Origin of the sequence: Pseudomonas yamanorum (assembly GCF_013386765.1) — a bacterium.
Classification (GTDB): domain Bacteria; phylum Pseudomonadota; class Gammaproteobacteria; order Pseudomonadales; family Pseudomonadaceae; genus Aquipseudomonas; species Aquipseudomonas yamanorum_A.
In genome coordinates, this window is the sequence record NZ_JACARE010000010.1 from 114,451 (window position 1) to 170,659 (window position 56,209).

The 56,209-nt window shown below is 61.7% G+C and carries 52 protein-coding genes and 2 pseudogenes (1 of these 54 cut by a window edge); 23 read left to right on the forward strand and 31 right to left on the reverse strand.

Translation table 11 applies throughout. From position 1 onward, the window contains the following. Window positions 1-364, forward strand: the 3' end of a protein-coding gene (locus tag HX875_RS06510) for an MFS transporter (protein ID WP_177042521.1). It extends 851 nt beyond the left edge of the window; the window shows 364 of its 1,215 coding nt (coding positions 852-1,215); the start codon falls outside the window, past its left edge; its stop codon occupies window positions 362-364. A 54-nt stretch (window positions 365-418) separates the two neighbouring features. On the opposite strand, the gene HX875_RS06515 is transcribed toward HX875_RS06510, so the two are convergent. The 8 genes from HX875_RS06515 to lexA form a co-directional block, all read right to left on the reverse strand. Further along, complete coding sequence (locus HX875_RS06515) at window positions 419-1,030, reverse strand: hypothetical protein (protein WP_177042522.1); 612 nt, start codon at window positions 1,028-1,030, stop codon at window positions 419-421. A gap of 138 nt (window positions 1,031-1,168) precedes the next feature. Then, window positions 1,169-1,723 (reverse strand): hypothetical protein, encoded by a 555-nt coding sequence (locus tag HX875_RS06520; RefSeq protein WP_177042523.1) that lies wholly within the window; start codon window positions 1,721-1,723, stop codon window positions 1,169-1,171. Window positions 1,724-1,946: 223 nt separating this feature from the next. Further along, entirely contained in the window at window positions 1,947-4,475 is a 2,529-nt protein-coding gene (gene uvrA, locus HX875_RS06525; RefSeq protein WP_177042524.1) for an excinuclease ABC subunit UvrA, read from the reverse strand. A 165-nt stretch (window positions 4,476-4,640) separates the two neighbouring features. After that, window positions 4,641-6,350, reverse strand: a complete 1,710-nt coding sequence (locus HX875_RS06530) for an ATP-binding protein (protein ID WP_177042525.1) — start codon at window positions 6,348-6,350, stop codon at window positions 4,641-4,643. 114 nt (window positions 6,351-6,464) lie between these two features. Further along, on the reverse strand, window positions 6,465-9,554 hold the full coding sequence (locus HX875_RS06535; protein ID WP_371321473.1) for an error-prone DNA polymerase: 3,090 nt from the start codon (window positions 9,552-9,554) through the stop codon (window positions 6,465-6,467). Continuing rightward, window positions 9,530-10,945 carry a Y-family DNA polymerase gene (locus tag HX875_RS06540; RefSeq protein ID WP_177042527.1) on the reverse strand — a complete coding sequence of 472 codons (1,416 nt, stop codon included), beginning with the start codon at window positions 10,943-10,945 and terminating at the stop codon, window positions 9,530-9,532. Before HX875_RS06540 ends, HX875_RS06535 begins: the two co-directional genes overlap by 25 nt. Before the next feature lie 7 nt (window positions 10,946-10,952). Then, the gene (gene imuA / locus HX875_RS06545) at window positions 10,953-11,564 is read right to left on the reverse strand and encodes a translesion DNA synthesis-associated protein ImuA (protein WP_177042528.1); all 612 of its coding nucleotides are present in this window, start codon (window positions 11,562-11,564) and stop codon (window positions 10,953-10,955) included. Then, window positions 11,564-12,181 carry a transcriptional repressor LexA gene (gene lexA, locus HX875_RS06550; protein ID WP_177042529.1) on the reverse strand — a complete coding sequence of 206 codons (618 nt, stop codon included), beginning with the start codon at window positions 12,179-12,181 and terminating at the stop codon, window positions 11,564-11,566. Before lexA ends, imuA begins: the two co-directional genes overlap by 1 nt. 270 nt (window positions 12,182-12,451) lie before the next feature. Between lexA and dkgB the strand changes: the two genes are divergently transcribed. Continuing rightward, on the forward strand, window positions 12,452-13,255 hold the full coding sequence (gene dkgB / locus HX875_RS06555) for a 2,5-didehydrogluconate reductase DkgB (RefSeq protein ID WP_177042530.1): 804 nt from the start codon (window positions 12,452-12,454) through the stop codon (window positions 13,253-13,255). Here dkgB and HX875_RS06560 read toward each other — a convergent pair. The 7 genes and pseudogenes from HX875_RS06560 to HX875_RS06590 all read right to left on the reverse strand — a co-directional run bounded on the left by HX875_RS06560 (window position 13,252) and on the right by HX875_RS06590 (window position 21,346). Further along, entirely contained in the window at window positions 13,252-16,872 is a 3,621-nt protein-coding gene (locus tag HX875_RS06560) for a transporter substrate-binding domain-containing protein (protein WP_177042531.1), read from the reverse strand. The two genes, dkgB and HX875_RS06560, sit on opposite strands and share 4 nt — an antisense overlap. 1 nt (window position 16,873) lies before the next feature. Then, complete coding sequence (locus tag HX875_RS06565; protein ID WP_177042532.1) at window positions 16,874-17,500, reverse strand: response regulator transcription factor; 627 nt, start codon at window positions 17,498-17,500, stop codon at window positions 16,874-16,876. A gap of 293 nt (window positions 17,501-17,793) precedes the next feature. Next, a complete protein-coding gene (locus tag HX875_RS06570) occupies window positions 17,794-18,510 on the reverse strand; it encodes an MgtC/SapB family protein (RefSeq protein ID WP_010172203.1) in 717 nt (238 codons plus the stop codon). 479 nt (window positions 18,511-18,989) lie between these two features. Beyond that, window positions 18,990-19,142: pseudogene (locus HX875_RS06575) on the reverse strand (GNAT family N-acetyltransferase); the annotation flags it as partial. A gap of 12 nt (window positions 19,143-19,154) precedes the next feature. Continuing rightward, on the reverse strand, window positions 19,155-19,496 hold the full coding sequence (locus HX875_RS06580) for an FKBP-type peptidyl-prolyl cis-trans isomerase (RefSeq protein WP_177042533.1): 342 nt from the start codon (window positions 19,494-19,496) through the stop codon (window positions 19,155-19,157). Between the two features lie 22 nt (window positions 19,497-19,518). Then, window positions 19,519-20,139 (reverse strand): transglycosylase SLT domain-containing protein, encoded by a 621-nt coding sequence (locus tag HX875_RS06585; RefSeq protein ID WP_177042534.1) that lies wholly within the window; start codon window positions 20,137-20,139, stop codon window positions 19,519-19,521. 238 nt (window positions 20,140-20,377) lie between these two features. After that, window positions 20,378-21,346, reverse strand: a complete 969-nt coding sequence (locus HX875_RS06590) for a hypothetical protein (protein WP_177042535.1) — start codon at window positions 21,344-21,346, stop codon at window positions 20,378-20,380. Between the two features lie 304 nt (window positions 21,347-21,650). On the opposite strand from HX875_RS06590, the gene HX875_RS06595 reads away from it, so the two are divergent. The 3 genes from HX875_RS06595 (at window position 21,651) to HX875_RS06605 (ending at window position 23,812) form a co-directional block, all read left to right on the forward strand. Further along, window positions 21,651-23,147: a PAS domain S-box protein gene (locus tag HX875_RS06595; RefSeq protein WP_177042536.1), complete on the forward strand. Its 1,497-nt coding sequence runs from the start codon at window positions 21,651-21,653 to the stop codon at window positions 23,145-23,147. Window positions 23,148-23,279: 132 nt separating this feature from the next. Next, the gene (locus HX875_RS06600) at window positions 23,280-23,531 is read left to right on the forward strand and encodes a CsbD family protein (RefSeq protein WP_177042537.1); all 252 of its coding nucleotides are present in this window, start codon (window positions 23,280-23,282) and stop codon (window positions 23,529-23,531) included. Between the two features lie 11 nt (window positions 23,532-23,542). Further along, on the forward strand, window positions 23,543-23,812 hold the full coding sequence (locus HX875_RS06605) for a DUF1652 domain-containing protein (RefSeq protein WP_177042538.1): 270 nt from the start codon (window positions 23,543-23,545) through the stop codon (window positions 23,810-23,812). Here the strand turns inward: HX875_RS06605 and HX875_RS32725 are convergent. From HX875_RS32725 to HX875_RS06615, 3 genes and pseudogenes are all read right to left on the reverse strand, one after another. Beyond that, window positions 23,805-23,894: pseudogene (locus HX875_RS32725) on the reverse strand (outer membrane lipoprotein carrier protein LolA); the annotation flags it as partial. The gene HX875_RS06605 and the pseudogene HX875_RS32725 overlap by 8 nt on opposite strands. 8 nt (window positions 23,895-23,902) lie before the next feature. Next, window positions 23,903-25,093: an MFS transporter gene (locus tag HX875_RS06610; protein ID WP_029615980.1), complete on the reverse strand. Its 1,191-nt coding sequence runs from the start codon at window positions 25,091-25,093 to the stop codon at window positions 23,903-23,905. A 155-nt stretch (window positions 25,094-25,248) separates the two neighbouring features. After that, window positions 25,249-25,557: an RcnB family protein gene (locus HX875_RS06615; protein ID WP_177042539.1), complete on the reverse strand. Its 309-nt coding sequence runs from the start codon at window positions 25,555-25,557 to the stop codon at window positions 25,249-25,251. A 160-nt stretch (window positions 25,558-25,717) separates the two neighbouring features. Between HX875_RS06615 and HX875_RS06620 the strand changes: the two genes are divergently transcribed. Beyond that, complete coding sequence (locus HX875_RS06620) at window positions 25,718-26,068, forward strand: LemA family protein (RefSeq protein WP_218171885.1); 351 nt, start codon at window positions 25,718-25,720, stop codon at window positions 26,066-26,068. A gap of 12 nt (window positions 26,069-26,080) precedes the next feature. Here the strand turns inward: HX875_RS06620 and HX875_RS06625 are convergent, their stop codons facing one another. Continuing rightward, window positions 26,081-26,473: a nuclear transport factor 2 family protein gene (locus HX875_RS06625; protein ID WP_256348052.1), complete on the reverse strand. Its 393-nt coding sequence runs from the start codon at window positions 26,471-26,473 to the stop codon at window positions 26,081-26,083. 57 nt (window positions 26,474-26,530) lie between these two features. On the opposite strand from HX875_RS06625, the gene HX875_RS06630 reads away from it, so the two are divergent. The 3 genes from HX875_RS06630 (at window position 26,531) to HX875_RS06640 (ending at window position 29,719) form a co-directional block, all read left to right on the forward strand. Then, on the forward strand, window positions 26,531-27,088 hold the full coding sequence (locus tag HX875_RS06630) for a helix-turn-helix domain-containing protein (protein ID WP_177042541.1): 558 nt from the start codon (window positions 26,531-26,533) through the stop codon (window positions 27,086-27,088). A gap of 11 nt (window positions 27,089-27,099) precedes the next feature. Further along, a complete protein-coding gene (locus tag HX875_RS06635) occupies window positions 27,100-28,446 on the forward strand; it encodes a glutamine synthetase family protein (protein ID WP_177042542.1) in 1,347 nt (448 codons plus the stop codon). A 175-nt stretch (window positions 28,447-28,621) separates the two neighbouring features. Then, a complete protein-coding gene (locus tag HX875_RS06640) occupies window positions 28,622-29,719 on the forward strand; it encodes a DNA alkylation repair protein (RefSeq protein WP_177042543.1) in 1,098 nt (365 codons plus the stop codon). Window positions 29,720-29,858: 139 nt separating this feature from the next. Here HX875_RS06640 and HX875_RS06645 read toward each other — a convergent pair whose 3' ends face one another. Beyond that, a complete protein-coding gene (locus HX875_RS06645) occupies window positions 29,859-30,749 on the reverse strand; it encodes a LysR family transcriptional regulator (RefSeq protein ID WP_177042544.1) in 891 nt (296 codons plus the stop codon). Window positions 30,750-30,879: 130 nt separating this feature from the next. Here HX875_RS06645 and HX875_RS06650 point away from each other — a divergent pair, with 130 nt between their 5' ends. The 6 genes from HX875_RS06650 to HX875_RS06675 all read left to right on the forward strand — a co-directional run bounded on the left by HX875_RS06650 (window position 30,880) and on the right by HX875_RS06675 (window position 38,881). Beyond that, the gene (locus HX875_RS06650; protein WP_177042545.1) at window positions 30,880-32,523 is read left to right on the forward strand and encodes a GMC family oxidoreductase; all 1,644 of its coding nucleotides are present in this window, start codon (window positions 30,880-30,882) and stop codon (window positions 32,521-32,523) included. A gap of 157 nt (window positions 32,524-32,680) precedes the next feature. Continuing rightward, window positions 32,681-34,303, forward strand: a complete 1,623-nt coding sequence (locus HX875_RS06655) for an MFS transporter (RefSeq protein WP_177042546.1) — start codon at window positions 32,681-32,683, stop codon at window positions 34,301-34,303. Window positions 34,304-34,535: 232 nt separating this feature from the next. Further along, the gene (locus tag HX875_RS06660) at window positions 34,536-36,485 is read left to right on the forward strand and encodes a DNA topoisomerase III (protein ID WP_177042547.1); all 1,950 of its coding nucleotides are present in this window, start codon (window positions 34,536-34,538) and stop codon (window positions 36,483-36,485) included. Between the two features lie 134 nt (window positions 36,486-36,619). After that, window positions 36,620-37,060, forward strand: coding sequence for a CBS domain-containing protein (locus tag HX875_RS06665; RefSeq protein ID WP_177042548.1), 441 nt, complete (start codon window positions 36,620-36,622; stop codon window positions 37,058-37,060). Window positions 37,061-37,074: 14 nt separating this feature from the next. Next, window positions 37,075-37,923 carry an NAD-dependent protein deacetylase gene (locus HX875_RS06670; RefSeq protein ID WP_177042549.1) on the forward strand — a complete coding sequence of 283 codons (849 nt, stop codon included), beginning with the start codon at window positions 37,075-37,077 and terminating at the stop codon, window positions 37,921-37,923. A 628-nt stretch (window positions 37,924-38,551) separates the two neighbouring features. Then, complete coding sequence (locus HX875_RS06675; protein WP_102369380.1) at window positions 38,552-38,881, forward strand: hypothetical protein; 330 nt, start codon at window positions 38,552-38,554, stop codon at window positions 38,879-38,881. 63 nt (window positions 38,882-38,944) lie between these two features. Here HX875_RS06675 and HX875_RS06680 read toward each other — a convergent pair whose 3' ends face one another. Continuing rightward, window positions 38,945-39,853, reverse strand: a complete 909-nt coding sequence (locus tag HX875_RS06680) for a LysR family transcriptional regulator (RefSeq protein WP_177042550.1) — start codon at window positions 39,851-39,853, stop codon at window positions 38,945-38,947. 133 nt (window positions 39,854-39,986) lie between these two features. On the opposite strand from HX875_RS06680, the gene HX875_RS06685 reads away from it, so the two are divergent. From HX875_RS06685 to HX875_RS06695, 3 genes are read left to right on the forward strand one after another with little or no spacing between them, the layout of a single operon-like run. Further along, complete coding sequence (locus HX875_RS06685) at window positions 39,987-40,685, forward strand: CoA transferase subunit A (protein ID WP_063031241.1); 699 nt, start codon at window positions 39,987-39,989, stop codon at window positions 40,683-40,685. 31 nt (window positions 40,686-40,716) lie between these two features. Beyond that, window positions 40,717-41,376 (forward strand): CoA transferase subunit B, encoded by a 660-nt coding sequence (locus HX875_RS06690; protein WP_003211625.1) that lies wholly within the window; start codon window positions 40,717-40,719, stop codon window positions 41,374-41,376. A gap of 11 nt (window positions 41,377-41,387) precedes the next feature. Beyond that, window positions 41,388-42,569, forward strand: a complete 1,182-nt coding sequence (locus HX875_RS06695; RefSeq protein WP_177042551.1) for an acetyl-CoA C-acetyltransferase — start codon at window positions 41,388-41,390, stop codon at window positions 42,567-42,569. Between the two features lie 60 nt (window positions 42,570-42,629). Here HX875_RS06695 and HX875_RS06700 read toward each other — a convergent pair whose 3' ends face one another. Both HX875_RS06700 and HX875_RS06705 read right to left on the reverse strand, forming a co-directional pair. Then, window positions 42,630-43,049 carry a PaaI family thioesterase gene (locus HX875_RS06700; protein WP_177042552.1) on the reverse strand — a complete coding sequence of 140 codons (420 nt, stop codon included), beginning with the start codon at window positions 43,047-43,049 and terminating at the stop codon, window positions 42,630-42,632. Window positions 43,050-43,141: 92 nt separating this feature from the next. Then, entirely contained in the window at window positions 43,142-44,227 is a 1,086-nt protein-coding gene (locus tag HX875_RS06705) for a DUF1615 domain-containing protein (protein ID WP_177042553.1), read from the reverse strand. A gap of 146 nt (window positions 44,228-44,373) precedes the next feature. On the opposite strand from HX875_RS06705, the gene HX875_RS06710 reads away from it, so the two are divergent. Beyond that, entirely contained in the window at window positions 44,374-44,988 is a 615-nt protein-coding gene (locus HX875_RS06710) for a LysE family translocator (protein WP_177042554.1), read from the forward strand. A gap of 128 nt (window positions 44,989-45,116) precedes the next feature. Here the strand turns inward: HX875_RS06710 and hemB are convergent, their stop codons facing one another. Next, window positions 45,117-46,091, reverse strand: a complete 975-nt coding sequence (gene hemB / locus HX875_RS06715) for a porphobilinogen synthase (RefSeq protein ID WP_177042555.1) — start codon at window positions 46,089-46,091, stop codon at window positions 45,117-45,119. Window positions 46,092-46,254: 163 nt separating this feature from the next. Between hemB and HX875_RS06720 the strand changes: the two genes are divergently transcribed. After that, on the forward strand, window positions 46,255-46,875 hold the full coding sequence (locus HX875_RS06720) for a LysE family translocator (RefSeq protein WP_177042556.1): 621 nt from the start codon (window positions 46,255-46,257) through the stop codon (window positions 46,873-46,875). On the opposite strand, the gene HX875_RS06725 is transcribed toward HX875_RS06720, so the two are convergent. Both HX875_RS06725 and HX875_RS06730 read right to left on the reverse strand, forming a co-directional pair. Beyond that, complete coding sequence (locus tag HX875_RS06725) at window positions 46,872-47,714, reverse strand: PhzF family phenazine biosynthesis protein (RefSeq protein WP_177042557.1); 843 nt, start codon at window positions 47,712-47,714, stop codon at window positions 46,872-46,874. The genes HX875_RS06720 and HX875_RS06725 overlap by 4 nt on opposite strands. Window positions 47,715-47,722: 8 nt before the next feature. Then, window positions 47,723-48,421, reverse strand: a complete 699-nt coding sequence (locus tag HX875_RS06730) for a glutathione S-transferase N-terminal domain-containing protein (protein WP_010172284.1) — start codon at window positions 48,419-48,421, stop codon at window positions 47,723-47,725. 228 nt (window positions 48,422-48,649) lie between these two features. Between HX875_RS06730 and HX875_RS06735 the strand changes: the two genes are divergently transcribed. Then, entirely contained in the window at window positions 48,650-49,351 is a 702-nt protein-coding gene (locus HX875_RS06735; protein WP_177042558.1) for a histidine phosphatase family protein, read from the forward strand. Between the two features lie 50 nt (window positions 49,352-49,401). Then, window positions 49,402-50,457, forward strand: a complete 1,056-nt coding sequence (locus tag HX875_RS06740) for a permease (RefSeq protein WP_177042559.1) — start codon at window positions 49,402-49,404, stop codon at window positions 50,455-50,457. 120 nt (window positions 50,458-50,577) lie between these two features. On the opposite strand, the gene mnmH is transcribed toward HX875_RS06740, so the two are convergent. From mnmH to HX875_RS06760, 4 genes are all read right to left on the reverse strand, one after another. Further along, a complete protein-coding gene (gene mnmH, locus HX875_RS06745; RefSeq protein ID WP_177042560.1) occupies window positions 50,578-51,681 on the reverse strand; it encodes a tRNA 2-selenouridine(34) synthase MnmH in 1,104 nt (367 codons plus the stop codon). Continuing rightward, entirely contained in the window at window positions 51,681-52,715 is a 1,035-nt protein-coding gene (selD, locus tag HX875_RS06750) for a selenide, water dikinase SelD (protein ID WP_177042561.1), read from the reverse strand. Before selD ends, mnmH begins: the two co-directional genes overlap by 1 nt. 84 nt (window positions 52,716-52,799) lie before the next feature. Then, on the reverse strand, window positions 52,800-53,546 hold the full coding sequence (locus HX875_RS06755; protein ID WP_010172304.1) for a TerC family protein: 747 nt from the start codon (window positions 53,544-53,546) through the stop codon (window positions 52,800-52,802). A 28-nt stretch (window positions 53,547-53,574) separates the two neighbouring features. Further along, on the reverse strand, window positions 53,575-53,838 hold the full coding sequence (locus HX875_RS06760; protein WP_177042562.1) for a hypothetical protein: 264 nt from the start codon (window positions 53,836-53,838) through the stop codon (window positions 53,575-53,577). Between the two features lie 134 nt (window positions 53,839-53,972). On the opposite strand from HX875_RS06760, the gene nhaR reads away from it, so the two are divergent. Next, window positions 53,973-54,875 carry a transcriptional activator NhaR gene (gene nhaR / locus HX875_RS06765; RefSeq protein ID WP_177042563.1) on the forward strand — a complete coding sequence of 301 codons (903 nt, stop codon included), beginning with the start codon at window positions 53,973-53,975 and terminating at the stop codon, window positions 54,873-54,875. A 4-nt stretch (window positions 54,876-54,879) separates the two neighbouring features. On the opposite strand, the gene HX875_RS06770 is transcribed toward nhaR, so the two are convergent. Next, the gene (locus tag HX875_RS06770; protein ID WP_177042564.1) at window positions 54,880-56,034 is read right to left on the reverse strand and encodes an MFS transporter; all 1,155 of its coding nucleotides are present in this window, start codon (window positions 56,032-56,034) and stop codon (window positions 54,880-54,882) included. Window positions 56,035-56,209 lie beyond the last annotated feature (175 nt).

Below are 56,209 nucleotides of genomic sequence, written 5' to 3' on the forward strand. Positions count from 1 at the left end.
GGCGGGTTTCAGTCTGTTTCTGTTGGGCGTCGTCGGTTTTGCGTTGTCCACCACCGTGTTGCATTGGGCATTGGCAGTGGGGATATTCACCGTGGGTGAAATCATCGTGTTCCCGGCCGAGTACATGTTCATCGACCGCATCGCGCCGGAGCACTTGCGCGGCATGTATTACGGCGCGCAAAACCTGTCCAGCCTCGGCGGTGCGCTGGGGCCGGTGTTGTGCGGATTTGCCCTGGCATCGCAGTCGGCGCATTTCATGTTCTATATGCTCGCAGCGTTTATCGTGGCGGGCGGGTGTTTCTATCTGATGGGCGCTTCCTATTCGAAACGCTATGACACTGGACGCGGTGATCGCGGCCAGTGAGTGCAAAGGACCGCTCTTAGCCACAAGCAGCGGACAACGCCAAACCATCCGGTGTTACTGCACCTTGCACAACCCTTTTCCAAATACATCCGTGGCCTTTGTATTCGGCCAGCCTGGAAATTGCAGGCCATGGGACAGGTTCGTTATCGCCACGTTAGCCAGGAAGGGGTGAGCCTTTTTGATATCGATAACGGCCTTTGCAAAGTCATCAGTATTGGAAAGGCACATCGTCAGCGAGTTTGCGTGGAAGTTGCCGATATAGGCGACGTCCCCAGGCTTGACGCTGAAGGTCAGCGGTTTTTTCTGATCGGCACTGAACCCGTCATAAAAACGGTAGAACCAGTGGGTGACGTCATAGGTGCCCGCAGGTACTTCGTATACGAAGGTATTGCCCATGATATGCGGTTTGCCAAGAACTTCGTTGTTCTGGTCCAGGGTGGTAAGTGCGATGCGTGTCGCTATCGCTTGGGGGTTCGGATCCTGGTATTTGAGCAGTACATACAGCCCGTGGGGCTGAGTGAGAAAGCCCTCGGAAACAAAACCGACAATAATGGCTTTTTGCGGATCGATGGGCTTTCGTTCATCAGCGCGATCAATCATGTTGGAAGGGGTGGCGCAGCCGCCCAGCGATAGCATCGCGGCGAACGCCAGTAACCACTTGTTCATCCTTTATTTCCTTGTGGTGAAATTGCGAATCGGTAGAGCATACCGGGTCAATCGTTGGTAAAGCGGCGAAGAATCTGGGTCAGACCGCCATTGTTCTAAATGTGATCCGACCCCATTTCGCCCCGCTTTACCCAGTTTCTATATGACCACAGCTATATCGCTGCAATGCCTACAGAAATCATCAATCACAAACTCAACTATAGAGTCAGGCTGACGATTTGGTTTATCTGCACCTACCAGAAAGATATGCTCGCCAGATGCACCAACCCTAAAATTAACCGAGTTAACCCTACGATGCTTTATCTTATTTAAAAGCTTCTCCATGCTAAGTGCCCCTCCTGAAAATGGAAGTACCCCACTACCTGGACTTAGAGCAAAAAGAGCATCTTGTTGGGCACGGGTGACAGGTGATGCCGAAGATGCCCTTGTAATATTCAGTTGACTCTCTAGATGAGACCCCGCGTAGCAGCAATCAGATTGCATCTGATCCCTAGCCCTCATGATCTCATTCACTATATGATCTAAGTGCAACATCGCTTTCTGACTTACAATTGCAGCACGCCGAAGGTCTTGTGGCGTACTCTGCCAAGCATTACGAAATATAATTGACGTATTCTTTAACTCATAAATAGATTCATCAATGGACGGCGGCGAACTTGATTCACCACCGGTCAGAAAAGAAATATTGCCCATTTCTATATTTGTCCTTAATTAAACCGACGCCTATCCATGAAATAAAAATAGAATCAGCACACTACAAAAGTTAGCGTAATGCCACTACCCGCGTCTAGCGATTTGAATTGAAACCGCATGCGAACCTAAAAGGTTCTTTCAAATCGATGTCGCTGGTTAACATCAGCGGTGCGTCCAAAGCTGACAGTGACGGTGCCTAGGCGATGTGGAACAACTCAAAAAATCATCCCAACTCCCGCCCCAAAAACGGCGCAGTCCGGCTGCTCTTGCTCTTCGCAACTTTCTGCGGCGTGCCACTCACCACCACCTTCCCGCCGCGGTCCCCTGCCCCCGGCCCGATATCAATCACCCAATCACTCTGCGCCACCACGCGCATTTCATGCTCCACCACAATCACCGTATGCCCCGCCTCCACCAGGTGATTGAGCTGGCTCAACAACCGGTCCACATCCCGCGGATGCAACCCGGTAGTCGGCTCATCCAGCACGTACAACGTGGCGCCGCGAGCATTGCGCTGCAGCTCGGTCGCCAGTTTGATCCGCTGCGCCTCCCCGCCCGACAACTCGGTGGCCGGCTGGCCAAGGCGCAAATACCCCAGCCCGATATCCCGCAGCACTTGCAGCGAGCGCAGCACGCCCGGCTCTTCGGCAAACACCTCAACCGCCTGTTCAACCGTCAGCCCCAGCACTTGGGCGATGGTCAATCCTTGCCACTTGATCGCTAACGTATCCGGGTTGTACCGCGCACCATGGCACGTCGGGCATGGCGCGTACACGCTGGGCATGAACAGTAATTCAACGCTGACAAAACCTTCGCCTTCGCAGTTCGGGCAGCGCCCTTTGGCGACGTTGAAGGAGAACTGCCCCGCGTCGTAATTGCGCTTTTTCGCCGCCGGTGTGGCGGCGAACAGTTTGCGTACGTTGTCGAACAGACCGGTGTAGGTCGCGAGGTTGGAGCGCGGTGTGCGGCCGATGGGCTTCTGGTCCACTTGAACCAAACGGCGGATGTGTTCCAGGCCGCCGCTGATGCGTCCGCCGCTGGTTTGCGGGGCGTCGTCTTCAAGGCTGGGTTCGTCTTCGGTTTCCACCACGCGGCCCAGGCCTGCGCCTACCAGCTCCAGCAGTGCCTGGCTGACGAGGCTGGATTTGCCCGAGCCGGAGATGCCGGTAACGGCGGTGAAGCAACCCAAGGGGAAGCTCACGCTCAGGTCGTTGAGGTTGTTGCGCGTCACGCCTTCCAGGCTCAGCCAGCCAGTGGGTTGGCGCGGTGGTTGGCTCACCGGGCGCTTTTCGGCGAACAGGTATTCGCGGGTTTGCGAGGCTTCGATCTGCGCGAGGCCTGCGGGCGGGCCGCTGTACAGGACCTGGCCGCCGTGCTCGCCGGCAGCCGGGCCGACGTCGATCAGCCAGTCGGCGCGGCGCATGGTTTCCAGGTCGTGTTCCACCACGAACAGGGAGTTGCCGGCGGCCTTCAATCGGTCGAGGGCGGCGAACAGCGCTTCGCCGTCGGCGGGATGCAGGCCGGCGGACGGTTCGTCCAACACGTAGATCACGCCGAACAGTTGTGAGCCCAGTTGGGTGGCCAGGCGCAGGCGTTGCAGCTCGCCGGAGGACAGGGTCGGTGTGCTGCGCTCCAGGGCCAGGTAGCCCAGGCCAAGGTCGGTCAGGGTGCTGACGCGCTCCAGCAGGTCCTGGGCGATGCGCTGGGCAGCCAGGCGTTTTTCCACGGAGAGCTTTTTATCGCCCTGCCCTTCAGCCACCGGGCGCAGCAGTTCGGCGAGTTGCAGCAGGGACATTTGCGACAGCTCGCCAATGTCCACCCCGGCAAATTTCACCGACAGCGCGGCCTTGTTCAGGCGCTTGCCTTCGCACAACGGGCACGGGCTGCCTTGCATGAATTGCGAAACGCGCTTTTTCATCAGGGCGCTTTGGGAGTGGGTGAAGGTGTGCAGGATGTAGCGCCGGGCGCCGGTGAAGGTGCCCTGGTAGCTCGGCTCCAGTTTGCGTTTGAGGGCGTCGCGGGTTTGTGCCGGGGTGAGACCCGCATATACCGGCGCAGTGGGCGTTTCTTCGGTGAAGAGGATCCAGTCGCGCTGTTTTTTCGGCAGGTCGCGCCAGGGGATGTCGACGTCGTAGCCCAGGGTGACGAGGATGTCGCGCTGGTTCTGGCCTTGCCACGCCAGCGGCCAGGAGGCGACCGCGCGCTGGCGGATGGTGAGGGAAGGATCGGGCACCATCAGGGCTTCGGTCACTTCGTACACGCGGCCCAGGCCGTGGCATTGCGGGCAGGCGCCTTGTGGCAGGTTGGGGGAAAAGTCTTCGGCATACAGCATCGCCTGCCCCGCCGGGTAGCTGCCGGCGCGGGAGTAGAGCATGCGGATCAAGCTGGACAAGGTGGTGACGCTGCCCACCGAGGAGCGGGTGCTGGGGGTGCCGCGCTGTTGTTGCAGGGCCACGGCGGGGGGCAGGCCTTCGATGGAGTCGACGTCGGGGACGCCCACCTGGTCGATCAGGCGGCGGGCGTAGGGCGCGACGGATTCGAAGTAGCGGCGCTGGGCTTCGGCGTAGACGGTGGAGAATGCCAGCGAGGATTTGCCGGAGCCTGACACACCGGTGAACACCACCAGGGCGTCGCGGGGGATGTCCACGTCGACGTTGCGCAGGTTGTGCTCCCGGGCGCCCCGCACCCGGACGAAGCCTGGGCGTTGGGTGGTGAGCGAGGTGTCGGGGGGCAGGTTGCGCTGGGAAGTCATGGGTAACCTTGTCGGTGTGCTCAAGTCAGTGAAGATCAATTGTGGGAGCCGGGCTTGCCCGCGATGACGGTGTGCCAGTTACCGAATGGGGTGCCTGACACTCCGCCATCGCGGGCAAGCCCGGCTCCCACAGTGGTTTGGTGTTGCTGGCTGGATCTCCATTCGTCACATCATCCGGGAGTTCAGCACCGAGCGCACTCGCTGCGCCAACTCATCCGGGCCATAGGGTTTGCTCAGCAGGTGAATATCCTGGCTCAGCAGGTGGTTGCTGGAAAGAATGTCGCGGGTGTGCCCGGAGGTAAACAGCACCGCCACCGCCGGCACTTGCTCCCGCGCCCATTCGGCCAGGTCGGTGCTTTTGACCCGACCCGGCATCACCACGTCGGTGAAGATCAGGTCGGGTTGCAGGCCGGCGCGCAGCATCCCCATGGCGCGGTCGCCGTCTTCGGCGGTCAGCACGGTGTAGCCGGATTGTTCGAGCAGTTCCACCGCCGCGGTGCGCACGCCTTCGTTGTCCTCGACCACCAGGATCGTCTCCTGGCCGCCGGTGTGTTGGGTGAGCTCGACGGGCGCTTCCTGGCTTTGCGGCTCTGCAAGGCTGCGCGGGAAATACATCTGCACCACGGTGCCGCTGCCCTCCTCGCTCGCGACCTCCACATGCCCGCCACTTTGCCGCACAAACCCGAACACCATGCTCAACCCCAGGCCAGTGCCGTGGCCATCCGGCTTGGTGGTAAAGAACGGTTCGAAGGCCCGCGCCAGAATCGTCGGCGACATGCCGGCGCCGCTGTCGGTGACGGCCAGGCGTACGTACTCGCCGGGGTTGATGCTTTTACCGATGCAGTCCGGCGGATTGAGGATGATGTTTTCGCCGGTAATCCGAATCACGCCCTCGCCTTTCATCGCGTCCCGGGCGTTGATCGCCAGGTTGAGCAAGGCGTTTTCCAGTTGGTTGCGGTCGACATGGATGCACCACGGATCCTGGGGCAGTTGCACGTCAATGTGGATGGTTTCCCCCAGCGCCCGCTGCAGCAATTCCCCCAGGCCTTCGTAGATGCGCAGCGGGTTGTACACCGCCGGCGACAACGGCTGGCGACGGGCAAACGCCAGCAGTTGCGAGGTCAGCTTGGCCCCGCGCTCCACGGCGGCAATGGCGGCGCTGACCCGGCGTTGCACCTGGGGGTTGTCCGGTTCATGCCGGGCTAGCAGGTGCAGGTTGCCGGCGACCACTTGCAGCAGGTTGTTGAAGTCGTGGGCCACGCCGCCGGTGAGGCCGCCGATGGCCTCGAGCTTTTGCGACTGGCGCAACTGTTCTTCGGCGGTGGAACGGGCCTGCACTTCCGCCGCGACGCGCTGCTCCAGGTTGTGGGTGAGCTCCTGGCGCAGGCGTTCGGAGATCATATGTTCGGTAGTCTCCACCACAATCGCCAACACTCCGCCCGGCCGCTGGTCGTCACCGGCTACGGGGCTGTAATACAGGTCCATCCAGACTTCTTCGGGGCGGCCGTCGCGCAGCAGTTCCAGGGGCAGATTGCGGTAGGACAAGGTGCCGCCGGCCAGGCAGGTGTCGACCACATGGCGGTTGAAGTCGGCGACTTCCGGCCAGCCCAGTTCCACCGGCACCCCCAGCAGATACGGGTGACGGCCACCGGCAAACACCGAGTAGCTGTCGTTGTAGATCATGTAACCCGCCGGCCCCCACAACATCACCATGGGCATCGGCGAGGCCAGCATCATCTGCACGGCACTGACCAGGCTGCCGGGCCAGTGGTCCAGCGGGCCGAGGTCGGTGGCGGACCAGTCGAAAGCACGAATCCTCCGGGCCATTTCCCCAGCCCAGCCTTCACAGCCGTGGGTATTCGATAAAAACTGCATCGGTCGGCTCTGCAAAAAGATAAAAGGTGGGCGGCAATGAAAACTTTGAGCCCGACAGCAGCGGTTGGTTTCATTGCATAGTGCTGATGCGCGGATGAACGGGCAAGGGCCGGCTCAGCGAAAATCCCGGCTGCGCACACTGATGCCCGACAGCAGCGGGGTCAGGTCGGTCAAGCGTCCGGCGATCAGGTGCCGAACCTCCCCCACCGCCTCCCAGCGCCCGTCCACTTTGAGCAACCGCGAGCCCACCAGCGCCTGGCGTTGGCGCTCGGCCAAGTCGCGCCAGACCACTACGTTGATATTGCCGAATTCATCTTCCAGGGTGACGAAGGTGACGCCGCTGGCGGTGCCCGGGCGTTGTCGACCGGTGACCAAACCGGCGACGCTCACATTGCGCCCATGCTCGACCCGCAGCAACTCTTGGGAACTGCGGCAACGCCGTGCCCGCAGCTCATCGCGCAATAACGCCAGGGGATGTGGACCGAGGGTGGTGCCGACGCTGGCGTAGTCGGCATACAGGTCCTCGCCCACCGTCGGTTGTGGCAGTTCCACCACCGCCTCTTCAGGGCTGGCCACCCCGGCGAACAGGCCCAGTTGTTTCTGCACCCCGGCCACTTCCCAGCGCGCCCGGTGCCGATGCCCGGCCAGGCCACGCAAGGCGCCGGCATCTGCCAGCAGTTCCTGGGCGCGGGTGTCCAACCGGGCCCGTTCGCCCAAGTCGGCAATGTCAAAAAACGCCCGGGCCTGGCGCGCCGTTTCGATGCGCCGGCCATCCTCTTCGCGAAACCCGGAGATCATCCGCAAGCCCATGCGAATGGCCGGTTGCTGGCCGTCGATCGGTTCAAGGCTGCAATCCCAGTCACTGGCCTGCACGTCCACCGGGCGGATCTGTAAATGATGGCGGCGAGCGTCCTGCAGGATCTGGTCCGGGCTGTAGAAGCCCATGGGCCAACTGTTGATCAGGGCGCAGGCAAACGCTGCCGGCTCGTGACATTTGAGCCAGCAACTGGCGTAGGTCAGCAAGGCGAAACTGGCGGCGTGGGACTCGGGAAATCCGTAGCTGCCAAAGCCCTTGATCTGCTCGAAAATCTGTGCGGCGAAGGCTTCGGTGTAACCGTTTTTCAGCATGCCGGTGCGCAGGCGTTGCTGGTGGGGTTCGAGGCCCCCGTGGCGCTTCCAGGCGGCCATGGAGCGGCGTAACTGGTCGGCCTCGCCGGGGCTGTAATCGGCGGCGACCATGGCGATCTGCATGACCTGCTCCTGGAACAGCGGGATGCCCAGGGTGCGCTCCAGCACGGACTTGAGTTCCGCCGATGGGTAGGTGGTTTCTTCCTCGTTGTTTCGCCGCCGCAGGTACGGATGCACCATGCCGCCCTGAATCGGGCCCGGGCGCACGATGGCGACCTCAATAACCAGGTCGTAGAATTTTTTCGGCCGCAAACGCGGCAACATCGACATCTGCGCCCGCGATTCAATCTGGAACACGCCAATGGTGTCGGCCTTGCTGATCATCGCGTAGGTCGCCGCGTCTTCCTTGGGCACCGAGGCCAGGCTCAGGTCCCGGTTGCGATGGCGGCGCAGCAGGTCGAAGCAGCGGCGAATCGCACTGAGCATGCCCAGCGCGAGGATATCCACCTTGAGCAGGCCCACCGCGTCGAGGTCGTCCTTGTCCCACTGGATGATGGTGCGCTCGGCCATGGCGGCATTTTCCACCGGCACCAGGGTGTCCAGCGGGTGTTCGGAAATCACGAAACCGCCGGGGTGCTGGGACAGGTGCCGGGGGAAGCCGATCAGTTGCTGAGTGAGTGTGAGCACCCTGCGCAGCACCGGGCTGTCAGGGTCGAAGCCGCCTTCGCACAGGCGTTCCAGAGGCGGCGCTTCGTCGCTCCAGCGGCCGCAGCAGTCGGCCAGGGCGTTGACCTGGTCCGGCGGCAACCCGAGGGCCTTGGCCACGTCGCGCACCGCGCCGGCACCGTGATAGCTGCTGACCACCGCCGTCAACGCGGCGCGGGTGCGGCCGTAGCGTTGGAAGACGTATTGCAGCACTTCTTCGCGGCGTTCGTGTTCGAAGTCCACGTCGATGTCTGGCGGCTCATTGCGTTCGCGGGACAGGAAGCGTTCGAACAGCATACTGGTGAGGCTTGGGTCGATCTCGGTGATGCCCAGGGCAAAACACACCGCCGAGTTGGCCGCCGAGCCGCGGCCCTGGCACAGGATCGAACGGCTGCGGGCAAAGCGCACAATGTCGTGCACGGTGAGGAAGTAGCTTTCGTAGCCCAGCTCGCTGATCAGCTTCAGCTCATCGTTGATCTGCCGAAGGGTCTTGGCGTCCACGCCTTTCGGCCAGCGCTGGGCAATGCCCTCTTCGGTCAGGGTGCGCAGCCAGGTTTCCGGGGTTTGCCCTTCAGGCACCAGTTCACGCGGGTATTGATAGCGCAACTGGCCGAGGTCAAAGGTGCAGCGGCGGGCGATGTTCAGGGACTCTTCCAGCAAGTGCGCCGGGTACAGCGCAGCCAATGCCTCGAGGCTGCGCAAGTGGCGCTCGCCATTGGGATGCAGGCGCGTGCCAGCCTCGGCCACCGGGACGTGATGACGGATCGCGGTCATGGTGTCTTGCAGGGCGCGGCGGCCACGCACATGCATATGCACATCGCCGCAGGCCACCGCCGGCAAGTGCAGGCTGGCGGCCAGGTTCAGGCGTTGCTCAAGGTGGCGGGCATCGTTCTGGCCGCAATGCAGCTCCACGGCCAGCCACAGGCGGTCGGTGAACGTGCTGCGCAGCCATTGGATATGGGCCTGGGTGTCGGTGTCTTCGACCAGCCATAACGCCAGCAGGCCTTGCACGCAGGTGAAGTCCTCCTGGAGCAGACGGTAGTGACCTTTTTCCGCACGGCGGCGGGCGATGGTGATCAGCCGGCACAGGTGCTGGTAGCCCTCCAGGTTCTCCACCAGCAGCACCAGCCTGGGGCCGTTTTCGAGGCGCATCTCGCTGCCGATAATCAGCGGCAACTCGACGGCCTTGGCCGCCTGCCAGGCGCGGACGATGCCCGACAAGGTGCATTCATCAGTGATTGCCAGCGCCTCGTAGCCTTGCTGTTTGGCTCGCTCAAACAGTTCCCTGGCGCTGGAGGCGCCACGCTGAAAACTGAAGTTGGACAAGCAATGCAGCTCTGCGTATTTCATGCGAACCAGCCTTGCAGCCACAGCCCGCCGCTTTCGCCGACGGTGCGGTACGCCCAGCCCTGCTGCCCGGCGCGAGTGCGCACCAGGTAGTAATCACGGCGCACATCGGCGCCATCCCACCAGCCGGATTCGATGCGCTCCGGGCCCATCAATATCTGCAGGCCTTGCTCGGCCAGGGGTGTTGGTTCATGCAGCAACCAGCCGGGACGCTGCAGGTTGTTTGAGGGCGCGCACGGGCGAGTGTCGGCACCGGATTGCCAGGCGCATTCGGGGCGGTGGTCGGCGTGAAAGCGCAGGCCTTGCACCGCCTCGTCTCCCAGCCGCGCCCGCAGGCGTTCGCGCAGTTGCTCCCAAGGCAGGGTTTGTTGCGGGCGCTCGTCGAACAGGTCCTGGCGCTGGGGCACAAACACCGGCAGGTCCTGGGCCACCAGGCGAAAGCCACGCACCGGCGAGGTGACTTGCACTTGCTCCAGGCGACCGCGGGCCAGTTCGAACAGCATCGCCGCGTCGCGCTCGGCGCTGAGCAGGCCGACCTTGATCACGGTGTCGGGTTCTGCGGCGTGTTCCAGGTGCAGGTCAAAACGCTGCACGCCACTGTCGCGGCCACACAGAAACGCCGACAGGTCACCGGTCAAACGGCGCAAGGGAAACAGCAAGGCCTGGTGGGATAACACATCAAAATTCAGCTCGATGCGCACATCGAAACGGTCCGGCGGCTGGTAGAACGCCAGGGCCAGCGGCCGTTGCCCGTTCAGTGCATCAAGGTGCTTGAGCAGCGCCGCGTCGAAACGCCGGGCCAGGGTATGCCGGGGCAACGCCTGCACCTGGGCCAGGGTGCGCAAGCCCATGCGTGACAATGCGGTGGCAGCCTGCGGGTCGAGGCCGGCGCGATCGATGGGGATGGGCGCCAGGGCCTGTTGCAGGCATGGCTCATCGGCCACGGCCAGGCCGTCGTAGGCATTCGCCAGGATCCGCGCCGCCGCCGGGTTCGGCGCGGCGACGATGCGATGACGAAACCCCAGTTCGGTCAGCTCCTTGCGCAAGCGTGCCTCAAGCAGCGGCCAGGGCCCGAACAGGCCCAGGCTCGACTCGATCTCGAACAGCAACGCCCGTGGGTAAAACACGCTGACCTGGGAGCTGAAACGGTAGGCCCATGCGGCCAGAAACTGCTGCCAGTACTCGATCTGCGCCGGGTCGTATTCGGCGCAGGCAAACGCCTTGGTCAAGGCATGGGCTGCCGTCAGGGATTGGCCGGGACGCAGGCCGAGTTTGCGTGCGGCCTCATTGACGGTTTGCAGCACCCGCCGCTGCGGCGTGCCGGCCAGCAGGGCCAATGGCTGCTCCGGCTCGGGGCGCGAACGCAGCACCCCGTCCAGCGCCAATTGCGGGAAGACAATACACACCCAGCGCATGCCAACCTCAGTGCCCAAGCGCAACGGGCGCGGGATGGGCCAGGCCGCCCCGGCACTTGAGCACCCGCACCTGCGCCGGGCTGGCCTCCACCGCCAGGCGCAAGGCGGCCGGGGACGGGTTGATGGCTTCGTTCAAGGAGCGCCAGGCAAAGGCCAGGGTCTGGCCGGTTTCCGCCGCCACCTGCAAGCGGCGCAAGGCCCGATCATCGGCCTTGCGCGGCCAGCACAGCACCGCGCCACAACTGCCGGAACGCAGGCATTGCTCCACCGCCCACAACGCGTCGCGCTCATCGGCCTGGATCACCGACAACTGGCGCACATCCACCCCAGCGTTTTGCCAGGCGTGGGGGTACGGCGTGTAAGGCGGCGCCACCAGCACGATGCGCTCACCGGCCGCCGACAAGCGCGCCAGGGTCGGCCACACCAGTTGCAACTCACCCACGCCCTCCTTCGCCATCAGGATTTCGCTCAACGCCGCTTCCGGCCAGCCACCGCTGGGCAGCACCGCGTCCAGGGCCGCAAGCCCGGTGGGATGCACGCTGGCAGGCGGCGCGGCGGGCCGGCCTTTCCAGACGCGGCCGCCATTGAACAGCGAGTCCAGTGCAACGACGGCGCCCATCAGCCTTGCCTCACCAAACCGCAGAACACCCCTTCGATGGCCAGGTCCTGATCGGGCCGCACCACGATGGGTTGATAGGCGGGGTTGCGCGGCAGCAGGCGCACGCGCTCGCCCACGTGCTCGAAACGCTTGATGGTGACTTCACCGTCCAGGCGCGCCACCACGATCTGCCCGTTCAAGGCCTCGGCGCTGCGGCGTACGCCCACCAGGTCGCCATCGAGGATGCCGTCTTCGATCATCGAATCGCCCTGCACCCGCAGCAGGTAGTCCGGGGTTTTCGCGAACGTGGCCGGGTCGAGCAGCAGGCGGTTGTGCACCTCGGCATCGGCACCGATGGGCAGGCCGGCGGCCACCCGGCCGAGCACCGGGATGTCCAGCAGCTCAGGCCGCGCCGGCTGATTGAGCAGGCGAATGCCGCGTGCCTGGTTGGGATTGACCTCGATAAAGCCACCCTCGGTCAGCGCCAGCACATGCTTGCGCGCCACACTGCGGGAGGCAAAGCCGAACGCCTCGGCGATCTCGGCGAGGCTGGGAGGCTGGCCTTGCTGCGCGATACGGTCGCGGATAAAGGTCAGGATGGCGGTACGGCGGGGAGTGAGAGTCGTCATGGAGTACATTTGTACTCCTGTGGGAAATTTCCTGCAATATCCGTCAGTCGCTTCCCGCCCAGCCACTGGAAAAGTCCCCGCCAGCATCACCTCGGTGTATCTGAAAGACCAGGTCGCCTGCATCGCCGGCAAGCCAGCTCCTACATTGGGCCGTGTTTGCTTTTGTTCTTCACCACTCATGACTTTTGGTAAAGAGTCCTTTTCGGATTCAGCGGTTTTTCTGAAGGAACGAGGAGCCGATACTCGACTCCATTGTTCACATCACTTCAGGAGTCACTCATGTCCATTCCCGCATTCGGCCTCGGCACGTTCCGCCTGCAAGGCCAGGTCGTCATCGACTCCGTCAGCACCGGCCTGGAGCTGGGCTACCGGGTCATCGACACCGCGCAAATCTACGAAAACGAAGCCGATGTCGGCCAGGCCATCGCCGACAGTGGCATTCCACGGGACGAGCTATTCATCACCAGCAAAATCTGGATCGCCAACTTCGCCGAAGGCCAGTTGATCCCCAGCCTCAAGGAAAGCCTGCGCAAGCTCCAGACCGACTACCTGGACCTGACCCTGATTCACTGGCCATCGCCGGAAGACCAGGTGCCGGTGGCCGAATTCATGAGCCAGTTGCTGGAAGCCAAGCGCCAGGGCCTGACCCGGCAGATCGGCATTTCCAACTTCACCGTTGACCTGATGAAGCAGGCGATTGAAGCCGTTGGCGCCGAGCACATCGCGACCAACCAGGTCGAACTGCACCCGTACCTGCAAAACCGTACCGTGGCAGAGTTCGCCAAGACCCATGGCATCCAGATCACGTCCTACATGACCCTGGCCTACGGCGAAGTGCTGAAGGACCCGGTGATCCAGCAGATCGCCGAGCGTCACCAGGCAACACCGGCCCAAGTGACCCTGGCCTGGGCCATGCAACTGGGCTACGCGGTGATCCCGTCGTCGACCAAGCGCGCTAACCTGGCCAGCAATCTCAAGGCGCTGGACCTGACCTTGAGCGACGCCGACATGGCGCAGATCGCCGGCCTGGAGCGCGGCCATCGCCTGACCAGCCCCAAAGGCATCGCGCCGAACTGGGACTAAACCCCGGGCGGGTTGCAATAGAGCGACAGCGTGTGATGCAACTGAGCCAGCGCCTCGTCCACTGCGGCGACAGCGCCGGCCAGTTCGTTGTGGGCCTGTCGCTCGCAGACCTTCTCCAGTTGCTCGCAGCTGTCCATCAGGGCCTGGGCCTTGACCATCCGTGCACCGCCCTTGGTGCGATGGGCCAGGTCATGCAGGCGGGAAAAGTCCGCCGTTTTTTCTAATGTCGCCAGTTGCCCGTGGTCGGCTTCAAGGCTGTCGAGCAACGGCGCCAGCAGCTCTTTGACCGCAGCGATATCGCCGCCGGTCAACTTCTCCAGATAACTCAAGTCCACTCCCGATGACGCCTCATGCGGCGTCGCCGTACGCGACGCAAGGGCCGCGCGCAAATCCTCAAGCCCGGTGGGTTTGAACAGGCAGCCGTCCATGCCCGCCTGCCGGCAACGTTCGACTTCCTCCGGCTGGGCATTGGCGGTAAACCCCAGCAGCAGGCACGGCGCCAAACCGCGTTCATGCTCCAGGGTGCGTATATCCCGCGCCAGTTCGTAGCCGTCCTTGAACGGCATATTGCAGTCGGTAATCACCCCGTCGAACTGCCCGGACAGCCACACTTCAAGCCCCTCAACGCCATCTTCGGCCGTGGTGATCCGGTGCCCCAGAAAACTCAACTGCCGCGCCAGCAGCAGCCGGTTGGCCGGGTAGTCATCCACCACCAGGATGCTCAGGGCGCGGGCGGGTGGTGCTTGTGGGGCAATGGATGCAGGCGGAATCAACTTGGCCTCGACGGTCGCCAGCTCCAGGGTGACGTCCACCCGTGTGCCCTGCCCCAGCAGGCTGCTCAACTGCAATTGCCCGCCCATCATCTCGCACAGGTTGCGGCTGATGACCAGGCCCAGGCCCGAGCCGCTGCGCGCCGATTGCGTGGTGTTGCTGCCCTGGATGAAAGGGTTGAACAGGCGCTGCTGGTCTTCGACGCTGATACCGATGCCGGTGTCCTCCACCCACAATCGCAGGTGCAGGTAACCGTTGGTAATCGACGACGACCCAGAAGCGCCAAGCCGTACCTGGCCCTGGGGCGTGAACTTGATGGCGTTGCTCAGCAGGTTCGACACCACCTGCTTGAAACGCATCGGGTCCACCAGCACAGGGCGATCAAGCAGCGGGTCGAGTTCCACCTGCAATATCAGGCCCTTGGCCCGCGCCAGCCCGTCAAAAACCCGCGCCACGGACGCCAGCAATTCGTGCAGGTTCGAAGACTCCAGGGCCAGGGACAGGTGGCCCGACTCAATGCGCGCGATATCGAGGATATCGCCGATCAACTCCAGCATGCTGCGCGATGCATCGGCGGCCACCTCCAGCGCATCACGGTCGGCCCGGTCCTGTTCGGCGGCTTTCAGGGCCAACTCGATCATGCCGATCACGGCGTTCATGGGGGTGCGTATTTCATGGCTCATGGTTGCAAGAAAGGTAGTCTTGGCTCGGTTGGCCGCGTCGGCGTCCTCCTTGGCCTCCTGCAACTGGCCCAGCAGGTGCTGCCTTTCGCTGACGTCCACCCAGCCGGCGATCATGCCCACCACCTGCTCATCACCGTCGCGGTACGGCAGCATCCAGTGGTAAATCGTCAGGGCTTTGCCACCCGGCACCTTGAGTACGCGGTCGTGAATCTGCGGCTCGCCCCGCTCCATCAGCCGCAGGTAGTCCTCATGAAAGGACTGGGCCTGGGGGCGGTTACCGGTGTCGGTCTCGACCACCGTTTTGCCCACCACGTCCTCCAGCTTGAAACCGAACACATCGAGGTAAGCACTGTTGCATGCCATCAACCGCCCCAGGCGATCACGCACGTAAATCGGATGGGGTGTGCCATCAATCAACGCGCTCATAAACCGCATCTGGTCGCTTAGCGCACGCTCGGCCTGGGCTCGCTTGCGTATCAGGCGACGCAGATAAATGGCCCAGCCCAAGGTGATCAGCAGCAGCAACGCCGACAGGCCGAAGCCCTGGATGATCGCGGTGCGGTGACGGGACCAGTAGCTGTCCTCGATCACCACTTCGCTGCGCCAGTGGCCCGTCAGCTCGTCCATTTCCTGTGGCGTGATGCTCAACAATGCCTTGTCCAGGATCGAGTACAACTCCAGTTGGCTGCGGTTGACACCGAAGGCGATGCGGGCCGGTTCGGAGCCGACCGTGCTGGTCACCCGCAGGCGGTCGCGGTACTCCCTGGCGATGATGTAGCGCGCCCCGATCAACGTAATGACGGCGGCATCGGCGTTGCCGTTGGCCACCAGCGCCATGCTTTGCTCGGGATTCTCGGCGGTCACAAACCTGATGGTGGGATAGTCCTGGGCGATACTCTCCTGCAGGCTGTTACCCCCCAACAGTGCCAGGCGCTTGCCGGTCATGTCTTCCAGTGTGAGCGGGCTGCCGGCGTCGGTACGACTGACCAGCACATAGGGGTTGGTCAAGTAAGGCCGGGTAATGCGCACCTTGTCCGCATGTTCGACGCTTGGGGTCACCACGGCAATCATGTCCGCGCTGCCTGCACTGACCTTATCCAGTTGCTGGGGCAACGAGCTGCCCGGCACCACGTCAAACTTCAACCCGGTGCGCAGGCTGATACGGGCCAGGACTTCAGCACTCAAGCCCTCGAACCCGCCCTGTTTGCCGAGAAATGAGACAGGCAGGAACTGGTCGAGCACCGCCACCTTTATGCGTGGATTTCGCTCCAGCCAACGCTGCTCACTGGCACTCAAGCGCAATCGTTCGGAACCCAGGAACCCGAGGTTGCCGGCACTCCAGCGCCGCAGGATTTCCATCCGCTCGCTGACCGGAATGACCGCCAGTGCCGCGTTGATGATCTGCAGCAGGCGGGTGTTGTCCTGGACAAAGGCAAAGCCGAACGGGTTGACTTCAAGTGACGAGAAGTCAGCCATCCGAACGTTGTTCAGGTAGTTCCTGTTGATCAGGTAGTTGGTGCTGATGGCATCGCCGAGGTAAACGTCCGCCTGGCCGAAAGCCACGGCGCCGATGGCCTCGAAGGTCGACGGAAAAAGCTGTATCCGGGCATGGGGATAAAATGCCTGGACCGCCTCCGGCTGCATGTAGTGGTAGAGCATCGCGACACGCTTGCCGGCCAGGTCGGCGCTCAGGGTCTGGCTGTCGCCCGTGCGGGTGACCAGGGTCGGTTGATCCATGGCATAGGAGCGCGACAGCACAAGTTGCGGGTCTGCCGCTTCGTAACCGTTGGCTGAGCCCACAAAGTCCACCTCACCGCGCTTGAGCGCCGTGATGACTTCGTCACGATTGTCATAGCGGCGGACTTCGATCTTGATGTTCAACGCATCGCCGATCAGCTCGGCGTAATCCGCCGTAATCCCTTCAAGCTCATCGTTGCTGCTCAGCTCGAACGGCGCGTAATCAGGCCCCGAGATCCCCATCAACAAACGGCGGTGCTCGCGCAACCAGCGCCAGTCCGCCTCATCCAGCTCTGCGGCCGGGGTTTCGATGAAGGAGTGCCCCAACAGAGAAAGAGCGCGAGGCTCCGCCAGGGCCGGCGTATGCAGACAGAGCAAACCCAGCCATACGCTTGCGCTGAGCCACAAGACTCGGAGCGTGGTCATTTCAGATCAGATGATTGCGCTGGGCGAACTTGGACAAATGCACCACCGACGACATTCTCAGCTTCTCCTTCAGGCGGGTTTTATAGGTGCTGATGGTCTTGTGGCTGAGCAGCATGTCCTCGGCAATTTCCTTGTTGCCCAGCCCCAACGCGAGCTTTTGCAGCACGGTCAACTCACGGTCGGACAGGTCTGCCACCAGGTCCTGTTCAGTGGACTGCAGATCGTCCCGGCGTACCGAGCTGGTAGGCAAGCTGGGAAAGCAGCTGTAATTGGACATCACGGCCTTGATCGCTTTTTGCAGCTCGTCCAGTTCGCCGGTCTTGGCGACAAAACCCATCGCACCGGCACGCATGCAGCGGGTGGAAAAAAACACCGCCAGGTAGGAGGTCAACACCAGGATTTTGCAGGGCAAGCCCAGCGCCTTGATCCGGCTGATCACCTCCAGCCCCCCCAGCTTGGGCATGGCCAGGTCGAGGATGATCAGTTCGGGGCGTTCCTCACGGGCAATCTGCATGGCATCGGCGCCGTTACCGGCTTCGAAGATCGTGTCGAAACCTTCCTGCTTCAATAAATACCGAACGGTTGCGCGGATAAATGGATGGTCATCCACGATTAAGGCTTTGCTCATAGGGCTCCCCTGGGAGGATTCAGTACCGTTGCACATCACACGGGACCTATCTACCTGTGAGAAATAACAGTTCCGACAAACGGCACTGAATATTCCTACAAGCAACAAGCCAGGTCCCTTCATTTGAAAAACGCCTGGCCATGGGTAGCGGCACCTGCGTGCCTGGCTAGTCGCAAGCGCGCAACCTTACCAATGGAATGACGCAACAACTGAAGGGATAGTCCCAGTCTTATGTAGGACTTTTCCTCACTAAAAGCATAGTAAACAGCCGGCTTCCGGGGAGCATAAGTGGTTTAGTCAGTGGTACTCGGGCTCCAGAAGGCCTGTACCACCAGGGTCGAGGTGGAAATGCGCGCCACCAGGGCGTCCAGTTCGTCACCGTCTACCGAGGTCACGGCCAGCGTCGCCTCGATTTCCACCTCTTCGGGACCAAAGGGGCGCACGTCCACATCACTGGCCGGGTAGTTGCAGCGCGCCAGTTCGGCTTCGAGCAGGGCCAGTACCGCCTTTTGCTGGGTACGACGGGCTACCACATAAAGGATGTTGGTCACCTCGGCCGACACCACATCCAATGGCTGGCGGTTGATGTTATTCACGATCGGCCGCAGCAAGGTGTTGGCCGCCAGCACAAACAGCGTGCCCAGCAGCGCTTCCAGGATCAGGTCGGCACCGGCACAGGCGCCCACTGCCGCCGACGCCCAGAGCGTGGCGGCGGTGTTCAGCCCGCGCACGTTGCCTTCCTCACGCATGATCACCCCGGCGCCGAGAAAACCGATGCCCGAAACCACATAGGCCACGACCCGCACCGCCCCTTCGGCGCCGCCCAGCCGGTTGGCCATGTCGACAAAAATCGCCGCCCCTACCGCCACCAGCACGTTGGTGCGCAAGCCCGCCGTGCGCTGGCGGTACTGGCGCTCGAAACCGATCAGCCCGCCGAGGATGAAGGCCGCGGTGAGGCTGACCAGCGTGTCGACCAGCGAATTGAGGTTGATGTTGTTGATTGCTTGCATAGGAGTCTTCCCTATTCATTACCAGCCAAACTTGCGGATATAGAAACCTTCAGCGTCTGGGTCAGCCGACAGGCGCGTGCGTAGTACCGCGATGCAAGGCATCACGCACTGTTAAGCGTCGATGAGAGGGAATTCGGGATCGGGCCAGGACAGGCCGCCACCGGGATGCCGCTTCTCGCTTTTGGCGAGACAACGGCATCGGGAAAATGCGCGTTACCTTGCCAAGTATGTGCCGGTTATCGAGACCGGCCGACGACTGTCACTCGAACAAGTACCCACTGAGGGTCTCCGCTATTGATGAAAACGCGCGAAGCTTACGCCCTGATTTCAGGAGAGTAAACCGTAGGAAAAGTTACCAGATGGGTTTGGAAGAGTTCTTCAGGTTGGGTTCAGCCGGGTCTTCAAGCAAGTGTGGGAGCTGGCTTGCCAGCTCCCACATTGGAGGTGTACACCTGAAAATTCCGGGCGGACTGTCTATTGGGCGTGGCCGGTTCGCCATTGACGGCGAGAAAATACCCCGGCGCCGCCTCGAAAAAGCGCTGCAGCTCGACTTCATCCTCAAGGGTCAGCTCAACCACCCGAATGCCCGCTACCGAACTGCGCGGCAACTCCATTGTTTCAACAACCTCCATGTTCATCGCGCCTCAATCATCCCGTGTGAGCACTTCCAGCAACTCAATCTCAAACCGCAGATTGCTGTTGGGCGTGATATGCGCGCCCATTGACCGCTCGCCATAGGCCAGGTGCGCCGGCACAAATAACGTGCGAATGCCGCCGACTTTCATGCCCATCAAGCCCTGGTCCCAGCCTTTGATGACGCGACCGGTGCCGATCACACATTGAAATGGCTTACCGCGTTCCCATGAGGAATCGAACACCGTGCCGTCTTCGAGGGTGCCGGTGTATTGCGTGGTGATGAGGGCGCCTTTGACCACGGGTTTGCCGTCGCCCAGGCGGGTGTCGGTGATTTGTAGTTCGTTGCTCATCGCGTTCTCTCGTTATCCAAAGTCACAGCCAGTGCCAGAACCGGCTCCAGAACCCCCGCCCCAAATCATTCTTGCAGCCCGCATATTGCGCGGCATACATCTGCGAACGCGCCTGTACCTTACCCGCCACCGGCATCAGCCAGGCTTTGCTCGCATAGGTGCGCTGACGATAACCGCCCCAGCCTTCGTGGTAGTTCAGGTATTGGCCGTAGGCATCGTATTTGTACACGCCGTTGATGGTGTAGGTCTTGTCCATGTACCAGCCGACAAAGTCGATGGCGTCGTCAAAATGCTCGCGACTGGCGCCATAACGGCCAGTGCTTTTCTGGTAGTCGCTCCACACTTCATCCTTGGCCTGGGCATAGCCGGAGGCAGTAGAAACGCGGCCCCAGGGGATGATCCACAACAGGTATTTGCGGGGTGTCTTGGCGTCCTGCCGAAAGCCGGACTCTTGATACATGATCGCGAACGGCACCTGGATCGGCACGCCCCAGCGTGCCTGGGTCACCTTGGCGGCGTCGTACCAATCGTCTTTTTCGCGGAAGATGCCGCAGATGTCGTTGGGGGTGCGGGGTGGCGAGGTGCCGCAGCCGGCCAATAAGGCAGCAAGTAGCAACAGCCCTGCGGTTTTTCCTGCGTTCAAAAGCGCACCGTCTCGTCGTGAGGATAAAAGGCGGGCAGTTTACTCGTTCGTCAGGGTTGCTGCAGAGGTCAAAGCGAGTCTATTTCTGTGGCGAGGGAGCTTGCTCCCGCTGGAGTGCGAAGCGCTCCCAACCCGATGGACGCGGTATGCCTGGGACGTTGCGTTCACCGGTTTTGGGGCTGCTGCGCAGCCCAGCGGGAGCAAGCTCCCTCGCCACATAAAGCACCTCAAGTCGTGATCAGGCCAATGGCACCCGACGAGTAGTGATCGCCAGGCGACCCACGCCAAAGCTCAACGCCGCACCCAGCAGCAACATCACCAGGGTGCCCCACGCCGCGCGGGACAGTTGCTTGGCCGCCACTTCACCGGCTTCACGGGCTTTCTGTTCCGCCTGTTGCTTCAGTTCTTCAACTTTCTGCATGGCCTGCTGATAAGCCTGGGCATAGTTGTCGACGATCTGGGTCGCTTCAGCCTGGCTCTTGCCGGTACGGGCGGCGACGATGTTGACCAGCGCCTGTTTGTCCGCTGCGTTCAACGCCGGCTCACCGGACGCCTTGACCCGCTCGAACCATTGCTTCAGCTCATCACCGGCCTGGGTTGGATTGGTCGCAGCATCGTTGGCCGATTGCTTGCCGTCAGCGCTTGCCTGGTTGGCTTTCTGCTCGACGTTGGCCGGGTCAAGCTCTGGCTTGCCGCTCTGCTTGAGCAGGGTGTCGAGCTGGCCTTGCAGGCTGTTCCAGTCCAGCTTGATACCTTGCTCATCCAGCTGCTGCTTGACGCTGTCGCTGATGCCCGGTGCCACGGCGGCGATACCGCTGCCGGCAGCCGACAGGCCTTTGCCCACGACATTCCCCGCCGCACCTACCACGCTGGTGGCCAGCGCAGCCAGCAGCCAGGTGGTCAACAGGGTGGTGATGGTCCAGCTCAGTACGCCGTGCAGGCCGCCGCGATCCGGTGCGGTGCGCCCGGCCACAAATGCGCCGGCGCCGATGGCCAACAGCGTCGACACAAACAACCAGATCCCGGCACCGGTGCCAAATCCGCTCAGCGGGTTGCCGGCTGCCATCGGGTTCACTGCACTGGCGCCAATCGCGGTGCCGAGCACGCTCAACACCAGATAGGTCACCAGGGCAATTGCACTACCGGCCAATACCGAGCCCCAGGAGACACGGAACAGCGAACGGTTGGTTTCATAGACAGTGGTCATGGTCGATCCTTTTACAATGGGTAGGTGGCCAGTTTGGCGAGGGGCCTGCCCTGCGGTCTCGGCACAATTGCACTAGGCGCACTGGTGCATTCGCACCCCGCGTGCGGCAACTTCTCTGCACTATCCTGAGCCCCAGGTGTCGTACTCCCTATGCGTCTGACACCGCTCCCCTGTAGGAGCTGGCTTGCCAGCGATGGTCGTCAACGATGACGCGCGGTTCCTGAATAGTCGCGTTGCTGTTGAGCTTTTCGCTGGCAAGCCAGCTCCTACAGGGGGCGCAGGTGCCCTCAATATTGGAGAAACCATGAGCCAGGCCGTCCTCGCCAAAGAAACCAACCGCCGCCAACTGCAGCAGATCATCTCCGGCTTGTCCGATGGAGTGATCCTCGCCGAGGTCGACCAAACCATCCTGTGGGCCAATGAGGCCGCGCTGCTGATGCATGGCGTGGAGAATGTCGAAGACCTTGGCGTCAACACCCAGGACTACGCCAAGCGCTTTGCCTTGCGCTATCGCAACAACCACCCGCTGGTGCTGGAGAATTACCCGCTGAGCCGGGTGGCAGGCGGTGAGGAGTTCAGCGACGTGGTGGTGGAGGTCACCCCCACTGGCGACGAGGAAAAGACCTGGGTGCATCGCCTGCGCAGCCTGGTACTCAACGACTCGAGCGGTGAACCGGAGCTGTTGGTGCTGATCCTGAGCGACGCCACGGAATGGGCCAGCGCCGAACAACGCTTTGAAAAAACCTTCAATGCCAACCCGGCGCCGGCGGTGATTTGCCGCTTGAGTGACCTGCGCTACATCAAGGTCAACCAGGGCTTCCTGGAGATGACCGGCTACAACCGTGACCAGGTGATCGGCCGCTCGGTGTATGAACTGGACGTGCTGGAGCAGGCCGAAAACAAGGACCTCGCCGTCAAGCGCCTGGGCGAAGGCGCGACCATCCCGCAGATGCAAGCCGAACTGAAACTGCCCGAGGGCGGCAGCAAACTGGTGATCGTGGCCGGCCAGCCGCTGGACATGAACGAGGAAGACTGCATGCTGTTTTCCTTCACCGACCTTGAGCCCCGGCGCAAGGCCGAAACCGCCCTGCGCCAGAGCGAGGAACGTTTCGCCAAGTCATTCCGCCTGACGCCGGTGCCGACCCTGGTGTGCAACGCCGCCAACCGGCAAGTGGTGGACATCAACGAAGCCTTCATGACCATCACCGGCTACACCAGTGAAGAGCTGATCGGCAAATCCATCGAAGACATCGACTTTATCGACAGCCCCCAAGCCAGCACGCAGCTGTTCACCACCCTGGAGAAAGCCCGCAACCTCGACGGCCTCGACCTGAAGATCCGCAAGAAAGGCAGCGAGGTGATCGACTGTGTGCTGTCTGCCGACACCGTCAGCATTCAGGATGTGCCCTGCTACCTGCTGGTGTTGATGAACATCACCGAACGCAAGCGCTCCGAGCTGGAACTGGTGGCCGCCATCGAGGAAGTGATGCAGGACGCCTCCTGGTTCAGCCAGACGCTGATTGAAAAACTGGCCAACGCCAAGAGCGTCAATAGCCCCAACGTACCGAACATTTCCTTTACCGACCTCACCGCTCGGGAGCGCGATGTACTGGGCCTGATTTGCGAAGGCCTGGCCGACAAGGAAGTCGCCTCGCGCCTGAAACTGGCGCCCAATACCGTGCGTAACCATGTGGCCACGGTGTACTCCAAACTCGGGGTGCATAGCCGTAGTGCAGCCATCGTCTGGGCCCGTGAACGCGGGCTGTTTGCCGGTGAATTGCGGGTTAAAAAACCGAAATAGAGTGCAAATGCACTAGTGCGACCGGTGCAAATTCGCCTTATTGCGCGGGGGGTGCACTGCTTAACCTTGAAGGGTGGGCACAGGGCCTTGGGTCCTGTGCTGTTGAGATGTCATGCCTTCAAGGAATCCATCATGAAAAGCGAACAAGTCAAAGGCGCCGTCGAGAAAGTGGCCGGCAAGGCTCAAGGTTTTCTGGGTGATCTGACCGGTGACGAACAGCTCCAGGCCGAAGGTGTGGCCCGCCAGGCCGCTGGCCAGTTGCAGCAAACCTACGGTGACGCGCTGGACACCGTCGGCGATTTCGCCAAGCAAAAACCCTTGGCGACGGTTGCGATTGTCGCCGGTGTCGGCCTGCTGCTGGGCCTGATGCTGCGTCGTCGCTGAGGAGAGCCCACATGTTTACGCTCTCCCAACTGCGCAACTGCATTGAAGAGGCGCTGTCGCCCCTGACCTGCGAGTTCACCCTGTGCCGTGACGCCTCGTTGACCCTCAAGGTTTTCGATGCCGAAAGCGGCCGGGTAGATCTGGTGGTCACCGGGATCAGCGTCAACAAACTGCAGACCCCGCAGGCAGTGGAAAAGATGGTCGACGAGTTGCGCTACGAATTGCAGAGCAACACCGTCGGCAAAGTCACTCTGGATGATCTGCCGCTGCGTCCACTGTAGGAGCGAGCTTGCTCGCGAAAAACCTGAGGGCGCCGCTGGCTGTCAGATTAACCGCGTTATCGTTAACGACCTTCGCGAGCAAGCTCGCTTCTACACTGACCGAGCCTTCAACGACGCCCCGATAAAATAGAACACCCCTCCTCCGACAATAAACGCTGCCAACATGTAGAACATGTAGTGGGCCGGCAGGCTGGCCAGTACCAGCCCGCACAGCACCGGCCCCAGGGCAGCGCCGAGGTTGGAGAGGTTTTGCGCGCCGTAGTACATGCCGCGCAGGTGGTCCGGGGCGATGCGGTCGATAAACATGTACTCGGCGGGAAACACCACGATTTCGCCCACGGTGAAAATCGCCATCGCCAGGATCCACCACCACACGTTGCTCGCCAGGGCAAAGCCAATCACCCCCAGCATGAACATGCCCAGGCCGAAGATCAGCCACTGGCTCAGGTAGCGGTGGGAAATGCGTCGGCCAATCGCGTATTGCAGGGCAATCACCAACACGGCGTTGGTGGTGAGAACTGCACTGATGATGGTGTAGGTGTATTCGGCGGTAGTGGTGGTCACCAGGTACTGCGAAAGGTACGCGGTGAACTGGCCAAACACCACGGCACTGAGCAGGCCGCCGATGGTGAAACACACCAACCGGTGATCCCGCAGCAATACGCGGCCCACGGCGAGGAACGACACCGGCTTTTGCGTGGTGTCGACGGTGGCCAAGGTGCGGTCGCCCCAGCGCCAATACAGCAGGAAAAACCCGAGACCCAACGCGGCCGACAAGATAAACGGCAAGCTGATATCGAGCTTGGCCACCATCGCGCCAAAAAACGGGCCCACCGCGTATCCGATATTGGTCAGGGTGTACTTGATGGAAAACGCTTCGCTGCGCTCATCTTCCGGCAGCAGGCTGGCAAACCCGGACTTGATCGCAATGTCGATCACCGCGTACGCCAGGTTGATCAGGATCAGGCAGCTGTAGAACGACCAGATTTCCCGGGCCAGCACCGTGCCGACAAACCCCAGGGCAAACACCACACTCAGGCTGAGCAGCAGGCGATAACTGTTGATGCGGTCTACGAGGAAGCCGCCGTACACACTGAGCAGTGAACCGACAATCAGCGAGCTGCCGATCACCAGGCCGACCTGGCTGATGTCCAGGGCAAAGTGGTTGGTGAGGTAGATGACCAGGTACGGAAACGTGATGGCCTTGGCCAAGGTGAGGATCAGCGTGGCCGACAACAGCAGGTTCACGGTACGCGGGTAATTTCTTATTGTGGCAAGCATCCTGCTCTCATTCTGATCAAGGTAGAGGGGCCATTGCAGCCCGCAAGCGGACCTACCTTAACGCAAAACAACAGGCAAAAAATGCTGATTTATGCATTTATGCAAAAATCAAATGCGCCGGGATGAGCACGGGATCGCTCATCCCGTTGCCGGGGTTATTTTTTAACGGGCGTAATGTCGAGAATCGTGCCGTTGGTGGTTTTGAGCAACACGTACTTGTCGTTCACACGGGCCCACTGGCTGTCTTCTTCCGGCTGCTTCAGGCCATGTTTCTTCCAATCGGCGATGGCCGATTCCTTGCGCATCAGAATGTCTGGCGCGCGGTCACCGGTCTTGAGGTCGCGGGTATTGATGTTTGAAGGCTGCACGGTTTTTTGCTCGGTATCGGCGGCCTGAACGGTGAAGCTCGCGGCGGACAGGCTCGCGGCAACCAACAGGCAGGCAACAAGGGACTTGGACTTCATGGGCACTTCCTTCAATGAATGACGCGTAAAGATTCCGACCGCAGCCGCGGGGAATCATTCAGCGCAGTGATGGAAGCGGCAGATGGATGGACAGCCAGCGACCGGGCTGGCGATTAATCAGATAAGATTGGTTCTTTTTTCCAGCTGCCCAGGACGTCCAATGACTGGTACCCACGTCATCATCATTTTCGTGACCGTTGTCACCTTGCTCGCGCTGTACGTGTTCGGCACCTATCGGGAACTGGTGGCGCTGCTCGATCGTTGCAAAAAAGCCTTCGGCCAATTCCAGGAGGCCGAACAGCAATTGGCGGCGGCGCAAGACGCCCCGTCACCCGGCGCGGAAATCGCCGGCCTGGAAAGCCGCGTCGCGTTCACCCGCCAGCTGTTCCACGACTCGGTCAACAACTACAACACCTACAAGCACAAATCGCCGACGTCGGTAGTGGCTGAACTGCTGGGGCATCGTGAGGATGCGAGCCTGTCGGGGTTTGAGGTCAAGCGTACGGTCTGAACCTGCCGACGCCTACACAGGTGCACGCTGACGCGTCGGCGTGCCCTGATGAAACACCATCTGCCACTGCCCGCCGCTTTCGCGCCACACCGAACTGCGCAACGACTCCCCTGCCGCATTGGCCTCCGTCGCCGCCCGTTGGCAGCGATAGGTCACCAGCGCCACGCCTTCGGCCAGCATCTTCAACGCAAAGTCACCGATGCTACGGGCTGAAAACACCTCATCCTGTAACCCCTCGATCACCTCGGCCTTGCTGCCCCACACATTGCCGCTGGCACCAAATTCCACGAAATCATCCGCCAGCAACACCGACAACCGCGCGGCATCCGCACGGGTGGTGCATTGATGCAGCTCTTGTTCAAGGCTGCGTAAATGCTCCAACAACTCCATACCCATTGCCTCCATGAAATTAATCCTGTAATTTTTCATGAAATTTCTTGATAAGAATTTCACGAAACGCCTATGGACAAGCAAGAAGAACTCGACGCCCTGGCGATCCTGATCCACGACCTGCGCAAGCACAAGAAGCTCACCCTGGCGCAACTCGCGCAAAAGATCGAGCGTTCCGTGGGTTTCCTGTCCCAGGTTGAACGCGGCCTTTCGCGCCCCACTGTGGCCGACCTCACCGCCATCAGCCACGCCCTCGGTGTGCCCACCACCTATTTCTACAGCCTGTCCAAACCCAAAGCGGTGGATTGGGTCACGCGCCCCAATGAGCGACGCACCGTGTATTACGCCAACGGCATCACCGACATCCTGGTGTCGCCGAGCATGCATGGCGCGTTCTCGATCCTCGACAGCCTGCTGGCCCCCGGTGCCAACAGTGGCGAACAGACCATGAGTGACCGCGCCGAACAGGCCGGCTACGTACTGGAGGGCGAGTTGACGCTGTGGGTCGAGGGCGAGGCCGACTCGGTCACCCTGGGCCAAGGTGACAGCTTCCACCTGGCCAGTTTTGCCCACTGCCGCTACGGCAACCTGACCGACCTACCCGCCCGCGTGCTGTGGGTCTACAACTAGGAGCAACACCCGTGAAAAGCCATTCCTCCACGCTGCTGGCCGAAGTCCGGACCTTTCGCCAGAACCATCCCGATGTGCGCTACGTCGACCTGATTGCCCTGGACATTCCCGGGCATTTCTACGGCAAACGCTACCCGGTGGAGATGCTGGAAAAGGTCGCCGCCGGCAGCCCCTTGAAGCTGCCGCAAAACGCCGTATTGCTGGGCGCCCAGGGCGGCCTGTTCAAGATCGGTGACTACTGCTTTCACGACGGTGACCCGGACGCCAACCGCCGCCTGGTGCCCGGCACGCTCAAGCCGGTGAGCTGGGAAGCGCAGCCCCTGGGGCAGATGCTGATCACCTCCGACGGCACTGAAGCGCCGATTGAATTCGAACCCCGGGAAGTGCTGGCCAAGGTGCTGGAGCGCCTGCACCGCAAAGGCATTCACCCGGTGGTGGCGTTTGAGCTGGAGTTCTACCTGTTCGACAAAAAGCTCAGCGACGGCCTGCCGCAGTTCGCTCGCGACCCGCTGAGCGATGACGCGGACGACCAGCCCAACCTGCACATCGAGCGCCTGTCACGCTTTGCGCCGGTGTTGGATGACATGGTCGAGACCGCCAAGGCCCAGGGCATCGACATCACGGTGATCACCGCCGAGCTGGGCCCCGGCCAGTTCGAGATCAATTTCGGCCACCTGGAAGACGGCCTGCGCGCCGCCGACTGGGCCGCCCTGTTCTGCCGCAGCACGCGCGGCGTGGCCCTCAAGCACGGTTATCGCGCCAGCTTCATGGCCAAGCCTTACCTGCAACATCCCGGCAGCGGCATGCATGTGCACGTCAGCCTGTACGACGCGGCAGGCAACAACCTGCTGGCGGCCCACCAGCAACAACCTTTGCGTCACGCGGTGGCCGGCTGCCTGGAACTGCTGCCCCACTGCATGCCGATCTTCTCGCCCAACCACAACGCCTTCCGCCGCCTCGGCGGCACGGTGAACGCGGCCACCCGCGCCTGCTGGGGTTTTGAGGACCGTGACGCCTGCGTGCGCATCCCGGAATCCGACCCGCGCAACCTGCGAATCGAACACCGCCTGGCCAGCGCCGACGCCAACCCGTACCTGGTGTTGGCGGCGATTCTGGTGGGGCTGGAGCATGGCCTTGACGCGGCCAAAGAGCCCTTCGCCCCACTGAACGAAGACCGCAACAGCGGCACGGATTTCCCCCTGGAAATGCTCGAAGCGGTGCGCGCCATGCAGCATCAGCCGGTGCTGCGCGAAGGCCTGGGCGCAGAGTTTGTCGACGTGTATTGCGAAAACAAACGCCAGGACCATCTGGCGTTCCAGCAGGAGATTCATGCGCGGGAATATCGCTGGTATCTCTAACTGATCCACTCCCCTTTCCGTAGCAGCTGTCGAGCCTTGGCGAGGCTGCGTTCGCGGTGTGTCTGATACACCGCTGACGCAGCCTCGCCAAGGCTCGACAGCTGCTACGACGCGGGGCGTGCGATATCGGGTTTTGCATGTAATCTGATGGCCAACTTCATCTGCGGACTTGCCCATGACCGAACAAAGCGCCCCGGCCCTGAAGGAAATCTTCAACGCCGAACGCCTGCAGCACATCGCCACCGAAATGACGGCGGTGTACCCGGCGTTCGACGCCAAGGGTTTCCTCAAGCACGCCAAGGCCGGGCTCGCGGACCTGTCGGTGATGCAGCGCATGGCTCGGGTCAGCGAAAGCCTGCACGCCGTGATCCCGCTGGATTATCCCCAAACGCTGAAGTTGCTGTATGCCCTGGCTCCACGCCTGAACAGCGCCTTTGTCAGCCTGTTCCTGCCCCATTACGTCGCCAGTTACGGCGGTGAAGACTTCAAGCGCTCCATGGCCGCGCTCAAGTACTTCACCACCTTCGGCTCTGCCGAGTTTGCCGTACGGCATTTTCTGCTGAGTGATTTCAAGCGCACCCTGGCGGTGATGCAAGGCTGGTCGCTGGACGAAAACGAACACGTGCGCCGCCTCGCCAGCGAAGGCTCGCGGCCACGGTTGCCCTGGTCCTTTCGCCTGGCCAATGTGCAGGCCGACCCGAGCCTGTGCGCCTCGATCCTCGACAACCTCAAGGCCGACAGCAGCCTGTACGTGCGCAAGTCGGTGGCCAATCACCTCAACGACATCACCAAGGATCATCCGGATTGGGTGCTGGGCTTGATCGAAGGCTGGTCGCTGGAGAACCCCCACACGGCCTGGATCGCCCGCCACGCGCTGCGCAGTTTGATCAAGCAAGGCAACGCCCGGGCGCTGACGATCATGGGTGCAGGGGCCAGGGCCGAGGTGAAGATCCATCAGCTCAAGGTCGAGCCGGCGGTGATCAACCTGGGCGACCGGATCAACCTGTCCTTCAGCCTGGAATCCATGGCCGACACGCCGCAAAAGCTGGTGGTGGACTACGCCATCGACTACGTGAAAAGCGCCGGTCACAGCGCGTCGAAAGTGTTCAAGCTCAAGGCGTTTACCCTCGCTGCCAGGGAACATCACGCGATTAGTCGTGGCCAACATATTCGTGAACTGACCACGCGCAAGCACTATCCCGGCAAGCACGCGGTGCATGTGCTGGTGAATGGGGAGCGGTTGGGCAGTGTTGAATTTGAGTTGCTGAACTGAAGATTTTCTCCATAACAAAACCTATCAACTGTAGGAGCTGGCTTGCCTGCGATAGCGGAGTTTCAGCCGATAAATATGTAGCTGATACACCGCGATCGCAGGCAAGCCAGCTCCTACATTTTTGATTCGGTTTACTCAGTTAAGCCTCGCCCAGCAACAGCTTCTGCTCCCGCGCGCACAACTCCACCAGGTAATCCCACAACACCCGCAACCTTACCGACTTGTGCAACTCGCGCCGGGAACTGATCCAGTAACTGCGCTGGATGCTCTCCCCCGGCAGCAGCGGCACCAGGTCCGGGTCGCTGGCGGCCATGAAGCACGGCAACACGGCAATCCCCAATCCCGAACGCGCCGCCTGGTGCTGTGCGATCACGCTGGTGCTGTGGAACACCACCTTGGGGTTGCGACAGAAGCTGCTGAGGAACTTCAGTTCCTGGCTGAACAGCAAATCGTCGACGTAATCGATCCAGGCGTGGACGGCCAGGTCCTCGCGTTTCTCAATCGGCGGCGTGCGGTCCAGGTAGCTGCGGCTGGCGTAGAGCGCCAGGCGGTAGTCGGTGAGTTTGCGGGTCACCAGTTGGTCGACGCTGGGGCGTTCCAGGTGGATGCTGATCTCTGCTTCGCGGTTGAGAATGCTGACAAAACGCGGCACCGCCAGCAGTTCCACCTCCAGGCCCGGATAGCGTTCGAACAGGCCACCCATGCGGCCGGCCAAAAACATCACGCCCAATCCTTCGGCCACCCCCAGGCGGATCTTGCCCAGGGGCGCGGCGGAGTGGGTCAGTTCTTCTTCGGCCAGCAGGGCCACGTTTTCCATGGCTTCGGCATGCTTGAGCAGCGCTTCGCCCGAAGGGGTGAGTTCGTAGCCCTGGGCATGCTGCACGAACAGCGCGGTACCGAGGCTTTTTTCGATGGCCTCGATATGCCGGGCCACGGTGGCATGGGTGGTTTTCAGGCGTTGCGCCGCCGTGAGCAGGCGTCCGCTACGCTGTAACTCGAGAAAGAACCGCAGGTCATTCCAGTCGAACATGTCGCCTCCGCTCTCCACCTTGAAAGCATCGCTGTCTAAAAACGCACAGCAGCTGGGTAAAAACTAACATTTTTAAGACGAAAACTAACAACTAGGATGGAGCCAATAAGAAAAACAAGCGAGGCCTCAGATGCCCATTGCAGCTGCTGAATACGATTACGTGGTAGTAGGCGCCGGCCCCGCAGGCTGCCTGCTGGCCAATCGACTGTCCGCCAACCCGGCCCATCGCGTGCTGCTGCTTGAAGCCGGCGGTCGTGATAACTATCCCTGGATCCATATTCCCGTCGGCTACCTGTTCTGCATCGGCAACCCGCGCACCGACTGGTGCTTCAAGACCGAAGCCCAGGAAGGCCTGCAAGGCCGTGCCCTGAGCTACCCGCGGGGCAAGGTGTTGGGCGGCTGTTCGTCGATCAACGGCATGATCTACATGCGCGGCCAGGCTCGGGATTACGACGGCTGGGCCGAAGACAATCCCGGCTGGGCCTGGAAGGATGTGCTGGCGCTGTTCAAGCAAAGCGAAAACCATTTTGCCGGGGCCTCGGAATTTCACAGCGATGGTGGCGAGTGGCGGGTTGAGCAACAGCGCCTGCACTGGCCGATCCTCGATGCGTTTCGCGAGGCGGCGCAGCAGAGCGGTATCGCGAGCATCAGCGACTTCAACCAGGGCGATAACGAAGGCTGCGGCTATTTCCAGGTCAACCAGAAATCCGGGGTGCGCTGGAATGCGGCCAAGGCGTTCCTCAAGCCGATCCGCCAGCGGCCCAACCTGACAGTGATGACTGAAGTTGAAGTCGACCGCGTGCTGCTGGAGAACGGCCGCGCCACCTCGGTGGTTGCTCGCCAGCAAGGCCAGGCCGTCACATGGCGGGCCCGCAAGGAAATCATCCTGTGCGCCGGTTCGGTGGGCTCCCCCGGCATCCTGCAACGCTCCGGCATCGGCCCTTCCAGCGTGCTCAAGCCCTTGGGCATCAACGTGCTGCACGAGTTGCCCGGCGTCGGCGGCAACCTGCAGGATCACCTGCAACTGCGCCTGATCTACAAGCTGGAAAACGCTCGCACCCTGAACCAGATCGCCGGCACCGTGTGGGGCAAGATGGGCATGGGCCTGCGTTATCTGTACGACCGCAGCGGCCCGCTGTCCATGGCCCCCAGCCAGTTGGGCGCGTTTGCCCGCTCCGGGCCGGAACAGACGTCGGCCAACCTTGAATACCACGTGCAACCGCTGTCCCTGGAGCGCTTTGGCGAGCCGCTGCACGGGTTCCCGGCCTTCACCGCCTCGGTGTGTGACCTGCGCCCGCAAAGCCGCGGCCGCATCGACATTCGCTCGGCCAACCCGGCAGACGCACCGCTGATCCGCCCCAATTACCTCAGCCATCCGGAAGACCTGCGCGTCGCCGCCGACGCCATTCGCCTGACCCGGCGCATCGTCTCGGCGCCGGCCCTGAAGCAGTTCAACCCGGTGGAATACCTGCCCGGCGAAGAACTGCAGACAGACGAACAGCTGCAAGAGGCCGCCGCCCGCATCGGCACCACGATTTTCCACCCGGTGGGCACCTGCCGCATGGGCAGCGACAAAGACGCGGTGGTTGACGCACAACTGCGGGTGCACGGCGTGCCCGGCCTGCGCATCGCCGACGCGTCGGTGATGCCGCGCATTACTTCAGGCAACACCTGCTCACCCACGCTGATGATCGCGGAAAAAGCCGCGCAGCTTATCCTTTCGCCGAACACAAGGAGCCTCGCCCCGGAGAAAGAACTGACTTTACCGGCTTGACCTGTAGGAGCCCGGCTTGCCGGCGATGGCATTTTCAAGTGTTGTGCACAGCTTGAGAGCGCCATCGCCGGCAAGCCGGTTCCTACAGGGGAACAGCGGCGCCGATTCGGCGCCGACAGTGGAACAACAATAAATAATCACTGTGAGGGCTACCCAAATGTCAGAACACGCTCAACCCCTGGACCCGGCGCTCGGCGCACGCTCGAGCAACGACACACAGAAAGTCATCTTCGCCTCCTCCCTCGGGACGGTGTTCGAATGGTATGACTTCTTCCTCTACGGCGCCCTCGCGGCGGTAATCAGCAAGCAGTTCTTTGCCGGGGTCAACGACACCACGGCGTTTATCTTCGCCCTGATGGCCTTCGCCGCCGGTTTTGTCGTGCGCCCGTTCGGCGCGCTGGTGTTCGGTCGGCTGGGTGACATGATCGGGCGCAAATACACGTTCCTCGCCACCATCATCCTGATGGGCCTGGCGACCTTCTGCGTGGGCCTGCTGCCGACCTATTCAAGCATCGGCATCGCCGCACCGATCATCCTCGTGGCACTGCGCATGCTCCAGGGCCTGGCGCTGGGCGGTGAGTACGGCGGCGCAGCCACCTACGTGGCCGAGCACGCTCCAGCGGGCAAACGCGGCTTCCACACCAGCTGGATTCAATCCACCGCGACCCTTGGCCTGCTGCTGTCACTGCTGGTGGTGCTGGCCTGCCGTTACTTCACCGGTGACCAGTTCGAAGTCTGGGGCTGGCGCCTGCCGTTCCTGCTGTCGATCGTGCTGCTGGGCATCTCCACCTGGATCCGCATGAGCCTGCATGAGTCGCCGGCGTTCCTGAAAATGAAAGAGGAAGGCAAGGCCAGCAAGGCGCCGATCCGCGAGTCCTTCGGCAAATGGGAAAACCTCAAGATCGTGCTGATTGCGCTGTTCAGCATCAACGCCGGGCAAGCGGTGACGTTCTATGCCGCGCAGTTTTATGTGCTGTTTTTCCTCACACAGTTTTTGAAGATGGACCCGGCACTGGCCAACATGCTGCTGATCATCAGCGTGGTGATTGGCGCGCCGTTCTTTATCTTCTTCGGCTGGCTGTCGGACAAGCTGGGGCGCAAGCCGGTGTTGATGGTCGGCCTGCTGCTGGCCACCGCGCTGTACTTCCCGATCTTCAAGGGCCTGGCGCACTACACCAACCCGGCGATGGACCACGCGAGCCGCCAGTCACCGATCACCGTATTGGCCGACCCGGCCACCTGCACCTTCCAGTTCGACCCGGTGGGCAAGGCGCGTTTTGACAGCCCGTGCGACAAGGTCAAGACCTTCCTGGTGAAACAGGGCCTGCCGTACGAAAGCGCGGCCGCCCCGGCCGGCAGTGCGGTGCAGGTGAGCGTGGGTGATGTGCAAATCAACGGTTACGACGAAGCTGCCCTGAAAGGCGCGGTGACGTTGGCGGGCTATCCGCAGTCGGCTGACGTGGCGCAGGTCAACAAAACCATGGTGGTGGTGCTGATCGTGGCACTGATCCTGATCGCCGCCATGTGCTACGGCCCGCTGGCAGCGCTGATGGTGGAACTGTTCCCGACGCGCATCCGCTACACCTCGTTGTCGCTGCCTTACCACATCGGGAATGGCTGGTTCGGTGGGTTCCTGCCGACGGTGTCGTTTGCACTGGTGGTGTACACCGGGGATATCTTCTATGGCCTGTGGTACCCGGTGGTGATTACCGGGGTGAGCCTGATCGTGGGGCTGATTTGCCTGAAAGAGACCAAGAACGTGGATATCGACAAGAACTGAACCTCCACTTTGTCGCCACTGAAGATCCAGTGTGGGAGCTGGCTTGCCTGCGATGCGGACACCTCGGCGTTTCAGTTACACCGAGGTGATGCTATCGCGGGCAAGCCCGCTCCCACATTGGGTTCAGTGCCAGACACACAAATTGCTGTATATCCATCCAGATAAAAGTTGCCCAATTCTGATTTATTGCCCATCCTGCTCCCCATTCAATTGCGTAGCGAATGTGGTGACCATGCGGCTGTTCCTCTGTGAAAAACCGTCCCAGGCAAAGGATATCGCCGCCGTGCTCGGCGCGACCCGGCGTGGCGACGGTTGTTGGCTGGGTTCAGGCGTCACCGTGACCTGGTGCATCGGCCACCTGCTGGAAACCGCCCCGCCCGACAGCTACGACGCCAAGTACAAGCGCTGGGTGCTGGCTGACCTGCCGATCATCCCCGAGAAGTGGAAAATGCTGGTCAAGCCCAAGACCGCCAGCCAATTCAAGGCGGTCAAGCGCCTGCTGGGGGAAGCCCAGGAACTGGTGATCGCCACCGATGCCGACCGTGAGGGCGAGATGATCGCCCGTGAACTGGTGGAGCATTGCCGCTATCGCGGTCCCATCCAGCGGCTGTGGCTCTCGGCACTCGATGATGCGTCGATCCGCAAGGCCCTGGCCTCGTTGAAGCCCGGCGCCGAAACCTTCAGCCTCTACCATTCGGCCCTCGGTCGCTCCCGCGCAGACTGGTTGATCGGGATGAACATGAGTCGCCTGTTTACTCTGCTGGGTCGTCAATCCGGCTATCAAGGCGTGTTGCCGGTCGGCCGGGTGCAAACCCCAACCCTGCGTCTGGTGGTTGACCGGGACCGCAGCATCGCCGACTTCGTGCCCGTCGCCTATTGGGCCATCGATGTGGACCTGCTCCACGACAACATCACCTTTACCGCGCAATGGCGCGCCACCGACGATGCCTGTGACGACCAGGGCCGTTGCCTCAACCCGCAACTGGCCCGGGACGCAGCCAACGCCATGAACTACGCGGCCAGTGCCCGGCTGGTGAAGCTGCGCACCGAACGCATGCGCGACGTGGCGCCCCTGCCCTTCGACCTGGGTACGTTGCAGGAAATCTGCTCGAAAAAACTCGGCCTCGGCGCCCAGGAAACCCTGGATGTCGCCCAGTCGCTGTACGAAACCCACAAGGTCATCACTTACCCCCGCAGCGATTGCGGCTACCTGCCTATGAGCCAGCACAGCGATGCGCCGAAAATCCTCGCGGCGCTGGGACGGGCTGACCCAGCGGTGAATGAGCTGATGCCACATATTGACCCGAAGCGCCGCTCCCGGGCCTGGAACGACGCCAAGGTCAGCGCTCACCACGGCATCATCCCCACCGGCGCCGGCAAGGACGTCGGGCAACTGACCGGCAAGCATCGCGCCGTGTACACCCTGATTCGTGCCCGCTACCTGGCGCAGTTCCTGCCCAACCACGAGTACGACCGCACCCAGGCCGACTTCGACTGCGCCGGCGAGGCCTTGCGGGCGGTGGGCAAGGTCATTGTCGAACCCGGCTGGAAACGCGCCCTGCCGGAAGCGCTGGCACCGGCCAAGGGCCGCGAAGCGCCCGCGCCGCAGTCCCTGCCGAAATTGGTGCAGGGCCAGGACTACGCCGTGGCCAAGGTCAACCTCAAGGACCTGTGGACCCAGCCGCCCAAGCCCTTCACCGAAGGCGACCTGATCAAGGCGATGAAGAACGTCGCCAAACTGGTGGAAGACCCGCTGCTCAAGCAAAAACTCAAGGACACCACCGGGATTGGCACCGAAGCCACCCGCGCCGGGATCATCCAGGGCCTGCTGGATCGCGGTTACCTGGTGAAAAACGGCAAGGCACTGTCGGCCACTCCTGCCGCGTTCAGCCTGATTGATGCGGTGCCCCGGGCAATCGCCGATCCCGGCACCACCGCCATCTGGGAACAGGCGCTGGACATGGTGCAAAGCGGTGAGATGAGCCTGGAAGAGTTCGTCGCCAAACAGGCAGCGTGGATGAGCAAGCAGGTCACGCGCTGCACCGGCATGCGCCTGACCATCAGCGGCCCGGCCAGCCCGGCGGGACGTGGCGCCACACCCTGGAAAAACAAACGCAAGCCGGCCAAACGCAAGACCGCCGCCAGCCCGAAACGCGCGGCAAAACCGGCAAACAAGGGCTAAGAGGGATCAAAAGTCGCGACAATGACGTTTTTCGAGCAGATATACGCCGCTTTGGACCTTGCCCTGCCGTGAGCGGTCTAGGATTCTGTAGGGACTGCTAACCTCCCAACAATAACAACACCGGAGTGGCCTCCATGAAAACCGTTGCCCAAGTGTTAAAGTCCAAAGACCAGCAAAACCAGCAAGTGCATACCATCCCCCACGACCATACGGTGTTCGAGGCGCTTATTGTGATGGCGTCGAAAAACGTCGGGGCGTTGCCGGTGCTCCAGGATGGGAAGGTGGTGGGCATCATCAGCGAACGGGACTACGCGCGTAAGGTCATCCTCCATGGATTGTCCTCGGTGGCGACCAAAGCCCACGAAATCATGAACTCACCGGTGATCACCGTCGACACTCACCAGACCGTCGAGACCTGCATGAATATCATGACCGACCGGCATCTGCGGCACCTGCCGGTGGTAGAAAACGGCGAGCTTCTGGGCCTGCTGTCCATCGGCGACCTGGTCAAGGAAGCGATTGCCGAACAGGCTGACCTGATCAAGCAGCTGGAGCAGTACATTCGCGGCGAATAACCATTGGGGACCCCATGCTCGATACCTTGCAACATCAGGTCGATGACCACCTCGACAGCCTGCACCGGGCCATGGCCGAACGGCGCTTCCTGGTGCTGACCGGTGCGGGTATCAGCACCTCCTCGGGGATTCCCGACTACCGGGACAGCGAAGGTGTGCGCCGGGGCAACGCACCGATGATGTACCAGGAGTTTTTGGCCACCCCAGAGGCGCGCCGACGCTACTGGGCGCGGGCGATGCTCGGCTGGCCAAGGGTGAGGATCGCCCAGCCAAACCCGGCGCATATCGCGCTGGCGACCTTGCAGCAACGCCAGCGCATTACCGGGCTGATCACCCAGAACGTCGACACCCTGCACGACCAGGCCGGCAGCCACGGAGTGATCGAACTCCACGGCAGCCTGCACCGAGTGCTTTGCCTGGATTGCCAGCAGACCAGCGAGCGGGATCTGATCCAGCGCCAGATGGAAGCCGAGAATCCGTACCTGGCCGGTGTGGATGCCGTCCAGGCGCCTGACGGTGACACCTTGCTCGACCCGGCGTTTGAAGGACGTTTCCAGGTCCCCCACTGCCCCCATTGCGGCGGGCAACGATTGAAACCGGATGTAGTGTTTTTCGGCGAGAACGTCGCCCAGGGCACCGCCGCCAAGGCGATGGAGGCCGTGAACGACGCTGAAGGGCTGCTGGTGGTGGGCTCGTCGCTGATGGCTTATTCAGCGTTTCGCCTGTGCAAGGCGATGGTCGAGCAGGGTAAGCCGGTGATAGCCATCAATCTGGGCAAGACCCGGGGCGATGAACTGCTGCAGCTCAAGATCGAAGCGTCCTGCGAGCGCTTGTTGCCCCTGCTGGCAGAACGCCTGGGATAGCCCAATCCTGCATTTCTGTGGCGAGGGAGCTTGCTCCCGCTGGGCTGCGCAGCAGCCCCAAAACCGGCAACCGAATTATTCCTGAAGAACCGCCGTCAGCCTGATGGGGGCGCTTCGCACCCCAGCGGGAGCAAGCTCCCTCACCACAGAACAACCGCCAAACCCTAGACCAACCCGCACGAAAAATGACGCCCAAGTCACGCTTTCCGGCTTCACCCCCGCCCCGCAAGGATTTATGTAGTGCTTGAAAATAATCACTACATAACCGTTGACGTAACCATTTTGTAATTGCATGATTCAAGCGTCTCCCGGATCGGGAGCGTTGGTAACAAGCGTTTTGAACAAGCTCGTCTGACCGCCGAGCTGTTTTTTCCGGATGTGCACTGCCCACAAGGCAGATTGATGAAGCTGACCGGCCCGAAAGGATCGGTACAAGGAGCTCAAACGCTGCTTGTCTTCGTTATGAAACCATTGCGTAGCAGTTCATCAGCAAGACTACATGCATCAGGTTCAAGACCCTGCCCGTACTCGGCAGACCGTTTCTGACGCCCGGTTTTTTGCGACCGGAGACAACTTAGTAGTTTTAACGGATCAACTAAAGATCGCCAACTGGTCAAGGGGCTTACACATGAATCTGAACAACCAACCAACTATCGATGAATTGGCTGAGATGTTCGCAGCGCAGAAAGACACGCTCGACGACCATATCCTCTGGATTGGTAAATCGGGCCAGGTCCATATTGACTGCCTGGCGCCCCACACCGTGGAAGAAGAGTTCGACAGGAATAACCGTGAACTGGCAGCGCGCCTGAAGATGTACCGCCGCGGCCAGGGTTATGTCGGCAAGAAAGCCGCCGCCGATCGCAACTTTATCGAGCAGGTCTTTCATACACTTAATACCGAGTGGCAGAACCTTAAAGGCCATTCGCACGTTAAAGTGATCGACAGATACTGCTGATAACTACGCACTAATCACTTAAGCCTGCTCGCTTAAACGAGCAGGCTTTTTTATTGCCTGTACTTATTGCAACAAGGCCGGAAAACGCCCCTTCCCCGCTTCATCGCGAAAAATATCAAACATCGCCTGGGCCGCCGCCGAGAGTTCGTGACCGGGCTTGGTCAATACACCAATCGGCCGTTCAATGATCGGATCGCTCAAGGTGATGCAGTGGGCACCCGCGTCCTGCATTTGCCGCACGCACAGGGCAGGCACCGCACTCACACCCAGGCCACTGGCGACCATCTGGCCCACCGTCGCCAATTGATGACTCTCCAGTGCCACAGGCAATTTCATGTCCCGTGCCTTCAGGTGTTCTTCAAGCATCACCCGCACCGTGGACGGCCGCTGCAACGTGATGAAGGGTTGTTGCAGCAGGGTTTGCCAATCGATATCAGCCTTGTGCGCCAACGGCGAGTCACCGGGCACCACGGCCACAAAGCGGTCCACATACAGCGGCGTGAACATCAGCGATGAGCTTTCCGAAGGCTCAAACGCCACGCCCAACTCCACCTGGCGATCCCGGACCATCTCCAGCACCTGCTCGTTGATCACGTCATTGACCGTGACATTCACCTGGGGATAGCGCGCCCGGAAAATCTTCAGGATCGGTGGCAGCAAATTGCCCGCAAACGACGGCATCGCCGCCACCGTCACCCGCCCGCGCTGCAAGGTGAAGCGCTGACGCAGTTCATCCTCGGCATTGTCCCAGTCGGCAATCAGGCGCCGGGCCAGGGGCAACAGGGATTCGCCTTCGGGCGTCAGCGCTACATTGCGCGTATTGCGGCTGAACAAGCGCCCGCCAAGGCCCTCCTCCAGGCCTTTGATGGTCAAACTCAAGGCAGACTGGGAAAGATGCAGGCGCTCGCAGGCCGCTGCAAAACTGAGGGTCTGGGCCACGGCAAGAAAGGCGCGCATCTGTTTAACTGTCATGAAGCTTCTCCCAACGGCTGGCGACTGTGCTGTTTTTTAAATCAATCAACCTTAAAAAACAACTTAACAAATCAATCCGTCGGCGCAACACTCGGCTCATATGGCTGGCCCACAAACAATAAAAGAGGTGCATATGGCAGGTTTCGATAAACGCGTAGCGTCCTATGAAGAGGCGCTGGCAGGCCTGGAAGACGGCATGACGGTTCTGGCCGGTGGCTTTGGCTTGTGTGGCATCCCGGAAAACCTCATTGCCGAAATCAAGCGCAAAGGCACCCGCAACCTGACCGTGGTTTCCAACAACTGCGGCGTTGACGGCTTCGGCCTGGGCCTGCTGCTGGAAGGCAAGCAGATCAGCAAGGTCTTCGCTTCCTACGTCGGTGAGAACGCGCTGTTCGAGAAGCAACTGCTCAGCGGCGAAATCGAAGTAGTCCTCACACCCCAAGGCACCCTCGCCGAAAAACTGCGCGCAGGTGGTGCCGGCATCCCGGCCTTCTTCACCGCAACCGGCGTTGGCACGCCCGTGGCCGAAGGCAAGGAAACCCGTGAGTTCAACGGCCGCCCGTACCTGATGGAAGAATCCATCACCGGTGATTTCGCCATCGTCAAAGGCTGGAAAGCCGACCACTTCGGCAACGTGATCTACCGCCACACCGCCCAGAACTTCAACCCGCTGGCCGCCACCGCCGGCAAGATCACCGTGGTCGAAGTGGAAGAAATCGTCGAACCGGGCGAGCTGGACCCGGCGCATATCCATACCCCAGGGATCTACGTCGACCGGATCATTTGCGGCACCTTCGAGAAGCGCATCGAACAGCGCACCCTCCGCAAATAATCCACCAGCCCAAATAATAAGGAGACAAAAAATGGCTCTTACCCGCGAACAAATGGCTCAACGCGTCGCCCGAGAAATGCAGGACGGTTTCTACGTCAACCTCGGCATCGGCATCCCGACCCTGGTGGCCAACTACATCCCCGAAGGCATGGAGGTGATGCTGCAGTCGGAAAACGGCCTGCTGGGCATGGGTCCGTTTCCTACTGAAGAAACTATCGATGCCGACATGATCAACGCCGGCAAACAGACCGTCACCGCACGCATTGGCGCATCGATCTTCTCCTCGGCCGAGTCTTTCGCGATGATTCGTGGCGGCCACGTTGACCTGACTGTACTCGGCGCCTTTGAAGTCGACGTGCAGGGCAACATCGCCTCGTGGATGATCCCCGGCAAACTGGTCAAGGGCATGGGCGGCGCGATGGACCTGGTGGCCGGTGCCGAGAACATCATCGTGATCATGACCCACGCCTCCAAGGACGGTGAGTCCAAGCTGCTGAGCCAATGCAGCCTGCCGCTGACCGGGGCCAACTGCATCAAGCGTGTGCTGACGGACCTGGCCTACCTGGAAATCGAAAATGGCGCTTTTGTCCTCAAGGAACGCGCACCTGGCGTCAGCGTTGAAGAGATCGTCAGCAAGACAGCCGGTAAACTGATCGTCCCGGACCACGTTCCAGAAATGCACTTCCAGTGAGGACAGATTCCATGCAAGACGTCGTGATCGTTGCTGCCACCCGCACCGCCGTTGGCAGCTTTCAAGGTTCGCTGGCAAGCATCCCGGCCCCGGAGCTGGGGGCTGCGGTGATCCGCCGCCTGCTGGAGCAAACCGGCATCGACCCTGCACTGGTGGATGAAGTAATCCTTGGCCAGGTGCTCACCGCCGGCAGCGGCCAGAACCCGGCCCGCCAGGCGTCGATCCTCGCCGGCCTGCCCCACGCCGTGCCGGCACTGACCCTGAACAAGGTTTGCGGCTCGGGCCTCAAGGCCCTGCACCTTGGCGCACAAGCGATCCGTTGCGGTGATGCCGAGGTGATCATCGCCGGCGGCATGGAGAACATGAGCCTGGCACCGTACGTGTTGCCGGCCGCCCGTACCGGCCTGCGCATGGGCCACGCGAAGATGATCGACAGCATGATCACCGACGGCCTGTGGGATGCGTTCAACGACTACCACATGGGCATCACCGCCGAGAACCTGGTGGACAAGTACGGCATCAGCCGTGAAGCCCAGGATGCCTTCGCCGCCGCCTCCCAGCAAAAAGCCACGGCCGCCATCGAAGCCGGGCGTTTCAGCGATGAGATCACGCCGATCCTGATTCCCCAGCGCAAGGGCGACCCGATTGCCTTCGCCGTGGACGAACAGCCACGCGCCGGCACCACCGCCGAAGCCCTGGCCAAGCTCAAGCCGGCCTTCAAGAAAGACGGCACCGTGACCGCCGGCAATGCGTCCAGCCTCAACGACGGCGCGGCTGCTGTGCTGCTGATGAGCGCGGATAAAGCCAAGGCCCTGGGCCTGCCGGTACTGGCACGCATTGCCAGCTACGCCAACGCCGGTGTCGACCCTGCAATCATGGGTATCGGCCCGGTGTCGGCTACTCGCCGCTGCCTGGACAAGGCCGGCTGGAGCCTGGGCGACCTCGACCTGATCGAAGCCAACGAAGCCTTTGCCGCGCAGTCACTGGCCGTAGGCAAAGAACTGGAATGGGATGCGGCCAAGGTCAACGTCAATGGCGGCGCGATTGCCATCGGCCACCCGATTGGCGCGTCAGGCTGCCGCGTGCTGGTGACCCTGCTGCATGAAATGATCAAGCGGGATGCCAAGAAAGGTTTGGCCACCCTGTGCATCGGTGGCGGTCAGGGTGTAGCGCTGGCGCTTGAACGCGGCTGATTTGCAAGAGCAACATGGAAAAGGCCCGGTTCCACGAAAACCGGGCCTTTTCTTTATCTGTCAGTCCCGCGCCTGGGGCACCGCAAACACCGCATTGGCCCGCACCACCACCTTCTCTCCCACCTGCACGCTGACCGTGGCAAATGCCATCTGCCGACCGCGCTTGTGGTGCTCCAGCCGCACCTCGATCCACTCCCCCACCTGCACCGCCCCGAGATAATCCAGGGTCATGCTCGCCGTGATCAACGGCAGCGGCGGCTCACTGGAAAACGCCATCGCGTAGCCCATGCCCACATCCGCCAGGGTGGCCAATACGCCGCCATGTACCGTGCCGCGCCCGTTGGCGTGGCGGTTGTCGGCGCGCAGGCCGATCTCCAGTTGCAACCCTTCGCCACGGCAATACACCGGACCAAGCAGGTCCAGGAGCGGGCTGCTGCGGGGCAGCGGGACAAAACCTTCGGGGATGGCGTGGGCAGTCATGGCGGCTTCTTCCTTGGGATCAGGCCTGATGTGTACTCCACACCCGCGACCTCGGCCACCAAGATCAGCCCGGCAAATTCCCGGCGATAAGCCTAACGTTTCATACAGCGCTGATAACGCTCATCCACGCGCTTGGCAAACCAGGCGGTGGTGAGGTTGCGGGTGATCTTCGGGCTCTTCAACACGATGCCCGGCAGGATTGCCCGCGGCAGTGGTTTGCCGGCGGCCTTGTCGGCCAGGGCGAACACACGCTGGTACAGGGTGGTGTCTTCAAAATCCAGGCGCTCGCCCTGCTCCAGCTGGCTGCGGATGGTCGGGTTGCGCATGTCCAGCGACTTGCCCAGGGAGCGCACCGCCAGTTCGGTGGTGCCCGGCAGGATCGAGCCGTAGTTGATCAGGTCACCGTCCAGCGCCAGCGTGGTACCCGAGACCCGGCTGACCGCCGCCTGGAACGCGGCATTGCGGCTGGCGTACCAACCCGCATTGAAATCGGCAAAGCGGTACAGCATCTGGTCGTAGTGCACCGGGTAGCCCAGCAGATGGGCGATGCCGAAGTACATGCCGCCACGACGGGTGAACACCTCCCGCCGGATACTGCCATCCACGGTGTAGGGATAATCCCGGGCCTGCTTCTGCGCGAACTCGATGCTGACCTGCATCGGCCCTGCGGTATGCACCGGGTTGAAGCCGCCAAACAGCGTGTTGCCCAAAGGCACGACGCTGATGAAGTCGTCAAAGATTCCACTCAAATCCCGCTCGGTACGTGCAGCACTCAAGCGCTCGGCGTAGGACTTGCCGGTGGGGGAACGCAGTTGCAGCGCCGTGCGCACCAGCACGGCTGGCACATGGACTTTGGCGGCTCGGCGCAGGATTTCGTCCTGGGCGATCTTGCCCATGTTCGGCACCGGCGGGTCGACCTGATAGGTGGACTCCTGTTCGGTCACGGCCAGCACCGCGCAGAGGTTTTCCGTACTGGGGTAGATTTTCTGCGCATTGAACGCGGTGTAGATGTCCTGGGCCCAGCCGTTGCGGTCCGGCACGCTGGCCGGCATCAACCGCACGATCTGCGCCTTCACCTCGGCTTCGCTGCGCTCGGGCAATTGCTGGGTGCGCTGGCTGGAGCAGCCGGCCAGCACCAGCAATGTGGTGAGGCACAGGATCAGGCGGGATGAGTGCATGGGGCTTCCTTGGGTGACGATGGGCCAGTCTTGGCAGATATCGACCTGTAAGTCTAACCGGGGTTCGCCGACCTGCTGCACTCGCCAATAAATGCAGAACATGAAAGGATCAGGCACCCGTCGTTCCTACAAGGAGTTTGAATGCCATGCTCAGCCTGAACTTCCTCATCACCTGCCTGATCGTCGTGCTGATTCCGGGCACCGGCGTGATCTTCACCGTGTCCACCGGACTTACCGCCGGCAAGCGCGCCAGCGTATTCGCGGCGCTGGGCTGCACCGCCGGGATTGTCCCGCACTTGCTGGCCTCGGTACTTGGCCTGTCGGCCCTGCTGCACACCAGCGCCTTGGCATTCGAAGCCCTGAAGTATGCCGGCGCCGCCTATTTGCTGTACCTCGCCTACGCCACCTGGCGAGACCGCTCGGCCTTTGCCATGAACGACACACCGACAATTTCCAGCGCCCGCAGCCTGATGGTACGGGGCCTGTTGCTGAATATCCTGAACCCCAAGCTGACGATCTTCTTCCTCGCGTTCCTGCCGCAGTTCGTCACCCCGGGCGCAAGCGCACCGGCCCTGCAAATGCTGTTGCTGAGCAGTGTGTTCATGGCGATGACGTTCGGGGTGTTTGTGATTTATGGCCTGCTGGCCAACGTGTTCCGCCGCGCGGTGATCGAATCGCCTCGCGTACAGAACTGGCTGCGCCGCGGTTTTGCGGCAACCTTTGCGGGGCTGGGGCTGAACCTGGCGTTTGCCCAGCGCTAAGTCACCGGGCAGCAGATATCGGCTTTTTTTGTGGCGAGGGAGCTTGCTCCCGCTGGGGCGCGCAGCGGCCCTGAAAAAGGGGTCTGCTGCGCAGTCCAGCGGGAGCAAGCTCCCTCGCCACAGGTCACTTAGATCCCGGCCAGCGCCAGGTCCATCGCGAAGTAAGTGAAGATCAAGTCCGCGCCGGCGCGCTTGATCGAACCCAGGGTTTCCCGCACCACGCGGGCCTCATCGATGGCGCCCGCCTGGGCACCGAACTTGATCATCGCGTACTCGCCGCTGACCTGGTACGCCGCCACCGGCAAGCGCGAGGCTTCGCGGATGTCGCGGATGATGTCCAGGTACGCGCCAGCCGGCTTGACCATCAGCGCGTCAGCGCCTTCCTGCTCATCCAGCAACGATTCACGCACGGCTTCGCGACGGTTCATCGGGTTCATCTGGTAGCTCTTGCGGTCGCCCTTGAGCGCGCTGCCGCCTGCTTCGCGGAACGGGCCGTAGAGGGCCGAGGCGAACTTGGTGGAATAGGCCATGATCGGGATATGGCTGAAGCCTGCTTCATCCAGGGCCCGGCGGATGGCCTGGACTTGCCCGTCCATCGCGGCAGACGGCGCGATCACATCGGCACCGGCGCGGGCGGCGGCCACGGCTTGCTTGCCGAGGTTGACCAGGGTGCGGTCGTTGTCGACCTCGGCGCCGTGCATCACGCCGCAATGGCCGTGGTCGGTGTATTCGCAGAAGCAGGTGTCGGACATCACGATCATTTCCGGCACCGCGTCCTTGATGATCGAGGACATGCGCGAAACCAGGCCACGCTCCTGCCAGGTGTCGCTGCCCGATGCATCCAGGTGGTGGGACACGCCGAAGGTCATCACCGACTTGATCCCGGCGCGGGCATAGCGCTCGATCTCGCCGGCCAATTTCGACTCGGGAATGCGCTGCACCCCGGGCATGCTGGTGATCGGCACGAAGTCGTCGATTTCTTCCTCAACGAAGATCGGCAGCACCAGGTCATTGAGGGTGAATTCGGTTTCCTGGAACAGGCCACGCAACTCCGGGGAGCGGCGCAGGCGGCGTGGACGGGCTTCGGGGAACTGGCTGGACATTGATGCTCCTGAAAAAAACGGGCCGAGGCACATAGCTTAAGGGCGAAAGCTTATGCCCGGATTGACCGGGAGCACAAACATCGGTTGCATAACAGTGCTTTTCGTATTCCGTAACAATGATGTTTGCCGCTATTCTCGGCAAAACAGCAAAGGAGCGCTCGGCATGTTTGATATCCAGAACTACGGCAGCTTTATCGCGGCCATCCTGATCTTCCAGTTGATCCCTGGGCCGGGCACGTTTGCCATCCTGCATGCTACCGCCCGCAATGGCATCCGCGCCGGATTTGGGGCGGTGTTCGGCACCGTACTGGGCGATATGATCTTCATGCTGGCCGCCTCCGCGGGCCTCGCCGCGCTGATGAAGGCCAACCCGATGCTGTTCATGACCCTGCAATGGGTGGGTGCGGCGTACCTGTGCTGGATGGGTCTGCAACTGCTGCTCACCCCGGTCAACCGTGATGCGGCCGGGCAGGAGCCGAAACGCTCCGGCTGGATCTACTTTCGCAAAGCCGTGGCCGTCAGCCTGACCAATCCCAAGGTGATCCTGTTTTTCGTGGCGTTTTTCCCGCTGTTCATTCGCCCCGATTCGCCCGGCAGTACCCTGGTGGCAATGATGGTGCATGTGACGCTGATCGGCTTTTTGTACCAGGCGCTGCTGGTGCTGGTGGGCAACGCGCTGGTGATTCGCCTGCGTACCTTTGCGCTGGCCCGTAAAATCGCGACCCGCGTGGCGGGCCTGGCATTGATCGGTTTCGGGATCAAGCTGGCCGCCAACAACCGTTAAAGGCTCAGCCGCCCTTCGATGCACAGCGCCACCGCGCCGCCGATCCAGATTTCCTCGCCGCTGTGCTCGACGTGGATTCGCCCGGCGCGGCCGATGGCGGTGCCCTGACTGACTACATAGCGGCTCGGCGCCAGGCCTTCGCCCAGCAACCACTGGGCGACGCCGGCGTTCAGGCTGCCGGTGGCCGGGTCTTCCGGAGCGCCGTCGCCTGCGATAAAGGCACGCACTTCAAATTGCGCCTCGTCTCCATCCCGCCCGGGGTTCCACGGGGCGATCACGCCCACGGCCAACCCCGGCAACTGCGAATAGTCCGGACGCAGCGCCAGTACCTGCTCACGATCCGCCAGCATCACTGCCAGCCAGCCCGCACCGTTGTCCACCCACTGGCTGCGCAAGATTGCCCCAGGCTCAAGGCCCAACCCACGCCGTACACGCTCCAGCAACTCGGCCCCCAGCGGGCCGGAGCGCAACAGCGGTGGCGCGATAAATGCCAGCGCATGGCCTTGGCGACGGATGCGCACCAGGCCGATTTCACATTCCTGGATAATCTCCTCGCCAGCCGGTTGGCCACCGGCCTGCAGCCAGGCATGGCAACTGCCCAGGGTCGGATGGCCGGCAAACGGTAATTCCTGCAGGGTGGTGAAGATTCTTACGCGGTAGTCGGCCCTTGGATCACGAGGCTTGAGCAGGAACGTGGTTTCACTGAGGTTGGTCCAGTTGGCGAAATCCGCCATTTGCTGGTCGCTCAGGCTATCGGCGCCCAGCACCACGGCCAGCGGATTGCCCTTGAGGGCGACGCTGCTGAAAACGTCCAGTTGTTTGAAGTCGAAAGAAGGCATGTTGGTCCTTATGCCGGGATGTTCAAGCCACGGATCACTGCCGGCCGGGCGACGAACCCGTCCAGCGCCCGCAGTACGTTCGGGAAATCGGTAATGCCCACCAGGTCGCCGGACTCATAGAAGCCAATCAGGTTACGCACCCATGGGAAGGTGGCGATGTCGGCGATGCTGTACTCGTCACCCATGATCCAGGTGCGGCCCAGCAGGCGTTTTTCCAGCACCTCCAGCAGGCGACGGGATTCGGCAACGTAGCGGTCACGGGGGCGTTTATCCTCGTAGGCGGCGCCGGCAAATTTGTTGAAGAACCCCACCTGGCCGAACATCGGCCCGATACCGGCCATCTGGAACATCAGCCACTGGATAGTCTCGTAGCGCATCGCCGGGTCTTCGGGCAGCAATTCGCCACTCTTCTCGGCAAGGTAGATCAGGATCGCGCCCGACTCGAACAAGCCCAGCGCCTGGCCGCCCGGCCCATTTGGGTCGATGATCGCCGGGATCTTGTTGTTGGGGTTCAGCGAAAGGAATTCGGCGCTGAGCTGGTCCTGGGTCTCGAAGCTGACCTTGTGCGCCTCGTAAGGCAGCCCCAGTTCCTCCAGCATGATCGACACCTTGACCCCGTTGGGCGTTGGCAACGAGTAGAGCTGCAGGCGCTCGGGATGCCGGGCCGGCCATTTGGCGGTGATGGGGAAGTCTGAAAGTGAGTTCATCGTGCGACTCCTGATAAAGGCCCTGAAAAAGTAGGAGAGTAGTGGTTCGGAGCCCATCGCGCACCCGTCTTAATTCAGCAACATCGGCGAGTTAACCTCCTGCAAACGGCAAGGATGCCGCCCCATTTCCCCCGCGAAACGAACCAAACTGCCTGGGCGCACTCTCAAAGAGCGCCCGATGGCTGGGCCCGTTCGCCCTGATTCCTTGCACCGAGACTTAGAACCATCATGACCATCAAGCCTCTGTGCCTTGCGAAACGCCTTAAACGCTATTCCTACATCCTGCTGCCCGTATTACTGGCAGGCACCGCAATCGACCTTACCCTCGAGTCCAGAATCAGCCGTGCCCAGCCGGTAGACGGCGTACAGACGCTGGTCTTCCTGCGCCACGGTGAGAAACCCGCCGGAGGCCTCGGCCAGCTCAACTGCCAGGGCCTGAACCGCGCCATGAACCTGGCCACCGTCCTGCCGGAAAAATTCGGCAAGGCCAACTTCGTATTCGCGCCCAACCCGACCCGCAATGTCGAGGAAGGCGAGAAAGACAACTCCTACAGCTACATCCGCCCCTTGATGACCATCAGCCCCAGTGCCATCAAGCTCGGGTTGCCCGTGAACATCAAGTTCTCGGCCAATGACACCAGCGCCCTCGCGGACGAACTGGTGGAAGACAAGTACCACAATGCCGTGATCTACACCGCCTGGTCCCACGGCTACCTGCCGGACCTGATCAACAAGGTGGCGAGTGAAGCCGTGGGTGAAAAACACGTGATTACCGACGATTGGTCCGGCAGCGATTTCGATACCTTGTATGTGCTGACCCTGACCTGGCACAACGGCAAGGCCAGCCTGCTCAGCCGCAATTACAAGCAAGGGCTGGATAATGGCGAGCAGACCTGCCCGCCTGCAACACAGGTGAGTGCGGAGATCTGAGTTCCACAGCGTATGATGCTGTGCTATTGACTCACCTGCGGATCACCTACATGTCCAACCTCTCCTCCACCCAGCCCGCCCGGGGCTGGTCCTTCTGGTGGAAACCAGCGCTGTTCCTGCTGGTGGCCTGCATCGGCCTCTACTACGTGAAATGGTCGCCCTACTACGCCAAGGCGTTTATCGCGGCGGACAACCACAGCATCGGCGCCTCGATTCTCAACGACCAGCAAAGCTCACCACTGGCCGCCGCACTGGCCTATGCCCAGGTGTATTTCCTGGCGATCTGGAAGGCTGCGGTGCTGGCGGTCATTCTCGGTTCATTGCTGCAAGTACTGATTCCGCGGGACTGGCTGTTGCGCCTGTTCGGCCGCGCCGGGCTGGGTTCTACCCTGCGTGGTGGCTTGTTCGCCTTGCCGGGGATGATGTGCAGTTGCTGTGCGGCGCCAGTAGCCGCCGGCATGCGTCGGCAAAAGGTGTCGGTAGGCGCGGCGCTGGCGTTCTGGATCGCCAACCCGGTGCTGAACCCGGCGACGCTGGTGTTCATGGGCTTTGTGCTCGGCTGGGGCTTTACCGCGTTGCGGCTGGTGGCCGGGATCGTGCTGGTGGTGGGCGTGTCACTGGTGGCGCAGCGCATCGCACGCCCGGAACAAGTGCCCGAAGCCGCGCTGGACGCCGTGGCCCAGGCCAGCCTTACCGAGACCGAACCGTTCCTTGCCCGCTGGCTGCGCACCTTGTGGCAGCTGTTCTGGAGCACCATCCCGGTTTACATCCTGGCGGTGCTGATCCTCGGCGCGGCGCGGGTCTGGCTGTTTCCCCACGTGGACGGCGCCATGGCCAACAGCCTGGTGTGGCTGGTGCCGCTGGCGATTGTCGGTACGTTGTTCGTGATCCCGACCGCCGCCGAAATCCCCATCGTGCAGACCATGATGACCCTCGGCATGGGCACCGGCCCGGCCGTGGCCTTGCTGATGACCCTGCCGAGCGTGAGCCTGCCGTCGCTGCTGATGCTGCGCAAGGATTTCGATGCGCGGGTGCTGGTGACCGTGGCCGGGCTGACCATGCTGATGGGCGTGGTGTGTGGGTTGATCGGGGCGTTTATCCTTTAGTTGTTGGGTGAATTTGAGGGCCCCATCGCGGGCAAGCCCGCTCCCACAGGTGACCGTGTTTATTGTGCAGGACCGCGGTCAAAATGTGGGAGCGGGCTTGCCCGCGATGGGTTCAACCCATTATTCCCGCCGAACAGCCCTCTCCCGCAAATACTCCACCACCGCTCTTTGTTCTCCAGAAAACTCGATACGCGCGCCTTTGCTTTCGCGCTGGAACGCGTACATCGGGTCGTAATACTCCCGCAACAACCCTTCAATCCAGCCCCGGTGCAAGTCCACCGCGCCGTTGCGGGCCTGCTCGGCCAAGGCGTCCTGCATGATGGCGTGCAGCCGCGCAAACCGCTCGCCGCCCAGGCGCTTGTGGATGTTGCCCAGGCTCTGGGTCAGGCGCTCGGCAAACAGGGCTTGCCCGGTGTCGCCAAACACGGCGACAAACTCGGCGCAGAGGTCGACCACGTAATCCTTGAGGATGCGCTCCACCCGGCCTTCAACACTGTCTTCCAGCCAGACCATCGGGAAGCCCTGCATGCCCTTGTGCAAGGGCAACGGCAACGCACAACTGCCGATCATGCGGCTCTCATCCTCGACCACGAACTGCTCGATACCGGCGGTACGCTTCTTCAGCAGGTCCACCGCCAGGCGGTTTTCGAAGTCGATGTTGGAGGGTTGCGCGGTCGCGCGCTTGCCGAAGCTGGAGCCGCGATGGTTGGCGTGGCCTTCCAGGTCCAGGGCGTTGCTTAATTGGCCGAGCACTTCGGTCTTGCCGGTGCCGGTCATGCCGCCCAACAACACGAAATCGCATTGCGCGGCGGCCTGTTCCACCGTGTCCAGCAGGAAGGTTCGCATGGCCTTGTAGCCGCCGCCGACCCGTGGATAGTCGATACCCGCCTCGGTTTTCAACCATTGCTGCACGATCTGCGAACGCAGGCCGCCGCGAAAGCAGTACAGCACGCCATCAGGATTGGCCTGGGCAAAACGTGCCCAGTGCTCGATACGTTCGGCCTTGATCGCCCCGGACACCAACTCGTGGCCAAGGACGATGGCCGCCTGCTGGCCCTGCTGCTTGTAACAGGTGCCCACCCGTTGGCGCTCGTCGTCGGTCATCAACGGCAGGTTGATCACCCCGGGAAACGCGCCCTTGATGAACTCGATCGGCGCACGGGTATCCATCATCGGCCGGTCGTTGAGAAAGATGTCGCGGTAATCGGTGATGTCGATGGGCATCAGAACACCTCTACCGCGTTGGTCTGTCGCTCAACCAGTTCGCCGATCGGCTCAAGGTTCAGGCCCAGTTCCGCCGCCACGGCGAGGAATTCGGCATTGCCTTCAGGGGTGACCGCCACCAGCAGGCCGCCGCTGGTTTGCGGGTCGCACAGCACGCGCTTGTGCAGTTCGTTCAGGCGCCCCAGCTTGCTGGCGTAGCTGTCGAAATTGCGCAAGGTACCGCCGGGCACGCAGCCTTGGTCCAGGTAGTACTCGACCCCGGGCAGGCGTGGGACTTTTTCGTATTCGATGCGGGCCGTCAGGTTGCTGCCGTCGGCCATTTCCACCAGGTGACCCAACAGACCGAAACCAGTGACATCGGTCATGGCCGTGACACCGGCCAGCTTGCCAAAACGGCTGCCGGGTTTGTTGAGGGTGCACATCCAGTCACGGGCCAGGCCCACATCCGCCTCCCGCAGCTTGCCCTTCTTTTCGGCAGTGGTGAGGATGCCGATGCCCAGGGGTTTGGTCAGGTACAGCTGGCACCCGGCGGTGGCGGTGTCGTTGCGCTTCATGTGGCGTTTTTCTACCAGCCCGGTAACGGCCAGGCCGAAGATCGGCTCGGGGGCGTCGATGGAGTGACCGCCGGCAAGGGGAATCCCGGCCGCGTCACACACCGAGCGACCGCCGCGAATCACTTCCCGGGCAATCTCCGGGGCCAGCACGTTGACCGGCCAGCCGAGAATCGCGATGGCCATCAACGGATCGCCGCCCATGGCGTAGATATCGCTGATGGCGTTGGTGGCAGCAATGCGGCCGAAGTCGAAGGGGTCATCGACAATCGGCATGAAAAAGTCGGTGGTGGAGACCACGCCGCGCTCCTCGTCGATGGCATACACCGCCGCGTCGTCGCGCGAAGCGTTGCCTACCCACAGCCTGGGGTCGAGGTTCTGTGCGCCGCTGCCGGCGAGGATCACTTCCAGTACCTGAGGTGAGATCTTGCAACCGCAACCAGCACCATGGCTGTACTGGGTCAGGCGAATCGGCTCGTTCATGGGTATCCCTCAAGGCGTCAAGTGGCCGGATTCTAACAGACAGCAAAAGGCCGACTGCATGCAGTCGGCCTTTATGTTCAGCCCTTAGTGTTTGGCAGCAAGCCGTTTATGCCGGTTGCGTCGCATCATGTTCAGGCACTCGATGGCCGCCGAGAACGCCATGGCCGCATACACATAGCCTTTTGGCACATGGGCGCCGAAACCTTCGGCGATCAGCGTCATACCGATCATGATGAGGAAGCCCAGGGCCAACATCACAATCGTCGGGTTATCGTTGATGAACTTGGCCAACGGCTCGGCCGCCACCAGCATCACGATCACCGAGACCACCACGGCAATGATCATGATCGGCAAGTGCTCGGTCATGCCCACGGCGGTGATGATGCTGTCGATGGAAAACACCATGTCCAGCAGCAGGATCTGGCCAATCGCCGAAGCGAAGCCCAAAGTCACGCTCGGCGCGCCGGTGTCCACATGTTCCTTTTCAGGGTCCATGCTGTGATGGATTTCGGTGGTTGCCTTCCACACCAGGAACAGGCCACCGGCGATCAGGATCATGTCCTTCCAGGAGAACGACTGCCCCAGGATGTCGATGACCGGCTCGGTCAACTGCACGATGAAGGCGATGGTGCTCAACAGGCCCAGACGCAGGATCAATGCCATGCTGATACCGATGCGACGGGCCTTGGCCCGGTGCTTCAGCGGCAACTTGTTGGTAAGAATCGAGATAAAGATCAGGTTGTCGATCCCCAGCACGATCTCCATGACGATCAGGGTGGCTAGTGCGATCCACGCGGTCGGGCTGGCGGCCAGTTGTAAAAGGTAATCCATAGGTCAGTCCTGGTGTGAGGTGCGGGTATTAGGTTTCTTGGGAAGTGGACTCAGGCTTCTTGTCTTCCTGGTCCTCCTTGTCCTGCTTGCCTTCCGGCGGCGCGATCAAGCCCTTGGTCGCGTCGCTCAATGCCTGTTCGGCAGCCTTGTGGGTGTCGTCAATCACTTGCTTGGCCGATTCGGTGGCTTTGCCCAGCAGTTGCTGCGCGCTTTTTTCCGCTTGGTCACAGCCACTGAGCATGACTAATGAAAGCCCAAGGAACGCCGTTGCGCCCAGGGAATTGAGTTTCATGATGCGTTCCTCGTTAGAACCTTCGGGTCCAAGTAGTGGCCCCTCGATAGCGACGCATTCTATGCAGGCGAACACTTCAGGAAAATTCGTATTTTTTTCGTTTATACTTCGGTTTTCACGAAGTGTTGGCCGCCATGCTCAATTATCGACAACTGCACTACTTCTGGGTCGTCGCCAAGACCGGCAGCATCGTGCGCGCCTGCGAGCAGCTGAACCTCACGCCGCAGACCATCAGCGGGCAGATCAGCCTGCTGGAGCAAACCTTCGGCGTGGCGTTGTTTCAAAAGGTCGGCCGCCAGTTGGAGTTGACCGAAGCCGGGCGCCAGGCGCTGCCCTATGCCGAGCAAATGTTCCAGCTGGGCAATGAGCTTGAAGCCATGTTGCGCACCCAACCCAACGAGCAGCAGATCCTGTTCCGGGTCGGCGTGGCGGACGTGGTGCCCAAGTCCATCGTCTACCGGCTGATTGCGCCGACCATGGAATTGAGCGAGCCGATCCGCATCACCTGCCGTGAAGACAAACTCGAGCGTTTGCTGGCAGACCTGGCGATCCAGCGCCTGGACCTGGTGATCTCCGACAGCCCGATGCCCACACACCTGGACATCAAGGGCTACAGCCAGAAGCTGGGGGAATGCGGGATCAGTTTTTTCGCGACCCAGGCATTGGCTGACCAGCATCGCGGTGATTTCCCACAGTGCCTGCAGGGTGCACCGCTGTTGATTCCCGGGGCAGAGACCGTGGTGCGCAGTCGCTTGTTGCGCTGGTTTGCCGAGCAGCAGATTCAGCCAAGAATTGTCGGGGAGTTCGATGACAGCGCCTTGATGCAGGCCTTCGGCCAATCCGGCAGCGGGATTTTTATCGCGCCCAGCGTGATTGCCGACGAGGTGGAACGCCAGTATGGCGTGGCACTGATCGGCCAGACGGACGCGGTGACCGAGTCGTTTTATGCGATTTCGGTGGAGCGCAAGGTCAAGCACCCCGGCATCGTGGCGATTACCGAAGGTGCAAGACGGGAGCTGTTCACTTCCCTGCCCTGATAACTCAGGCGCAGACGGCGCGGGTCTTGGCAGTCATCAGCCACAGCGCCAGCAGGATCGACAGCAGGATAAAACCGGCGGCGGCAAACCCGAGGCTGCCCAGGCCCAGAGTGTCGATCACATGCCCACCCACCAGCGCCCCCAGGCCAATCCCCAGGTTGGCCCCGGCGATGTTCAGCGAGGCGGCAAACGCAGGCGCATGGGGCGCAGCTTTCATCAGCCGCACATGGCTGACCAGGAACAGCGCCGCCTGGGTCACGCCCCAAACGGCCATTGCCGCCGCCAGCCCGACGGTGGAGTGAATGGCCGGGACCAGCGCCACCATGCCGGCGATCATGAACCCGCAGAACAGCATCGAGGCGATCAGCGGATGACGGTCGACCATGCGCCCGCCCAATGAATTGCCGATCAGGCCCACGGCGCCAAAGCCCATCAGGCACCAGCCCACCACCGTCCCGTCAAAACCCGCCAGGCGTTCGAGGATATCGGCCAGGTAGGTGTAGGCGGTGAACATGCCGCTGAACACCAAGATCGACAGCAGGATATGCCCTTGCATCAGCGGACTGCGCAAAATCTTGAACTGCGAGCGCAGGCTGACCTGGTCGTTCTTCGCGCGGGTCTTCGGCAGGTAGATAAACAGCAGCAGGGCCTTGGCAAACGCCACCACCGCGAGAATGCCAAACGCGGTGCGCCAGCCGAACATATCGGAAATCAGCGTGCCCACCGGGATGCCGAAAACCGTGGCACACACGATGCCGAAACCGATCTTTTCAATCGCGCGGCCGGCGAAGTCCGGTCCGACAATGTCCACCGCCGTCTCGCTGGCCAAGGCCCAGAACACCGGCAAGCCCAACGCCGGGATCAGGCGGGCCAGGGACATGACCCAGATGTTCGGCGCCAGTGCCGCCAAGGTGTTGGCCAGGCCGAACATGATCAGGATCGTGATGAACAGCCGCTTGCGCTCGAACCGCGCGAAATACGCGGTCAGGAATGGGCCGAACGCCGCCACCGTGAGGGCGAACAACGTCACCAGCAACCCGGCCTGGGACACGCTTACGTCGAGGTCCCGGGCGATGGAAGGCAACAGGCCGACGATGATGAATTCTGTGGTCAGCACGGTAAAACCGGCGGCTGACAGCAGCAGGATCGGAAACAACATTAAAAACTCCAGAAAACAGCAACATCAACGAAAGCCCGGAAGGCCCGCTGATAGAGAAGAAATAAGAGGATGGGCAATGTTAACAGAATGTGTCGCAGCGTGGCGACGGAACGCCGCACCCGGATTAGACGTTTCCTACAGATGCTAGACTCCGCACCTGCCAGATTCACGCTGC

Bases quoted from the DNA above. Each gene is read 5' to 3' on its own strand.
- HX875_RS06685 (WP_063031241.1), top strand. From the start codon at position 39,987: ATGGCAGGTTTCGATAAACGCGTAGCGTCCTATGAAGAGGCGCTGGCA.
- HX875_RS06625 (WP_256348052.1), bottom strand. From the start codon at position 26,473: ATGGAGGCAATGGGTATGGAGTTGTTGGAGCATTTACGCAGCCTTGAA.
- HX875_RS06605 (WP_177042538.1), top strand. From the start codon at position 23,543: ATGTTTACGCTCTCCCAACTGCGCAACTGCATTGAAGAGGCGCTGTCG.
- HX875_RS06760 (WP_177042562.1), bottom strand. From the start codon at position 53,838: ATGAAACTCAATTCCCTGGGCGCAACGGCGTTCCTTGGGCTTTCATTA.
- uvrA (WP_177042524.1), bottom strand. From the start codon at position 4,475: ATGACTTCCCAGCGCAACCTGCCCCCCGACACCTCGCTCACCACCCAA.
- HX875_RS06565 (WP_177042532.1), bottom strand. From the start codon at position 17,500: ATGAGCAAAGCCTTAATCGTGGATGACCATCCATTTATCCGCGCAACC.
- HX875_RS06660 (WP_177042547.1), top strand. From the start codon at position 34,536: ATGCGGCTGTTCCTCTGTGAAAAACCGTCCCAGGCAAAGGATATCGCC.
- HX875_RS06710 (WP_177042554.1), top strand. From the start codon at position 44,374: ATGCTCAGCCTGAACTTCCTCATCACCTGCCTGATCGTCGTGCTGATT.
- HX875_RS06680 (WP_177042550.1), bottom strand. From the start codon at position 39,853: ATGACAGTTAAACAGATGCGCGCCTTTCTTGCCGTGGCCCAGACCCTC.
- HX875_RS06520 (WP_177042523.1), bottom strand. From the start codon at position 1,723: ATGGGCAATATTTCTTTTCTGACCGGTGGTGAATCAAGTTCGCCGCCG.
- HX875_RS06540 (WP_177042527.1), bottom strand. From the start codon at position 10,945: ATGCGCTGGGTGTGTATTGTCTTCCCGCAATTGGCGCTGGACGGGGTG.
- HX875_RS06675 (WP_102369380.1), top strand. From the start codon at position 38,552: ATGAATCTGAACAACCAACCAACTATCGATGAATTGGCTGAGATGTTC.
- lexA (WP_177042529.1), bottom strand. From the start codon at position 12,181: ATGTACTCCATGACGACTCTCACTCCCCGCCGTACCGCCATCCTGACC.
- HX875_RS06655 (WP_177042546.1), top strand. From the start codon at position 32,681: ATGTCAGAACACGCTCAACCCCTGGACCCGGCGCTCGGCGCACGCTCG.
- HX875_RS06650 (WP_177042545.1), top strand. From the start codon at position 30,880: ATGCCCATTGCAGCTGCTGAATACGATTACGTGGTAGTAGGCGCCGGC.
- HX875_RS06590 (WP_177042535.1), bottom strand. From the start codon at position 21,346: ATGACCACTGTCTATGAAACCAACCGTTCGCTGTTCCGTGTCTCCTGG.
- HX875_RS06725 (WP_177042557.1), bottom strand. From the start codon at position 47,714: ATGCCTTCTTTCGACTTCAAACAACTGGACGTTTTCAGCAGCGTCGCC.
- HX875_RS06600 (WP_177042537.1), top strand. From the start codon at position 23,280: ATGAAAAGCGAACAAGTCAAAGGCGCCGTCGAGAAAGTGGCCGGCAAG.
- HX875_RS06595 (WP_177042536.1), top strand. From the start codon at position 21,651: ATGAGCCAGGCCGTCCTCGCCAAAGAAACCAACCGCCGCCAACTGCAG.
- HX875_RS06645 (WP_177042544.1), bottom strand. From the start codon at position 30,749: ATGTTCGACTGGAATGACCTGCGGTTCTTTCTCGAGTTACAGCGTAGC.
- HX875_RS06690 (WP_003211625.1), top strand. From the start codon at position 40,717: ATGGCTCTTACCCGCGAACAAATGGCTCAACGCGTCGCCCGAGAAATG.
- HX875_RS06530 (WP_177042525.1), bottom strand. From the start codon at position 6,350: ATGCAGTTTTTATCGAATACCCACGGCTGTGAAGGCTGGGCTGGGGAA.
- HX875_RS06740 (WP_177042559.1), top strand. From the start codon at position 49,402: ATGTCCAACCTCTCCTCCACCCAGCCCGCCCGGGGCTGGTCCTTCTGG.
- HX875_RS06720 (WP_177042556.1), top strand. From the start codon at position 46,255: ATGTTTGATATCCAGAACTACGGCAGCTTTATCGCGGCCATCCTGATC.
- HX875_RS06620 (WP_218171885.1), top strand. From the start codon at position 25,718: ATGACTGGTACCCACGTCATCATCATTTTCGTGACCGTTGTCACCTTG.
- HX875_RS06770 (WP_177042564.1), bottom strand. From the start codon at position 56,034: ATGTTGTTTCCGATCCTGCTGCTGTCAGCCGCCGGTTTTACCGTGCTG.
- HX875_RS06615 (WP_177042539.1), bottom strand. From the start codon at position 25,557: ATGAAGTCCAAGTCCCTTGTTGCCTGCCTGTTGGTTGCCGCGAGCCTG.
- HX875_RS06580 (WP_177042533.1), bottom strand. From the start codon at position 19,496: ATGAGCAACGAACTACAAATCACCGACACCCGCCTGGGCGACGGCAAA.
- HX875_RS06695 (WP_177042551.1), top strand. From the start codon at position 41,388: ATGCAAGACGTCGTGATCGTTGCTGCCACCCGCACCGCCGTTGGCAGC.
- HX875_RS06735 (WP_177042558.1), top strand. From the start codon at position 48,650: ATGACCATCAAGCCTCTGTGCCTTGCGAAACGCCTTAAACGCTATTCC.
- HX875_RS06630 (WP_177042541.1), top strand. From the start codon at position 26,531: ATGGACAAGCAAGAAGAACTCGACGCCCTGGCGATCCTGATCCACGAC.
- mnmH (WP_177042560.1), bottom strand. From the start codon at position 51,681: ATGCCCATCGACATCACCGATTACCGCGACATCTTTCTCAACGACCGG.
- HX875_RS06560 (WP_177042531.1), bottom strand. From the start codon at position 16,872: ATGACCACGCTCCGAGTCTTGTGGCTCAGCGCAAGCGTATGGCTGGGT.
- HX875_RS06705 (WP_177042553.1), bottom strand. From the start codon at position 44,227: ATGCACTCATCCCGCCTGATCCTGTGCCTCACCACATTGCTGGTGCTG.
- HX875_RS06640 (WP_177042543.1), top strand. From the start codon at position 28,622: ATGACCGAACAAAGCGCCCCGGCCCTGAAGGAAATCTTCAACGCCGAA.
- selD (WP_177042561.1), bottom strand. From the start codon at position 52,715: ATGAACGAGCCGATTCGCCTGACCCAGTACAGCCATGGTGCTGGTTGC.
- HX875_RS06665 (WP_177042548.1), top strand. From the start codon at position 36,620: ATGAAAACCGTTGCCCAAGTGTTAAAGTCCAAAGACCAGCAAAACCAG.
- HX875_RS06570 (WP_010172203.1), bottom strand. From the start codon at position 18,510: ATGCAAGCAATCAACAACATCAACCTCAATTCGCTGGTCGACACGCTG.
- HX875_RS06730 (WP_010172284.1), bottom strand. From the start codon at position 48,421: ATGAACTCACTTTCAGACTTCCCCATCACCGCCAAATGGCCGGCCCGG.
- nhaR (WP_177042563.1), top strand. From the start codon at position 53,973: ATGCTCAATTATCGACAACTGCACTACTTCTGGGTCGTCGCCAAGACC.
- imuA (WP_177042528.1), bottom strand. From the start codon at position 11,564: ATGGGCGCCGTCGTTGCACTGGACTCGCTGTTCAATGGCGGCCGCGTC.
- hemB (WP_177042555.1), bottom strand. From the start codon at position 46,091: ATGTCCAGCCAGTTCCCCGAAGCCCGTCCACGCCGCCTGCGCCGCTCC.
- dkgB (WP_177042530.1), top strand. From the start codon at position 12,452: ATGTCCATTCCCGCATTCGGCCTCGGCACGTTCCGCCTGCAAGGCCAG.
- HX875_RS06515 (WP_177042522.1), bottom strand. From the start codon at position 1,030: ATGAACAAGTGGTTACTGGCGTTCGCCGCGATGCTATCGCTGGGCGGC.
- HX875_RS06610 (WP_029615980.1), bottom strand. From the start codon at position 25,093: ATGCTTGCCACAATAAGAAATTACCCGCGTACCGTGAACCTGCTGTTG.
- HX875_RS06755 (WP_010172304.1), bottom strand. From the start codon at position 53,546: ATGGATTACCTTTTACAACTGGCCGCCAGCCCGACCGCGTGGATCGCA.
- HX875_RS06700 (WP_177042552.1), bottom strand. From the start codon at position 43,049: ATGACTGCCCACGCCATCCCCGAAGGTTTTGTCCCGCTGCCCCGCAGC.
- HX875_RS06670 (WP_177042549.1), top strand. From the start codon at position 37,075: ATGCTCGATACCTTGCAACATCAGGTCGATGACCACCTCGACAGCCTG.